Raw genomic sequence first — 56584 nt, 5'->3', positions numbered from 1 at the left:
GTCCGCACTGGACAAGATCAAGAAGATGCTCAAGGGCCATGAGGACCAGGCCGGCAAGGGCATCGACAAGGCCGGAGACATGGTCGACGACCGGACCAAGGGCAAATACAGCGGCCAGGTCGACGGCGCTCAGGACAAGCTCCGCCAGCAGTTCGGTACGGAGCGCGACCAGGACGGGCCGCCGCGCACCTGAACCGTCGCCGGTGACCGGCCGGCCCTGTCCGCTCACCCCCGGTCCGTGCCACGGGTCGCATCCCGTGGCACGGACCGGGTGTGAGCTTGTCGGACGTTCCGGGGCGCGGGAGGGGCTGCGGGCGGGGCCGGAAGAATTCCGGGATGATTATCCGATTCTTGTTATCGTCCGGCCCGCACCGCATCTCCCGAGTGTGGGAAGTGACAGCACCGGACCCCGGAAGAGTGAGCACAGCATGGGCAAGGATCACGGGACGGCCTTGATCGCGGCGGCGCGGAACGGCGACCAGGAGGCCAAGGACCGGCTCGTCGCGTCGTACCTGCCGTTGCTCTACAACGTCGTCGGGCGGGCATTGAACGGGCACGCGGACGTGGACGACGTGGTCCAGGAGACGGTGCTGCGCATGCTGCGCAGCCTGCCCGAGCTGCGGGACCCGGAGAGATTTCGTTCCTGGCTGGTGGCGATCGCCATGAACGAGATACGCCGGCACTGGCGCGAGGGCCAGTCGGATGCGATCTCGGCCGGCCGGCTGGACGACACGTTCGACCTGGCCGATCCGCGCGCCGACTTCGTCGAGCTGACCATTCTCCGGCTCGGGCTGACCGGCCAGCGGCGCCAGGTCGCGGAGGCGACGCGGTGGCTGGACGAGGACGACCGCGCGCTGCTGTCGCTCTGGTGGCTGGAGACGGCGGGCCACCTGTCCCGGGCCGAGGTCGCCGCCGCCCTGGAGCTCACCCCGCAGCACACCGCCGTACGGGTGCAGCGGATGAAGGCCCAGCTGGAGGCGGCCCGGGTCGTGGTGGGCGCGCTGGCGGCCGACCCGCCGTGCGTGCTGCTGGAGGACATCCTCGCCGGCTGGGACGGGATCCCGTCGGCCCTGTGGCGCAAGCGGCTGGCCCGCCACGCCCGCGACTGCACCGTCTGCTCGGGCCACGGCTCGGGGCTCGTACCGGCGGAGGGGCTGCTGGTCGGTCTCGCGCTGGTCCCGGTGGCCGGGGCGGCGGGAGGCGCGGTGGCCCCGGAGCTGCTGACGACGGCCGCACACCTCACGGTGCCCTCCACGGCCGGTGCCGGACGGGCCGAGCGCAGGCGCGGTCAGGTACGGCGGCGGCGCCGCAACTCGGCCATCGCCGCCGTGATCGCCGTCGCCGCGCTCGGGACCGGTGGCGCGGCCGTGCACCTGTACACCGACGAGGTGGACCGGGACGCGACGACGCTCAGCTCCGGGGTCCCGTCCGAGAGCGCGACCCTCCCCACGGCGGGTGACGACCCCTCCCCCACGCCGACGACCGCGTCACCGTCCGCCAAGGCCTCGTCCGCGTCCCCGTCGGCCAGCGCCTCGCCGTCGGCGAGCCCGTCGGCCAAGCCGAAGCCCAAGCCCTCACCGACGAAGAGCACCCGGCCGCCTGCCCCGAGCACCGCCGCCCCGGCCCCGAAGCCCCCGCCGCCGCCCGCCCCCGCTCCTCCGGCCTCGGAGGACGGCGAGGTCCTCCAGATCGTCAACGCCGAGCGGTCGAAGGAGGGGTGCGGTCCGGTGACCTCCAACGATCTGCTGGCGACGGCGGCGCAGCGGCACTCCGCCGACATGGCGGCCCAGGACTACTTCTCCCACACCTCGCTGGACGGCCGCGACCCGGGCGACCGGATCACCGCGGCCGGATACCGGTGGAGCACCTACGGCGAGAACATCGCCAAGGGGCAGCGGACTCCGGCCGATGTGATGGAGTCGTGGATGAACAGTCCGGGCCACCGCGCGAACATTCTGAACTGCTCGTTCAAGGAGATGGGCATCGGAAAGGTGGACTCCGGCGGCGGGCCTGTGTGGACGCAGAAGTTCGGGACACAGTGAGGATGATGCGGTGGCCTTCCCCGTGCCCCTTTATGAGCCAACGGTGACCTTTACGGTCACGCGATGGCCTCAGGGTCACGCGGTGATCTTTCACCTGGCGGAAACGCAGGTGAAGCACCGCCTCCACCTCGGTGATCCACACTGGTAGCAGCGCCCAGGCCGATGACGTCCCCCGGCGGATCCCCCTCCCCCTGTGGACCGGAGCCCGGTGGTGTCACCCGTTTTCCCTCTCGCGCCACGGCCGCTGCCGCTCTGGCTCGGCCATGTGCTGCGCACCCAGCGCGGACCTGTCCACGGTGGTGCGGTGGTGCGCGGGGCGCTCGCCATGCTGCCGTTGCTCCTCGCGGTGATCGACGACCGGCCGACGGCGGGTGTTCCGGCTGCGCTGGGGGCGATGTTCGCCGGGATCAACGACCGGCCGGGCGGTCGGCGCTCGTCCGTCTCGCGGGTGGGGATCCCGGCGCTCGCGGGTGGAGCCGGGCTGCTGATCGGCTCGGTGCTGCCGGCGGTGGGTCCGCCGGAGGCCGCGTCGTTCGTGCTGGCGGTGCTGCTCGGTCTGCTGGGGCTGGTCGCGGGGGCGCTCAGCTCGACGGGGCCCGTGGCCTCGGCGTGCGGTACGCAGCTGCTGGTCGCGGCGGTGGTCGGGGCGGGCATGCCGCTGCCGGAGTCCGGTGGGGAGCGCGCGCTGCTGTTCCTGGCGGGTGCGGGGTGGGCGCTGTTCCTGCGGCTGGTGCTGCCGTCGCGGCGGCGGACCGCCGGAGGCCCTTACCGGTACGACGGTGAGCGCGAGGCGGTGGCCTCGGTGTACGCGGCGGTGGCCGAGCTGCTACGCGCGGCGGGCGGTACGCGGGCTCCGGCCCGGCGGGCGGCGCTCTCGGCCGCACTCGACCAGGCGCAGGACGCGCTCTCCGGGCCCCGGCTGCGGCGGTACGCGCGTTCGGCGGCCGAGCGGCGGCTGCACGCCCAGTACACGGCGGCGCTGCCGCTGGCCGAGGCGGCGACGGCGCTGGCCTGGGCCGGTGAGCCACTGCCCGGCCGGGTCGCGGAGGGTCCGCTGCGGCTGGCGCACGCGGTGCGTACGGGAAGTCCCTGCGGGCCGCTGCCCGCGGCGGTACGGGCCGGTGCGGGGCTCCGAGCGCTGGACGACGCCCTCCTCGCGGCCGCGGAGGCGTTCGACCACCGGGCCGGCCAGTCGCTGCGGCCCGCGCGCCGACGGCCCGGGCTCGTTCCGCTGCTGCGCCGCGCTTTCGGGCCGGCGGGGCGGGAGTACGGGTTCCGGGTGGCGCTGTGCTGCGGGATCAGTGCGGCGGTGGCGCTCGGCCTGGACCACGAGCACTGGTACTGGATGCCGGCCACGGCGGTGTTCCTGGTGAAGCCCGATCTCGGGCCGCTCGTCTCCCGCGTGCTGAGCCGGGCCGCGGGGACGGTGGTGGGCGCCGCCGTCTTCGCCGGGTTATTCGCGCTGGTGGCAGGAGCATCGGTGGCCGGAGTGTCGGTGGCGGGAGTGTCGGTGGCCGGGCCGCTGGTGGCCGTCGCGGCCGTCGCCGTATGCGGGGCGCTGATCCCCGTCGCCACTCGGCACTTCGCCGCCCAGACGGCGGTCGTCACGGTGCTGGTGCTCTCCCTCGTCCTGCTGGCGGGCGAACCGCAGGCCGCGTGGGGCCGGGTCGTGGAGTCGCTGACGGCCTGCGCGATCGTGCTGCTGGCGGGACATCTGCCGCTGCCCGGACAGCGGGGCCACCGGGTGCGGGACGCGGTGGACACGGCGGTGGCGGCGGCGCACCGGTATCTCCGCCACGTACTGGCCCACCCTCAGGACGGCCCGGGGCGCGGGGCGCTGCGCCGCGACGCCTACCGCTCGCTCGCCGTGGCGCGGGCGGCGCTGGACCTCTCGGCGGCCGAGCTCCCGCCGGTCGCAGGCCGCACGGCCGCGTTCGAGGAGGTGGCCGGCGCCCTGGAACGTCTCGTGGACACGACGACGGCCTGCGCGGTCCACCTCCACGACCCGAACGCCGCGCTGCCCCCGTCGCACGCCGAAAGGATCGCGGCGCAGCTGGCAGATCTGGACGCGGCGCACCGCGCGTCCGAGCGGTCCGGCGTGCCGGCCTGACGGGACGTCCGGCGGTGGGCTCCGGACGACGCGTGGTCCACCGGGCGGCGGGCGGCAACCGGCGCGGCCGGGATCCGGGCGGCCGCTTCCGGGCCGCACCGGATCCCGGCCTGCTCAGCGCAGCAGCAGAGTCAGCGACGTACCGACGCAGGTGACCGCGCCCACCGCCACGACCGAGAGCGCGACGCAGCGGGCCCGGAGCCGCTCGTAGCGTGCGCTGTACTCGCCGCGCAGTTCGGCCGCGCGGTCGCGGACCCGGGTGAGCGATTCGCGGGAGACGGCGACCCGGTCGGTGAGGTAGACGCGTTCCACGTCCTCGCGCTGGGCGGTGGTGAGCCAGGGCAGTTCGTCGGTGAAGCGGCGTGCCTGCGCTCGCGCCCTGTCGAGTTCGGCGTTCCACAGCAGGTAGCCCTCCAGCTGGGCCAGGCCGCGGGCGCTGTCCTTGTCGGGGTTCACGCGTCCTCCTCTCGTCGCACTCTCCGGTTCGGGGCGGGCCGCGCTCACTCCTGGTTGTCCCCCGGTGCCACGGTCACGGAGGCGTCGTGCCGGTTGGCGGCCTCGTCGATCGCCCGCAGGGAGGGGTGGTGCAGGTCGAAGGCCGGGGATTCGGAGCGGATCCGCGGCAGGGTGACGAAGTTGTGGCGCGGCGGCGGGCACGAGGTCGCCCACTCCAGCGAACGGCCGTAGCCCCACGGGTCGTCCACGAGGATCTTCTCGCCGTACTTGGCGGTCTTCCAGATGTTGTAGAAGAACGGCAGGAGGGAGAGGCCGAGCACGAAGGAGGAAATGGTGGAGATGGTGTTGAGCGCGGTGAATCCTTCCGCCGCGAGATAGTCGGCGTAACGGCGTGGCATTCCTTCGGCACCGAGCCAGTGCTGTACGAGGAACGTTCCGTGGAAACCGATGAAGAGCGTCCAGAACGTGACCTTGCCGAGCCGCTCGTCCAGCATCTTGCCGGTGAACTTCGGCCACCAGAAGTGGAATCCGGCGAACATCGCGAAGACCACGGTGCCGAAGACCACGTAATGGAAGTGCGCGACGACGAAGTACGAGTCCGAGACATGGAAGTCCATCGGCGGCGAGGCGAGAATGATGCCGGTCAGTCCGCCGAAAAGGAAGGTGACCAGGAATCCGATCGACCAGAGCATCGGGGTTTCGAGGGAGATCGACCCCTTCCACATCGTGCCGATCCAGTTGAAGAACTTCACACCGGTCGGCACCGCGATGAGGAAGGTCATGAAGGAGAAGAACGGCAGCAATACCGCACCCGTGACGAACATGTGGTGCGCCCACACGGTCGCGGAGAGTCCGGCGATGGCGATGGTGGCGGCGACCAGACCGATATAGCCGAAAACCGGCTTGCGGCTGAAGACCGGGAAGATCTCGGTGACGATGCCGAAGAACGGCAGAGCGATGATGTAGACCTCGGGGTGGCCGAAGAACCAGAAGAGGTGCTGCCACAGCAGCGCGCCGCCGTTGGCCGCGTCGAAGATGTGGGCGCCGAACTTGCGGTCCGCCTCCAGGGCCAGCAGGGCGGCGGCCAGGACCGGGAAGGCGAGCAGGACCAGGACACCGGTCAGCAGGACGTTCCAGGTGAAGATCGGCATGCGGAACATCGTCATGCCGGGGGCGCGCATGCAGATGATCGTGGTGATGAAGTTGACCGAGCCGAGGATCGTGCCGAAGCCGGAGAAGGCCAGACCCATGATCCACAGGTCGGCGCCGATGCCCGGCGAGCGGACGGCGTCGTTCAGCGGCGCGTAGGCGAACCAGCCGAAGTCGGCGGCCCCTTGCGGCGTGAGGAAGCCGGCCACCGCGATGAGCGAGCCGAAGAGGTACAGCCAGTACGAGAACATGTTCAGCCGCGGGAACGCCACATCGGGCGCGCCGATCTGGAGCGGCATGATCCAGTTGGCGAATCCGACGAAGAGCGGTGTCGCGAACATCAGCAGCATGATCGTGCCGTGCATCGTGAACGCTTGATTAAATTGTTCGTTCGAGATCAGCTGGGTTCCGGGCCGCGCCAGTTCGGCGCGCATCACCAGGGCCAGCAGTCCTCCGACGCAGAAGAAGGCGAAGGAGGTGGTGAGATAGAGCGTGCCGATCGTCTTGTGGTCCGTGGTGGTCATCCACTTGACGACGACGTTGCCCGGCTCCTTGCGCCGTACCGGCAGTTCGTCCTCTTCCGCTCCACCGGTCTCCACCGGTTGCGAGATGCCCCTCGTCGTCACTGCGACGCTCCTTCGGTCAACGGCCCGTATGGACTCGGCGACCAGGATGGACCCGCGGTGATCGGTCCGGTGGGACATCCTTCCACGTCCCGTGCGAGCGCCTGGCAAGGACACTCAAATGGCCCACACCGAACTGCACCGGTCCGGAATAGGCGACCGGACAGCGGAGTTGGTGGAGCGACAGAACCACTTCTGTCCACTCAGCAGATACCGGAAGGTCGGATCCATGAAGATCGGCATCATCGGCGCGGGCAACATCGGTGGAAATCTCACCAGGCGCCTGACCGCACTCGGACATGACGTGTCGGTCGCCAACTCCCGCGGCCCCGAGACCCTGACGGCCCTGGCCGAGGAGACCGGAGCCACGCCTGTCGCCGCGTCCGAGGCGGCGCGGGACGCCCGTGTCGTCGTCGTGACCGTCCCGCTGAAGGCCGTACCCGACCTGCCCGCCGGGTTCCTGGACGGGGCGGCGGACGGCGTCACGGTCATCGACACCGGCAACTACTACCCGCAGCAGCGCGACGGGCGGATCGCCGCCATCGAGGACGGGCTGCCGGAGAGCCGGTGGACCGAGCAGCAGATCGGGCACCCGGTGATCAAGGCGTTCAACGGGACGTACGCGCAGGACATCCTGGACCGCGGCCGTCCGCAGGGCACGCCCGGCCGGCAGGCGCTGCCGGTGGCCGGCGACGACCCGGCGGCCAAGCAGGCCGTACGCGACCTCATCGACGAGCTCGGTTTCGACACGGTCGACGCGGGCGGCCTGGACGATTCGTGGCGTCAGCAGCCCGGGACGCCGGTGTACGGCAACCAGGGCGACGCGGACGCGATCGTGAAGGCGCTGGCGGAGGCGTCGCCGGAACGCACGGCGGAGTGGCGCGCCTGATTCCGCGCCCGATTCGTGGGGCGAGCGGACCAGTGGTTTGCGGGGCGAGCGGACCGGGCGGCCCGGTCCGCTCAGACCACCCCCGTCACGGTCACCGTCACTCGCGCCGCGACCTCCGGCTCGGCGCGGACCGCCGCCAGCGTCGCGGCGTGCACGGCTCTGGTGACGTCAAGAGCCCGGTGGCCGCGGTGCAGGACAAGGCGGATGTCGACGTGCCAGGCACCGGCGGCCTCGTCCCGGCTCACCCGCACCCCCCCGCGTCCGCGGTCCGGGCCCCGCCGCGAGACGCGGGGCCCGGTCGGCCACGCGCGTCCGCAGCAGGTCGACGACGCCGGGGCTCAGAAAGGCGACGCCGGGGGCGTCCTGAGCGGCCCCGGCCGCCGCTTCCGCGAGCCGGTCCCGGAGTGTGTCGGCGGTCATCACGCTGCTCCTCCCCTGCCGTAGCTCTGATCGTCGTCACCGTCGCCGTACTCGTCGTCCAGGATGTCCACGACCAGGACGTCCGCCGCACCGAGCCGGATGCCGATGTCCTGGTCGGTGACCGCGGCGATCCGTGCGCGTACGGCGTCGGCCACGTCCGGCAGGGACCGGTCCAGGCTCGCCGCGACCTCGACGCGTACGCGGACCGGGCCCGTCGGGTCGGCCGCGTCGAGCGGAGCGATCCGGCAGCTCCCGGCGCGTACGCCCGGCAGCGCGTCGACCGCCGCCCGCAGCAGCCGTGCGGCCGCCGCCTCGACGATCCAGTGGTCCTCCTCCGGTTCCCCGAGCGGAAGCGGGCGGCCGGGGCGCAGTTCGAGGCGTACGAGGTCCATCACACGGGCCGTGATCGCGGCGGTGGCCGCCTCGGGCACGCCGGGCTCCTCGGCGCAGGTACGGCGTACGGCATCGCCCAGGCCGGTGAGTTCGGCCAGGGCGGCCGAGCAGTGCGGGCAGGTGAGGAGGTGCGGGTCGTCGGCTGTCCGGCCGGCGTCACCGGCGTCCCAGACACCGCTCAGCAGGCGCCCGCAGGCGAGCCGCTCCTCCTCTTCGTACCGGATCTCCTCCGGCCGGATCTCCTGCGACCGGATCTCCTCCGACCGGATCTCTTCCGGCCGGATCTCTTCCGGCCGGTCGGGGTTGGCGCTCATCGCCATGCGCTCATCGCCTCCGTCAGGTAGCGGCGGGCTCGGAAGACCCGGCCTCGGACCGCCTGCAGACTGATTCCGACCGTGTCCGCGATGGTCTCGTACGACAGTCCCTGCATCTCGCGGAGCACCCAGCAGACCCGTTGTTCGGGCGACAGGCCCGCCATCGCCTCGGCCAGCGCGTCGGCCGCGGCCCGTGACTCGACGGCGCGGGCGGGTGACGCCTGGTGCTCCGGGGCGGCCTGCTCGGGGACCGAGTCGAGGTCCGCCGCCGGTCTGCGGGACCGGAGCCGGTTGAGGCAGCGGTTGGTGACGATGCGGTGCATCCAGGTGTGGAAGGAGGCGTCCCGGCGGAACTCGGGAAGTTTGCGCCAGGCGCTGACGAAGGCGTCCTGAACGGCGTCCTCCGCGTCCGCCCGGTCGCCCAGGAGCCGCAGCGCGAGTTGCAGCATGGCCGGGCTGTGCCGCCGCACCAGTGCCTCGAACGCCTCCTCGTCGCCTTCTCCGGCCCGTACGACCAGCAGCGCCTCGTCGGCTCGGACGCCTTCCGGCGCCCGTTCCGTCATCTGATTCCCGTTGCCGGGCACGGACCAGCCCCTCCCTCAGTCGGTTGCACGACACCCTCTCGGTCTGCTCGCTTCTTCCCGTTGGACACCTGGAACGGCAGAACGTCACGCACCGGTCTGCCCCGTCACGCACCGGACCGCAACGCCTGGTCGGGGATCGGCGGAAAGATTCCGGGAACTCGCGTGACGAATCGGCGGACCACGTGTCCAACGAGATGTCAGGCGTTACGAGTCGAGCGATACGCGAGGAGTTTCCATGACCACCACCGAGACAGCCGCAGCCGTTCCCGCCGCGGGCACGGGACCGGGTTCGGGCGGACCGAAGCCGAGCGCCGGAGTCGGCGGTACGACGACCGTGGGACGCGGGGCCACCGGCGCTTCCGAGCCCGCGGCGACGCGGGGCCGTACCTCGATCGCGGACACCGTCGTCGTGAAGATCGCGGGGATGGCGGCCCGGGAGATCCCGGGCGTGTACGACATGGGCGGCGGGCTCTCGCGCACGCTCGGCGCGGTGCGCGACCGGGTGCCGGGCGGCCGGCCGAACGTCGGACGGGGCGTCAAGGTCGAGGTGGGCGAGCGCCAGACGGCGATCGACCTGGATCTCGTCGTGGAGTACGGCGTCCCGATCACCGATGTGGCGCGTGACGTACGCGAGAACGTCATCGCCGCGGTGGAGCGGACGACGGGCCTGGAGGTCGTCGAGGTCAACGTGACTGTCAACGACGTGCACCTGCCCGAGGACGACGACGAGGCCGCTCCCGTCGAGACCCGTGTGGCGTGATCGCGTGACACGGAGGGTGGACGGGCCCGGCCCGGTGGACGGTGGGCCGGGCCGGGGCGCGCTCGGAGCTGCGGCGGGCATGGCCCTGGGGTTCGCGGGCTGGTTCGGCGGGTTCGGGGCGTTCCTCGTGGTCGCCGCGCTCGGCTCGCTGGGCTGGCTGGCCGGTCACCTGGTGGACCGGGGCACCGGGCTGCGGGAGTTCCTCGACTCGCTGGCCGGGAGGCGGCCGTGACGGTTCCCGCCGCTGGGCGCGGTACGACGACGGTGGCCCCGCGGGCGGTCCGGCGGATCGCCGAGCGGGCCGCCGCCGAGGCGCTGCCCGACGGCGGGTCGGTGGTCCGGGGCTCGGCCGACGTGCGCGGGGCCTCCGCGCGGATCGCGGTCGGTGTGCGGCTGCCGTATCCGGTGCGGGCCGACGAGGCCGCGCGACGGATCCGGGAGCGGGCGGAGTCCCGGACGGCGGCCTTGACGGGGCTGGCCGTGCCCCGCGCCGAGGTCCGCGTCGACGCGCTGTCGGTCGGCGCTGCTCAGGGGGCCGGTGGCGCGGAGCCTGTGCCGGAGGGTGGTGCCGGCCTCCGCGGCGGCCGGATCCGGGCGCAACGCCGTGTTCCGGCGGCGGTTGTGGCGGCCGTGGGAGCGGTGGCGTGCGGGCTGCTGCTGGCCGATGTGGTCGCGGTCCGGTTCGGCGAAGCCCCCGCCGGCTGGCGTACGGCGGTGCTGGACTGGGCGGCGACCCACGGTCCGGCGGACTCCGCGGTACGGACCGGCGGAGCGGTCGCGGCGGCCGCGGGCGCCTGGCTGCTGGCGTGCGCGCTCCTGCCGGGGCTGCGGCGACGCCTGCGGATGGCGACGCCGGCCCCTGACGTACGGGCGGCGCTGGACCGCGCGGCGGCGGCCCGGACCCTACGGGAGCGGGCCCTGGGCGTCCCCGGGGTCGTCGGGGCGCGGGTGCGCGTGCGCCGCCGGCGGGCGAGGGTGCGGGCCACGGTGGGGTACGGCGACGTCGAGGAGGTACGCGCGGAGGCCGTACGGGTCCTGGGCGCGGGCCTGCCGGAGTTGGGCCTGACCCGTCCGCCGGCCCTGCGGGTCGGGGTGCGGCGCGAGGCGGGGTGGCGGGCGGAGGGGCCGGTGGGACTGGAGAAGGCGGCCGGACCGGCATCTGCGGGGCGGCCGGAGCCGGGTGTGTCTGGGGCTCGGGACGGCACGGCGGACGGCTCGCGGGACAGCACGCCGGACGGCACGGCGGACGGCTCGCGGGGCCTCCGTCGGGGCGAGCTTCCGCATGGCGGAGAGGCGTGAGTGGCATGAGCGGCGTGGCGGATGACGGTCTGAGGATGTGGCGGGCGTGGCGGTGATCGGGCGTGGCGCGGTGAACCGGGTGCTCCTCGGGGCGGTCGGCCTCGCCCTGCTGGGCGGCGGACTTCTGCTGGCCGTCGGGGACGGTTCGGGGCTGGGCCCGGTGGGACGTGAGGTACCGGGCTGGTGGTCCGAACGCGCGGCCGACGGGGTGCTGCTGGACCGCGACGGCCTGGCCCGGGTGCGGGAGAACGGCTGGTGGACCCCGGCCGTGATCGTGGCACTCGTCCTCGTACTGGCCCTGTCCGTCCGGTGGTTCGCCGGGCAGGTGTCGGCGTCCGGGCCCCGGTGGGTGAGCCTGCGGAGCGCCGGGCTGACGCTGCGGCGGCGGGCGTGGGAGCGGGCGATGACCTCGCAGGCGGCCGCGGTCGACGGTGCGGCGCACGCCCGGGTACGTCTGGCGGGCCGGCCGCTGCGTGCTGCGGTGACGCTGGTGGTCGAGCCGGAGGCCCGGCCTGCGGAGGTGGTGCGCCGGGTCGCCGCCGGCGTGGTGGCGGACGCACGTCGCTGCGCGGGCGTACGCGCTCTGCCCACCGACGTACGGGTGAGGGTCGCGAACCGGCGGGAGCGGCGCGCACGCTGAACCGTGGGGGTCGGTGCTCCGGACCGCTCCCCCACCCGCCCATCACCTACTCGCGAGTAAGGTGTGGCCCCGGGACGCGGCGCCACGGTCCGTCCGCATCCCGCATACGGCCCGACGACGACCGTGGACAAGGAGCCGCTCCATGCCCCGCACCATGTCCGTGGCGGACAGCATCGTCATCGACGCCCCTCCGGCACACGTGTACGAGCAGCTCAGCGACCCCACCGCGATGGGCCGTTGGAGCCCCGAGAACCGCGGGGCGACCGTACGGGGAGAGCGGCGGAGCGCGTACGTCGGGATGGTCTTCGAGGGCCGGAACAAGCGCGGCGGCGTGAGCTGGACGACGCGGTGCACCGTGACGGCGGCCGATCCGGGCGAGCGCTTCGCCTTCCGGGTCCATGCCATCGGTGTCCGGCGGCCGCGTCTGCCCGGACCCATCGCGACCTGGGAGTACCGCTTCGAAGCTGTGGACGGCGGGACCCGGGTGACCGAGACCTGGACCGACGACCGGCGCTCCTGGCCGGACTTCCTGGCCAACGGCTTCGACCGGGTCGCGACGAGGGGCAAGACCTTCGCGCAGTTCCAGCGCGGCAACATCCGGATCACTCTCGAACGCCTGAAGGCCGCCCTGGAGGAGGATCTCCGGGGAACCGCCTGAGCCTGCCGTGCCGCACGGCACCGTCCGTCCGCGCGACGGGCGGTGTCAGTGCCCCGGTGCACACTGGATCACGTACGCGGGGTCCGGGCTAGGGGGAGACGTATGGGCAGTGCGGAGGGCGCCGGGTTCGAGCCCGCGACCGGGGACGGGCCGCCGCTCACCGAAAGCACGGAGGCCCGCGCCGCCTCGGTGCGGACCGCCTTCGACGGTCTGCTCCAGATCCGCCGTCTGACCGGCGACGGGCGGGCCGATCGTCCGGAGGCCGTGCCGGCGCCGTGGGAGCTTCACCGGCCGGTACGGGCGGTCGCGTTGGCCCTGGAGAGTTCCGGAGCCACTCCGTCCGCCGTCGACACGGCGGGGCAGCGGGTGTCGGCCGGGTACCGGGTGCGTACGGGCGAGTCGGCCGGGTCGGTGCGGGTCGACTGGGCCGGGCCGCCGGGCAGCGGCGCCGCGCACCACGAGGAGGAGGCGCTGGCCGAGTGCGCCGAGGTGCTGCGCGGGCTCGGCTGGACCGTGCTGCTCTACCGGGGTCCTCGCAGGCGGCGGTATCTGGAGGTTGAGCCACCGGCGGGAGTTCCCGGAGTGCGGTAGCGGGCGCGGAGGGGCGTTGTCAGACCCATGGGAGATGCTTGACGGTCCGACACCTTCGACCAGGAGACGCTGAGATGGACAAAGACGAGCTCGCCGCGGCGCAGGCGTATGTCCGCCTGCTGGAGGCCACCCGGGCCGCGCTCTCGGACCCGGAAGAGGCACCCCTGTACCTGCCGCTGCTCACCTCTCCGATGCGGGACGCCGACCGCGCCCTGCGCGGAGCGGGGCTGACGGGGAACGAGGACCGGCTGTTCGCGCTGGTACGGGAGTTGCAGCCGAGTCTCTCCGGCAGCGACAGGTAGGCGGAGAGGAACCGGGAGGAGGCTTCCGGGCAGGGGCTCGGTCTCAAGGCGTCCCGCCGGGGGCGAGACCGAGCTCCCGCTCGTCCGGTCCGAGGGGGTCGAAGAAGCGGGCGACCGCGGTGTCGTCCACCTCGGCGAGGGTGGCCGGTTTCCACTGCGGGCTGCCGTCCTTGTCGATGATCCGCGCGCGGACGCCTTCCACGAAGTCGGGCTCCTCGCGGATCCGGGCGGAGACGCGGAACTCCTGGTCGAGGACGGCTTCCAGGCTGTCGAGCCGGGCGGCCCGGCGGACGGCGGCGAGAGTGACCTTGAGCGCCAGGGGCGACCTACCGGCGAGTTCGTCCGCCGTCGCCGGCGTCTCGTCCACTGCTGGGTCGGAGCCGTCCCGGAGCCGCTGGACGATCTCTTCGACCGTGTCCGCCGCGTAGCAGGCGTCGATCCGGTCGCGCTGCGCGGCGAGCTCACCGGCGGGCGGCTCCTCGCTGAACGCCTGCACGTTACGCGCCACCTCCTCGGCGCTCGCCGCCGTGGCCAGGGCCTCGGTGAGCTCCGGCAGGCGCCGCGCGGGTACGTAGTGGTCGGCGAGGCCGCACAGCAGGGCGTCGGCCGGTCCGACGGCCCGGCCGGTGAGCGCCAGGTGGGTGCCCAGCTCGCCGGGGGCGGCGGCCAGCAGGTGGGTGCCGCCGACATCGGGGACGAAGCCGATACCGGTCTCGGGCATGGCCACACGTGAGCGCTCCGTGACGATCCGGAGCGACCCGTGGGCCGAGACGCCGACTCCGCCGCCCATCACGATGCCGTCCATCAGGGCCACGTACGGCTTGGGGAACCGGGCGATGCGGGCGTTCAGGCGGTACTCGTCGCGCCAGAAGTCCAGCGACTCACGGCCTCCGGCGCGGGTGTCGTCGTGGAGGGCCCGGATGTCACCACCCGCGCACAGGCCCCGGTCGCCCGCCCCGGCGAGGACGACCGAGGTGACCGCCTCGTCCCGCTCGGCGTCGGCGAGCGCCTCGTCCAGCAGCCGCACCATGGTGTGGGTGAGGGCGTTGATGGCGCGGGGCCGGTTCAGGGTGATGTGCAGGGAGTGCCCTCGGGTCTCCAGCAGGACGGGCCGGTCGTCGATCATGTGTGCACTCCGCTCACTGGGCACGGTGGAGACCTGAGGGCCGTTTCTCACCGCCGGACGGTCCTTTCCCGCCATTCTGCGACCCCGGGGCCGCGCTCCGGACAGCGGGTCGGCCGGAGGGTCCGGCGCGTGGTCCGGGTGGAAACTTCGGTGGTGCTCCGCTGTGGCACTCCGGTGGAAGCGGCTCGACAATTGAGGCCTACGGGGCGCGTCGCCGCGCGCCCCGCCGGACGACCTCCGGAGCATGCATTGACCGACCACGAACGGCGGCAGGACACCGAAGCCGCTCCGCTCCGCCGGATCGACCGGAGAGCCAACGGTGAGATCGGGCCGACGGAGCGCCTCGCCATGAACCGGACCGGGAGCTTCGACTGGGACCTCGATGCCCGGACCCTGGACATCGACGACGCCGGACTCGCGGTCTTCGGCGTGGATCCGGCGACCTTCGACTCACGTCCCGGTGCGCTGGTGGAGCGGCTGGAGCCGGCGGAACGGGCCCGGCTGGACGTCACGATCGACGAGGCCATCACCGGCGGCAGCAACTCGTACAACGTTCACTTCCGGGTTCCGCTGGACGACGGGACGACCCAGTGGACCCATGTGCAGGCCCGCATCCTCCGGTCGAAGGACGGGAAGGCCCACCGGATCGTGGGGGTCGTCCGCGACGCGACGGCGGAAGTCACCCATTCGGCCTTCGTCCTCGATCTGGAAAAGCGCCGGCAGCGGCAGACCAACATCGTCGAGCGCACGACCAGCGCGATGTCACGTGCGGTGACCGTGGACGACGTGACGGCCGCGCTCACCGGTCCGGGCGGGCTGGCGCGGCTGGGGGCGGACGGGCTGGCTCTGGGGCTCGTGGAGAACTCCGCGCTGAACATCGTGGCGCTGAGCGGCGAGTCGCTGGAGGCGCTCGACGGGCTCGGCTCCGGGGACCTGGAGCGCAACCTTCCGCTGGCCGACGCGATCCGCAGCGGGCGGCCGCGGTTCATCACGTCGCTGGCGGCGCTGGCTCGGCGGTATCCGGTCCTCGAGCCGCATCTGGGCAAGCTCAGGTTCCGGGCCGCGGCCTATCTGCCGCTGGTCGCGCAGGCCAGGTCGCTCGGCGGGCTCGCCCTGTTCTACCGGGAGCGCACGGTCTTCAACGCCGACGAGCGGATCCTGTGCCTGGGTCTCGCGGCCATCGTGGCGCAGTCGCTCCAGCGGGCGATGCTCTTCGACGAGGAGCGGGAGTTCGCCACCCAGCTCCAGTCCGCGATGCTCCCGCCCCGCATACAGGACATCGAGGGCGGCGAGATCGCGGTGCGGTACCACGCCGCATGGAGCGGGCGGCAGGTCGGCGGCGACTGGTACGACGTGATCGCCCTGCCCAAGAACCGTTACGGGCTCGTCGTCGGGGACGTCCAGGGCCACGACACCCACGCCGCCGCGATCATGGGCCAGTTGCGCATCGCCCTGCGCGCGTACGCCGCCGAGGGGCACCCGCCGGCGACCGTGTTGGCGCGGGCCTCGCGCTTCCTCTCCGAACTGGACACCGACCGCTTCGCGACCTGCACCTACGCCCAGGTCGACCTGGCGACGGGTGCGGCGCGGGTGGTCCGGGCCGGGCACCTCGGACCGCTGATCCGCCATACCGACGGGAGGGTCGGTACGCCGCAGGTGCGCGGTGGTCTGCCGCTGGGCATCTCCACGGAGTTCCAGGACGAGGAGTACCCGGAGACCCGGCTGGACCTGGTGCCCGGGGAGACGTTCGTGCTGTACACGGACGGGCTGGTGGAGGAGCCGGGCGCCGACCTGGACACGGGCGTGGACGCGCTGCGCAACGAGGTGAGCGCGGGTCCCGCGGGCGCCGAGGCGCTGGCCGACCATCTCTCGGACCGGCTCTGGGAACGCTGGGGGTCGGGGGACGACGTGGCGCTCCTGGTCCTTCGGCGCAGCCCCGACGTCGGGTCCTCGCACGCGCCGCGGCTGCACCAGTACATCCATCAGGCGGACCCGGAAGGGCTGTCGGACGCCCGGGCCATCGTGCGCCAGGCGCTCGCCGACTGGGACATGGCCGAGTTCGCCGACGACGCCGAACTGGTCACCGGTGAGCTGCTGGTGAACGTCCTGCTGCACACGGAGGGCGGGGCCGTCCTGACCCTGGAGGTGCTGCCCGAGCCGGTGCGGCGGATCCGGCTCTCGGTGCAGGACCGGTCGAGTGCCTGGCCCCGTCGGCGTACCCCGGGAGAGACCTCCACCTCGGGCCGGGGGCTGCTCCTTCTCGACGCGGTCGCCAACCGCTGGGGCATCGAACCCCGCGGCGAGGGCAAGGCCGTCTGGTGCGAGATCGGTCCCGCTCCCCCGCCCGCCACCGCGCCGCTCCCGGCCGCCGTCGAGCAGGTCCCACCCGCCGGACAGCGATGAGGGGCGTGCCGCATCACCTTCAGCGATGCGGCACGCCCCTCGACCGGCGGCTCCAACACCTTGGACGGCCCGGCGCCGCTCACCGCCCCGGAGGGCAGGAGCCACGCCGAACGCTCAGGCGTCGCGGACCCGGTCAAGATCCGCCGGACACACCCTAGGCGGTACGCCGCTTACGGACGGCCCACAGGATTCCGCCACCGGCGAGCAGCACCGCGAGGGCGGCGCCGGCGATGACCGGCGTGGTGGAGGACGAACCGGTCTCGGCCAGCGGCGGCGAGCTCTCGCTCGGAACGGGCACGGCGGGCGCGGACTCCGAAGGCTCCGCGGGCGTGGCGCTCGGCTCGGGCGTCTCCGTGCCCGGGGTCTCCGACGGTGCCGGCTCGGTCGGCGTCGGCTCCTCAGGAGTCGGCTCCGCCGGCGTGGGCTCGGTCGGCGGCGGCGTGGGGGTCTCCTCCCCCTCGCACACCTCAGCGGTCTTCTCGTCTTCGAACGAGTGCTGGCCGCCCTTGCTGCCGTCCTTGACGACCAGTCGCACGGTCAGCTTCTCGGAGTGCTCGGGAAGCGTGAGCTTCTTGCTGAACTCCTTGCCGAACGTCTCGGTGGGCAGCAGGTCCTCGCCGTCCACCGTGACGGTCACCGTGTTGGGGACGTCCGGCGTGTAGTACTTGAGGTCGATGGTCACCTCATCGCAGGTCACAACCCAGGTGGGGGTGTGAGCAGCAGCCGGACCGGCGGAGATGACGCCTCCGGTCAGACCGACGACCGCAGCGGCCACGAGTGCTCCCGCGCCACGCCACGATCTCCTGGGTATGGTCATGGATACTTCCTCCAGCTGAATCTCATCGCCCGAATGGCGGTGGGGCGCACAGTACTGCCATCGCCCCGGGAGGACGCACCCGCCCCGTGCGTCACTCCCCGGACGAACTCCCGCCATACCTCCGCCACTTCCTACAAGACGGACAGCAACTTCACGCCACTGTCCGCCGACGACCGCCCCAGCGGAGGCAAGTGCCGCCGACGGACGGCGCCGAGCGGAGGTTTCAGAGGGCCTTGTGCATGATGTGCAGGCCCACATAGCCCTCGGTCGGATGGTTGAACCCCGCCGGAAGCGTGCCGATCACCTCGAAGCCGATGGACTCGTACAGCTTGACCGCACGGGTATTCGTCTCGACGACCGCGTTGAACTGCATCGCCCGGTAACCCGACGTCCGGGCCCACTCGACCGAGTGCTCGCACAGGGCCCGCCCCACGCCCTTGCCCGAGTGGGCGGGGTCGACCATGTACGTGGCACTGGCCACGTGCGAGCCGTTGCCCATGTGGTTCCGGTTCATCTTCGCGGTGCCGAGGACCTCTCCGGCGTCGTCGACGGCGACGACCACACGGCTCGGCGCGGCGACGAACCACCACCCCTGTGCGTCCTCCTTCCCGAGGTCCAGCGGGTAGGTGAGGGTCTCGCCGGCGGCGATGATCCCGTGGAAGAACGGCCAGATGGCGGGCCAGTCCTCGGTGATTGCTTCCCTGATCAACATCCGGACATGATGCCGAACAGGAGCACCTGTCGGCCAATGGCTATCCGGCGGTCCACCGGCGCCATCCCAGCCTGGCCAGCAGCCGTTTCCCGCCGGACTCCCGCGCACCGAAGGGCACGTCCGAGGCGAGGGGCGACGGGACCGGTGCCCTCTCCGCGTCGGGCAGAGCGCGTGGTGGAGCCGCGCTCGGGGTGGAGAGCGGGGTGGAAAACGGAGTGGAGAGCGGGGTGGAGAGCGGGGTGGAGAGCGGAACGGCGGCCGCCATCCGCGCCTCCGGATCGTCGCCCGGCCGTGGGGCCGGGCGGTCGTCACGGGCGCGGTCAAGACTCAGCGTCAGGTTGATCCGCCGCCACAGGATCTCGTCCGGACCGTCCGCCAGCAACAGCTCTCCCATGGTCTCCCTGGCCGCCACGGAACCCGGCCTCCCGAAGACGGGCTCGGGCCTGACCCGTACGAGATAGGCACGCTCGTAGGGGTCCTCGACCACCTCCGCCAGGTGCGCGGCGTCCAGGGTGGACGCCTCGACCGCGGCCCTCGCCCAGGGGTCTTCCGTGCGTTTCAGCAGCCGCTCGATGCGCTGGGTCCGCCAGTTCCGCGCCCTCCGGTCTCCGCCCGCCTCCAGCATCGTGCGCAGCCCGAGCGGCGTGCGGCCGGCGAGCAGCTCGGGCTCCCGCACCGCGAACGAGGCCAGCTCGTCCGCGAGATAGAGCCAGACCACCGCGCGGTACCGGTTCAGATAGAACGTGACCGGCGAGAAGCAGCCCGCCCGGGCCAGCCTCGTGAACCGCGCGGGAGCGATGCCGAGCAGAGCGGCGCCCTCCGCGGTGCCGACGGTGCGCACCCGCTCGGCCAACCCGTCGGGAAACCCCGGATCCTCGCGCAGCCGCGCGATCTCCCGCTCGCGCACCCGCGGCCGCCCACCGCCGGGCCCGGCGGTGACCACGATCAGCCCGAGGTGCACGGCGAGCTCGAACTCGCTGCGCCTGAGACCCAGTTCCTGTGCCGCCCGACCGGCAGCCACCGTGACCGTCGTGACACCCGTGGCCGTCGTGCCCCCCGTGGCCGCCGACACGTCGGACGAGGTGGGCGCGGCCTCGTCCCGGCTTTCCTCGTCACTCCGGATGCCGTGCGCGCTCCCGGCCCGCGCGCGGATCGCTTCCTTGACCGTCATGGCCGTCCTCCCCGTGAACGTCGAGATACTCTCCGCGATCACGGTAGCCCGGCGGGACCAGTGCCGTTCCGACCTGTGGATAACTCTTCCCAGCCACAGAAAAACGCAGGTCAGAGCGGTTCAGAAAGGCCTCTCGTCCTCGGGGCCGCTCTGGCGGACCGATACGCCGAGGTGCTCGCCGACCCGATTGACGAGCAGGGTCATCTCGTACGCCACCTGCCCGACGTCGGCCTCGGCGGCGGTGAGCACACACAGGCAGCTGCCGTCGCCCGCGGCGGTCACGAAGAGCAGCGCCTCGTCGAACTCGACCATGGTCTGGCGGGCCCGCCCGGCCCGGAAGTGCCGACCCGAACCGCGCGCCAGGCTGTGCAGGCCGGAGGAGACCGCGGCCAGGTGTTCGGCGTCCTCGCGGGCCAGTCCGGTGCTGGCCCCGGTGACCAGGCCGTCGTTGGAGAGCACCAAGGCGTGCCGTATGTACTGCACCCTGCTGGTGAGATCGTCAAGGAGCCAGTCAAGTCCCCGGTCAAGCGCCATCTGCTCGTCCTCCCCGTGTCTTCGTTCCCCGTGCCCCGCTACGCGCGTAAGCCTTGCGCACCGCCTCCGTACGGGCAAGCGCCCCCCGCATGCCGGGGCGCCGCTTCGCGCCATGCGGCGAACGAGCCCAGGATGAGCGCATGGCACATCACATGACCGATGAAGAATGGCGGGCCTTCCTCTCCGAGGGCACCCGCACCGCGAAGGTTTCGACCGTGCGGGCCGACGGCAGTCCGCACATCGCGCCCGTCTGGTTCCTGCTCGACGGCGACTCACTGGTCTTCAACACCGGCAAGAAGAGTGTGAAAGGCCGCAATCTGGAGCGCGACGGCCGGGTCTCCGTGTGCGTGGACGACGACCGGCCGCCGTACGCGTTCGCCGTGGTGCAGGGGCACCCGGAGCTGAGCGAGGACCCCGAGGAGCTGCTGCGGTGGGCGACGCGCATCGCCGGGCGCTACGTCGGGCCGGAGGCCGCCGAAGAGTTCGGCCGGCGCAACGGGGTGGCCGGTGAGCTGGTGGTGCGGGTGCGGATCGACAAGGTGATCGCCCTGGCCGACATGGCCGACTGAGCAGCCGTTCGCCGCCGTCGGCGGTCAGCTCACGGAGTCGAGGAGCCGGGCGGTGTGCACCCGCCCGGCGTACTCGACCGTACGGATCAGGACGTCTTTTCCGGAGTCCCGGTCGCGTGCGTCGCAGAGCACGACAGGTGTGCCCCGGTCCAGGTCGAGGGCGCACGAGACGTCGTGCTCGGCGTAGACGCGCGCGCCGGGGAAGCGGTTGACGGCGACGACGAACGGTATGCGGCGGCGTTCGAAGTAGTCGACGGCCGCGAAGCAGTTCTCGAGCCGCCGGGTGTCGGCGAGGACGACCGCCGCCAGCGCGCCTTCGGACAGCTCGTCCCACAGGAACCAGAAGCGGTCCTGCCCCGGCGTGCCGAACAGGTACAGCGACAGACCGGCGTGGATCGTGATACGGCCGAAATCCATCGCTACGGTCGAGGCGGTCTTCCGCGCCACCCCTTCCGTATCGTCCACATCGCGTCCTGCCGCGCTCAGCGGCTCCTCGGTCCGCAGCGGCCGGATGTCGCTGACCGCGCCGACCAGGGTCGTCTTCCCGGCTCCGAAGCCACCGGCCACCAGGATCTTCAGCGCCATCGCGGAGTCGTCGCAGCCATAAGTGCTGCGGGTGCTGTCGTTGCTGTGCGCGTTCTCGACGTACTCGGAGGGCATCGACCACTTCTCCCGCGACTGAGCCGCACACGCCTGGCGAAGCTCTGTTCGACCGTTCGGACACCGCTGCCCGGACAGCATGGCAACCGGCCGGACGACTGGAGGCGGTTGATCGTTGTTGATCGATGCGGACCCTGACCGCCCACTCCTGCCGCATCTCCTCCCTCTTCGGCATGGCCTCTACACTGGTTTCTTTCGGTCGCGGCGACGGATGCGGTGACGGGTCCGGGCGGGCGGCCCACGGACGGGAGAGAGCAAGCGTGTCGACAGGTACCGGCGGCGGTTTCCAGGATCCGCCCGCCGAGGTGCTGGCCGAGGCCGCAGCCGCCTTCGGGCTCCTGGCGACACCCGCGAGGCTGCACATCGTGTGGGCGCTGGCCCAGGGCGAGAGCGATGTGACAGGCCTCGCCGAACGGGTGGGCGGCACACTCCCCTCCGTCAGCCAGCACCTGACCAAGCTCAAGCTGGCCGGTCTCGTGCGTTCGCGCCGTGAGGGCCGCCGGCAGGTCTATCTGGTCGACGACCCCGACGTGGTGACGGTCGTCCGGCTCATGGTCGGCCAGCTCACCGAGCGCGCCGGCCACCCCGCCCAGAAGGAGCCCGTCCGCCTGCGTGAGCTCGGTGCCTGAGGGCAGCGCAGCCGCGGGATCCGGCCGGACCACCCCCGGCACACCGGCCTCCGTGACACCGTTCCCGGCCGCCGCCCCGCCCGCGTCGGAGCCCGTACCTCTCGTCGCCGGCACCGAGCCCGTACCACTGATCGCCGGCGCGGAGCCCGGTACCGCCGGCCCGCCTCCCGTCGGCGGGACCGGTCGGCCACGGGTGAAGACCTCCCTGCAGATACTGCGCTTGCTGGACAGCGGTCCGCGCGGTCTGGTGGAGGCGCGGGCCGAGGAGCGGCTCGCGCGGTTCGGCGAGAACGTGCTGCCCGCCTGGCGGCCGGTTCCCTGGCCCCGGCGTTTCGTCCGCAGTCTCCGGGATCCCTTCACCTCCGTACTGCTCTGTCTGGGACTGGTCTCGGCCCTCGTCTCCGCATGGGGCACGGCCTGTGTGATCCTCGCGCTGGTCGTGGTCAGCTGCCTGCTGCGCTCGGCCGAGGAACACCGCGCCGACCGTTCGACGGCCGCGCTCAGGGAGCTGGTGGCGACCACGGCGACCGTGGTGCGCCGGAGCTCGGCGGAGGCGGCACCCCGGGAGCGGGAGGTTCCGGTGGCCGATCTCGTGCCCGGCGATGTGATCCGGCTGGCGCCGGGCGACCTCGTACCGGCCGATGTGCAGGTGCTGCGCGCCGGCGGGCTCACGGTGCACCAGTCGGCCCTGACCGGCGAGTCGGCGCCGGTGGCGAAACACCCCCTCGACGTACCGGACCCCGCGCTCACCGGGGCCGGGCCCTTCGCGCAGCCGCAGCTCTGTTTCCAGGGCAGCAGTGTCACCTCCGGCAGCGGTACGGCGGTGATCGTGGCCACCGGAGGAGCGACCCGGTTCGCCGCCGCGTACGACGGCCGGGCCCGGCAACGGGGTGCCAGCGCCTTCGACCGGTCGGTGCAGGGCATCTCCTGGACGCTGATCCGGTTCATGCTGCTGACCCCGCCGCTGGTGCTGATGGCCAACGCCGCGCTGCGGGGCCGGGGGCTGGAGACGCTGCCGTTCGCCGTGGCCGTGGCGGTGGGGCTCACGCCGGAGATGCTGCCCGTCATCGTCACGACGGCCCTCGCCCGGGGAGCGGCCCGGCTCGCCCGTACCAGCGGAGTCATCGTCAAACGGCTGCCCGCGCTGCACGACCTGGGCGCGGTCGATGTGCTGTGCCTGGACAAGACTGGCACGCTGACCGAGGACCGGCCCGTCGTGGAGGCGGCGGTCGACGGCTCGGACCGGCCCGATCCCGAGGTGCTGCGGTGGGCCGCGCTCAGCGCGTTGTGGACGCTCCAGCTGGCGGAGCTGCCCGCACCGGACGCCCTCGACGAGGCGGTGCTGGACGCCGCGGAGGACGCGGAGCACCTGGAGGCTTCGGCGTACGAAGGGGTGGCCGCGCTGCCCTTCGATCCGGTGCGGCGGGTCGCGACCGCGGTGGTCCGGCGGCCTGGCCGGCTCGGCGTCCACACGCTGGTGACCAAGGGGGCCGTGGAGGCGGTGCTGGAGCGGTGCGCGCTGGACGGGGACGAGCGGGAGCGGCTGCTGGCCCTCGCCGCCCGGAAGGCGGAGTCGGGGCTGCGCCTGCTGGCCGTGGCCCACGCCGACCGGCCCGCGCGGCCGGGCGCGTACACCCCGGCGGACGAGCGCGGGCTGACCTTCGTGGGCCTGGTGGCTCTGCGGGACGTCCCCGCGCCGAGCGCCGCCGAGGCCCTCGGCGTACTGGCCCGGCGCGGAGTGACCGTCAAGGTGCTGACCGGCGACCACCCGGGCACGGCGGCCCGCGCGTGCCAGGACCTGGGGCTGCGCACGGACGCGGCGGACGCGTACGGCGATGTGGTGACGGCCGAGCTGGTGGACACGCTGTCGGACGCGGAGCTGGCGCGGGTCGCGGACCGGGCGACCGTGTTCGCGCGCTGCACCCCTGAGCACAAGGCGCGGATCGTCTCGGCACTGCGCGCCGCCGGGCACACCACCGGGTTCCTCGGCGACGGCGTCAACGACCTGCCCGCCCTGCACGCGGCCGACGTCGGCATCTGCCCGCGCAACGCCGTCGATGTGGCGCGCGAGGCGGCCGACGTCGTGCTGGCGGAGAAGGACCTCACCGCAATCGACCGGGCGGTGCTGGCCGGGCGGCACAGCAGCGCGAACATCGCGACGTACCTGCGCATCACCCTCTCCTCCAACCTCGGCAACGTCATCGCCATGCTGACGGCCGGGCTGATGCTGCCCTTCCTCCCGATGCTCCCGGCGCAGGTGCTGGTGCAGAACCTCTGCTTCGACGCGGCGCAGCTCGCCTTCGCGTTCGACCGCCCGGGCAAGTCCGCGCTGCGCCGGCCCACGGTCCTGCGCTCCCGCGACTTCCTGCGCTTCATCACCGGCTTCGGACTGCTCAACGCCGCCGCCGACCTCGCCACCTTCGGGGTGCTGGCCCTGGCTCTTCACAACGCGGCCGGGACCGACGGCGAGGCCGCGTTCCACGCCGGATGGTTCACCGAGAACCTGCTGACCCAGGCTCTCGTGATGGTCCTGCTCCGGACCGGCCGCAGCGCCGCCGAGCGGAGGGCCGGCGGTCCTCTGCGGGCAGCGGCGGCCGGACTCGCGGTGGTCGGCGTGCTCCTCCCCCTGACCCCGCTGGGGCTCTGGCTGGGGATGAGTGCTCTGCCGCCTCTCTATTACCTGCTGCTCGGCTCGGTGCTGGGCCTGTACGCGGTGGGGCTCACGGCTGCGCGGAGGCGCTACGAACGGCGCCGGGCGGCCGGCGCCGAGCCGGAACCGGGCCTGCGCAAGGCCGTCGCCGAGCGCTGAGGCGTGGCCGTCCGGCCCCCGAGCGACAGTTGTACAGTTGCGCAATGCGGCAAGTGTTGCCGTTAGCGGCAGCTGTTGCCGCGTGGACGGAGAGAAGGGCGGGACCAGAATGTTGCGCAACGGCCTGGAGCCCTGGCACCTGTTGATCCTGGCCGTCGTGGTGATCGTGCTCTTCGGTTCGAAGAAGCTGCCGGACACCGCCCGCGCCCTGGGGAAGTCGGTGCGCATCCTCAAGAGCGAGGCGAAGGCCATGAAGGACGAGGAAGCCCGCTGATTCGGCCCCGGGCCCGGCGACCCGGACCGGGCACTCAGACGCCGTTCATTTCACGGTTTGCGCAATCCGGGAACCTTGGTGGCCGCGCGGGGCGTTCGTACCAGTAGCGGCACATGTAGTGACAGCGACACAGCACGGATCGCAGGATCTGGAGATCGACCGATATCCAGAGGCCGGCCGATCAGACGTGCGGACCGACGGACCGACGGAACACTGGAGGAAATTCATGGGTGTGAGCCTGGCGAAGGGCGGCAACGTCTCCCTGTCGAAGGAGGCCCCCGGCCTGACGGCCGTCACGGTCGGCCTCGGCTGGGACGTACGGACCACGACCGGAGCCGATCACGACCTGGATGCCAGTGCGCTGCTGTGCTCCGAGGCGGGCAAGGTCCTCTCCGACGCCCACTTCGTCTTCTACAACAACCTCAACAGCCCCGACGGTTCCGTCCGCCACACCGGTGACAACCTGACGGGTGAGGGCGAGGGCGACGACGAGTCGGTCGAGGTCGACCTGGCCTCGGTCCCCACCGAGATCGCGAAGATCGTGTTCCCGGTCTCCATCCACGACGCCCAGAGCCGTGGCCAGAGCTTCGGCCAGGTACGCAACGCGTTCATCCGCGTGGTGAACCGGGCGAACGGTGTGGAGCTGGCCCGGTACGACCTGAGCGAGGACGCCTCCACCGAGACGGCGATGGTTTTCGGCGAGCTGTACCGGCACGGCGCGGAGTGGAAGTTCCGGGCCGTCGGCCAGGGTTACGCCTCGGGGCTCGCCGGCATCGCCTCCGACTACGGCGTCAACGTCTGAGCCGTACGTACGTATCCCAGGTGCCCGGACGGTGACGGGTGCCCGGACGGAGACGTGTCCGGGCACCCGGTGGTAACGCCCGAAGCCGGGTGACGATTACGGTCGGCCTGCTGCGCCGGGGCGTTCCACTCCGGTCCGGCGCCGACTGCGCGATCGTATGCGCATGGCCGATGACCACACGCATGTCCTGGACTTCTTCACCCCGCGCGCGGCCGGCTGGGACAGCCGGTTTCCCGACGACGGCCCTTCGTACGCCGCCGCGGTCGGTCAGCTCGGGCTGCGGCCGGGAGACGCCGTGCTCGACGCGGGCTGCGGTACGGGGCGTGCGCTTCCGGCTCTCCGTGCGGTGGTCGGCCCGCGCGGCACCGTGCTCGGCGTCGACCTCACGCCCGCGATGCTGGAGGCAGCGGCACGGGCGGGGCGCGCGGAGAGCGGGGTGCTGATCCGGGCCGACGTCGCTCAGCTGCCGCTGCGGAGCGGGTCCTTGGACGCGGTGTTCGGAGCCGGGCTGATCTCGCATCTGGCTCGCCTCGGAGCCGATACGGCGGAGCTCGCCCGGGTGGTGCGGCCGGGCGGGGTGCTGGCCCTGTTCCACCCGATCGGCCGGGCCGCCCTGGCCGCGCGCCACGGGCGCACGCTCACCGGCGACGATCTGCGGGCGGAGCCCCGGCTGCGGGCCCTGCTGGCCGGTTCCGGCTGGCGGCTGGACTCGTACACCGACGAGGACGACCGCTTCCTCGCCCTTGCCGTACGCCGGCCCTGACGCACCACGAACGTGGTGCCGGCCCAGTGCACAGGCTCTCGTGGCGTGGTGATTTCTTCAGCGTCCGCCGGACGGCCGGGGACCAGTCCCCGGGCGACCCAGGAGTCAATCGACGGGCGCTTCCGAGGGCCGCCGGTGGCCGGGGATCGGGCAGCCGCGGACGCCCGGGGTGGGGAACGTGCCGAGGGCTGCGACCTCGTACCCCTTCGGGTAGCCCTTGATCTCGGGGTTCTGGCGCGCGTAGTGCGGCGTGCGCCGCGGCGGCAGGAGACGGACGGCGCGGGCGCGCAGGCGCAGGGCGCCCCGGGTCAGGCCACGGGCCATGGGCCCCGGTCGCTCGTAGCGGAACGCACGCAGCAGAGAATCGTCCAGGAGCGCGAGGCTGGCGCCCCGGACCAGCGGGGCGAGCGGCGCGGGGTACCAGGAGCCCATGAGCGCCAGGGTCGCGTCGGAGACCCGGCGGGCTCCTTCGTCCCAGCCGAAGTGCTCTTGCTCGTAGCTGTCGAGGGTGCGCTCGAAGTCCTCGTAGCTCTGCGGGAGGTCCTTGATCCCCATGCGGGCGCCCAGGGTGCGGTAGTAGGCGGCGAAGGCCCTCAGCTCGTGGTCGGAGAGCCGGCGCCAGCCGTACTCGTCCAGCCAGCGCTTCGGGGTGACGACGAAGGTGCACAGGACGTACCGCATGTCGTCGTTGCTGATGTCGTAGCTGCGGTGCATCTGGTTGATCCGGCGGACGGCCGTGCGGCCCTCCTCGGTGTCGAATCCGTGCTCCACCACGGTGTCCAGGAGCAGCGCGGTGTCGTCGTACCGCTTCTGCGAACGCTCCGTCAGCTCTGCTGTCTCGTCGAGGAGTCGGCCGATACTGGGCACGGCATAGGTGCGGTAGAGGGCGAGTTCGAGGGCGCGCGTGGTGTCCCAGGGGAACTCGTAGGTGACGGTGAGGCGGTAGATCTCCAGGAAGTCCCGCTCCGGGTCCAGTCGCTGAATCTCCTTCAGCCGGTCGTACCGCTGAACCATGGTCTTCCCCTCGTTCGTCCGGAGCCCCGATTCTACGGCGACCCGCCCTCTCGGCCCCGGTCCTTCACCACCACGGCGACCCGGCTAAGAGACCTGCGGATCCGGCTCCGCGCTGCCTGCCGGGGCCTCGACGGCGCGGTTACCGAGTAGTTAAGGTGCGCCGACGGACGACGCGAGGCGGGCCTGGACGGCGGGTGGCCGAGCGTTGACGGATCAAGGACCAGGAACCAGAGATCAGGGCTCAGGAATCAAGGACGAGGAGGACACTGTGGCTGGTGCGGACGGCGACGACGACGCGCTGCTGGTGCTGACCGCGGTGCTGCTGACCCCTGCCCGGTTCCCGAGCGTGCTGGGCGACGACTACGTGGCCGCGTGCGGCGCGCTCGCCCTCGAACCGTACGAGGAGGGCTACGGTCTCGTCCTCGGGCAGGACGGCGACGGGGCCCGCTGGACCGTGGTCGTCGAGGACGTCTCACTGGTCGCCGTGGCCATCGCCGCGTGGGACTGCGGCATGGAGTACGACCTCTCCCCCGACGAGCGCTCGGTGGTGTGCGCCCTGCCCGGCTGGCCGCTGGCCCTGACGGTCGCCGCACCCGGGGTGCCCGCCCCGCACGACCCGGATACGGACGGTGTGGGCCCGGCGCCTCTGGCTCCTCCGGACACGAGGTCCTGGGGTCCGGCGCAACGGCGGCTGGGTGCGGACGAGATCGCGGCGCAGTGGTCGATGTGGCGGGAGCAGATCGACGATGCGGAGTTCGTCCGGGTGGACGGTGAGTCGGGCGAAAGCACTGAGCCTGGTCCGGCCGCCGAACCCGGTGCGGCCGGCAAACCAGGTGCACCCGCCACGGCCGGTGCGCCCGGGGACGGTGACTCGGCCGCCGACGGGGACGCTGAACCCGGTGCCGCTGCGTCCGGTCAGCATCCCGGCGTGCGACGGGCCCTGTCGGAGGCCCTCACCTATACGAAGACCCCGCCGCCACCGGGCCGCATCCGCTCCGTCTTCGCCTCGGCCGACGCACGCATCCTGCGCGTCGACGGGCCCGGGTGGTCGATGGTCGCCAGGACCGACGACATAGCGCTGATCCTGTTGGACGAGGAGCCGGGCGAGGTGCTGCCCGTCGGCCGCGGGCCCGCACTGCCCGGCCTCCTGGAGGCCCTGGACGCGCTGGCTCCGCATCCGGCGTGAGCGCGCCCCTGTGCCAAGCCTCGGTTCCTGGCGGCCCTGGGGCTCAGCTCCTGGTGATTACGGGGATCAGCTCCTCGTGAACCCATCCTCGTGAAGCCACCAGCTCGCCCGCCCGGTCGCCGTCCGTCTTCCGGGTTCAGCGACCGATTTCCTTGCGGTTGATCCTGCGGAGTCTGCGTCGCTGGGACGGGTCCAGCAGCAGATAGCCCGCGACGGGGACGCCGATCACCACCAGCAGCGCCCACCAGAATCCGATCAGGGGCCACAGGATGGCCGCGGCCACCACCCCCGCGACAGCGACCTTCGCACCGTTCGACATGGTCCACGCCTCCTTCGCGGCCGGCGCCGCTCCTGTTCTGTCAACGCGTCCGTCCGTTCTTACGTTCCCCACTGTCCCCCCGCGACCGCCCGCCCGCTGCCGCATCGAGTCCCCCGTCATCGCAGCGGCACACCGACCTCGTGCATGTGCGCCAGCGCCTGCCGGTAGGACTCGATCAGTCCGGTTTCCGCGTACGGCATGCCGATGCTCCTGCAGTACTCCTTGACCAAGGGCTGGGCCAGTCGCAGATGGGGCCGGGGCATGCTCGGGAACAGGTGGTGCTCGATCTGATAGTTCAGGCCGCCGAGGAACCAGTCGGTGAGGATCGCGCCGCGGACATTGCGTGAGGTCAGGACCTGGCGCTGAAGGTGGCCCCACCGATCCCCGTCCGGGTCGGGCATCTCCATGCCCTTGTGGTTCGGGGCGAAGGCCAGCCCCAGGTGGAGACCGAACAGCGCGTGCAGCAGCAGGGCGAAGACGAGCGCCTTGCCCGGGGACAGGACGGTCAGCAGCAGGGTCGCGTACAGCGCGAGGTGCGCGGCCATCAGCAGGGCCGACAGCACACGCTCCCGCGCCGGCTGGCGGCCCAGGAACTGGAACCCGTAGACCTTCAGGGCTATGCCTTCGAGCAGCAGCATCGGGAAGAACAGCCGGGCCTGGTTCCGGGTCAGCCAGCGGGCGAATCCTTCGCGCTGCGCCGCCTGCTTCTGGGTCCAGACCAGGGCGCCGACGCCGACGTCGGGGTCCTTGTCGACGTGGTTGGGGTTGGCGTGGTGACGGGCGTGCTTGTCGTTCCACCAGGCCTCGTTCATGCCGAGGAGCAGGTTGGCATGGACCAGGCCGAGCAGTCTGCTCGCCCTGCGGCCACCGGTTATCTGGGAGTGGCCCGCGTCGTGGGCGACGAAGGCCGTCCGGGTCCACAGGACTGCCAGGGGAAAGGCGAGGAGCAGGCTCCACCAGGTATCGCCCAGCAGAACGAGAGCCGTGATCACCCCGATCAGAGCCACCAGGTTGGCCGCGATACCGCATGCGTACCGCCCGGTGCGTCGTTCGAGAAGGCCCTGCCCTTTCACAGCGCGTAGCAGAGGGGCGAAATCGCTGCCGGCGGCCGGTGGGCCGGCCCGTTCCGAACTGCTGTCACCGGCCGAGGCCGCGGCGGTGGCTGTTGCCTGGGACATGAGGTCTCCGGTCTCTCCGACATAGGCGCTGACCTCGTTAAACGTACGGATCGGAGACCTGCGGCAGCCATGGCGCCACCACCCCGATCCCCCTGGGGCAGACCCCCGTACTCCGTGGTGGTGCCAGCCACACCACCACTCCGCATGGACTGGCGTGAGTGACCCAGATCACAGTGGAGAGCGACGCATCGCGGCTTCGAGCGGAGTACCCTCCGAGCCCGACCCACTAGTCAAATTTGAGGAATCTGATTTTCCTGTGCACCCGCACCCCGCGGCAACGCCTTACGAGATTTCCGAGCTGTCCCGCTGCTCCGCGGTCTTCATCCCCGCAGATCCGTCCCGTACCGGACGGATCGCCTTCTGGAACCCGGACGGTAACACCCCTCCCGACGCGCCCGGGGTCCTGTCGGAGCTCACCGTGGCCGAGGCCGGCGCCCGGCGCCGTACCGTTCCTGCCCTGCATCTTCCCGTACGGGAGGCCCTGCCGGTGCTGACCCGGGCGCGGGCGGACGGGCAGGCCTCCCCCGCAACCGCCTTCTGGGGTGCCGCCGCGCTGCTCGGGCTGCAGCTCGTCGCCCGCGGCCTCCTGCTGCCCGGGCTGAGCCCCACCGACCAGGACGCCTGGCGGGTCGGGCCTTTGGCCGCCGGGGACCTGGAGCGGATCCGGGATCTGGCCGCGTCGATGCCTCCCTCCGCCCACGCGACCCCGCTGGAGACCGGCGCGGCGGCGGACGGGCCACTGCTGCTTCCCGAGCCGGAACGGCTGTTGCGGGCGTTCCTGGACGCGGTGGCGGACGGACTGCCCCGGACGCCCGCCGCCGGGTTCGCGGCCGCGGGTCCCGCGTTCGCCGCCCCGGAACCGCACCACCTGCCCCAAGGGCGGGCCTGGGCGGCCGATGTGGCGGCCGGTCACGATGCGGGAGTGCGGCTCTCGTTGCGTATCGAGGTCACCGGAACCACAGCCGCTGTCCCCACCACGGACACCCACGCCGAGCCGGACGCAGACGCCGACACCGACACCGACACCGACACCGACACCGACACCGACAACCCTTCCTATGACGACGCGGTGCCCTCTTTCCGCGCCGTGCTGCAGATCCACAGCGTGAGCGACCCCTCCCTGGTCGCCGACGCGGCCGAGGTCTGGGCCGGCGGCACCCGGAGTGCGGCGGCGTTCGGGCCGCGGGCCCGGATGGACGCCCTGCTCGCCCTGCGCCGGGCCGCCCGCGCCTGGCCGCCGCTGGCCCCGCTGCTCTCCGCCGCCGTGCCGGACGCGGTGGAGCCCGCCGACGAGGAGATCGCCGAGCTGCTGGGCCCCGCCTCACGCGCACTGGCCGCCACCGGTGTGCAGGTGCACTGGCCCAAGGAGCTGGCGCGGAAGCTGACCGCACGAGCCGTCATCGGCCCGGCCGACCGGGGTGGCGACGCCGAGGGACGGGAGGAGGACGGAGGAGAGGCGGACGGACGGCGGGGGCGGGCCCTCGCGGACACTCCCTCGTTCCTGTCCGCCGACGCCCTGCTCGCGTTCGACTGGCGGTTCGCGCTGGGCGACCGGCAGCTGAGCCGCGAGGAGCTGGACCGCCTCGCCGAGTCCAGCCGACCGATCGTGCGGCTGCGCGACCAGTGGGTCCTCATCGACCCGGAGGAGGCACACCGGGCCCGGCAGACCCAGGACCGCAAGGTCACCCCCATCGACGCGCTGAGCGCGGCGCTGACCGGCTCCACCGAGGTGGACGGCCGCCGGGTGGAGGTGGCCGCGACGGGCTGGCTGGAGCGGTTGCGCGAGCGGCTGGCCGACCCGGAGTCCGCCGTCGAGCAGTCGGTCGGACAGCCCGAGGCGCTCACCGCGACGCTGCGCGACTATCAGCTGCGCGGTCTGAACTGGCTGAACACCATGACCTCGCTCGGCCTCGGCGCCTGCCTCGCCGACGACATGGGCCTGGGCAAGACGATCACGCTCATCGCTCTGCATCTGCACCGCCAGAGCGACCGGGACGCGGCCGGGCCGACGCTGGTGGTCTGTCCGACGTCGCTGATGGGCAACTGGCAGCGCGAGATCGAGAAGTTCGCCCCCGGCACCCCAGTACGCCGCTTCCATGGGACATCGCGTTCCCTGAAGGGGCTGGCGGACGGCGAGTTCGTCCTGACGACGTACGGCACGATGCGTCTGGACGCACCCCGGCTGGCGGCCGCCTCCTGGGGCATGGTCGTCACGGACGAGGCGCAGCACGTGAAAAACCCGCACTCGGCGACGGCCAAGCAGCTGCGCACCATCGGCGCCCGGGCCCGCGTCGCCCTCACCGGAACACCGGTGGAGAACAACCTCTCCGAGCTGTGGGCGATCCTGGACTGGACGACGCCCGGGCTGCTGGGCCGGCTCTCCACCTTCCGCAACCGGTACGCCGCCGCCGTCGAGGGCGGCGCGGACCCGGCGGCCGCCGAGCGGCTCGCGGCCCTGGTGCGCCCGTTCCTGCTGCGCCGCCGCAAGAGCGATCCGGGGATCGCGCCGGAGCTGCCGCCGAAGACGGAGACCGACCGGGCGGTGTCGCTGACGGCCGAACAGACCGGGCTGTACGAGGCGGTGGTCCGCGAGACGCTCGCCGAGATCTCCGGTGCGGACGGGTTCGAGCGGCGAGGGCTCGTGATGAAGCTGCTGACCGCGCTGAAGCAGATCTGCAACCACCCGGCGCAGTACCTGAAGGAGGACCGGCCGCGGATCGCGGACCGGTCCGGGAAGGTCGAGCTGCTGGACGAACTCCTGGACACGATCCTGGCCGAACAGGGTTCTGTATTGGTGTTCACGCAGTACGTACCGATGGCGCGGCTGCTGGAGGAGCATCTGTCCGAGCGCGGGGTGCCTACGCAGTTCCTGCACGGCGGTACGCCGGTGGCGCGGCGCGAGGAGATGGTGAGCCGCTTCCAGGCGGGCGAGGCCCCGGTGTTCCTGCTCTCCCTGAAGGCGGCGGGGACGGGGCTCAACCTCACCCGGGCCGGTCATGTCGTGCACTTCGACCGGTGGTGGAATCCGGCGGTGGAGGCGCAGGCGACGGACCGGGCGTACCGGATCGGGCAGACGCAGCCGGTCCAGGTGCACCGGCTGATCGCCGAGGGCACGATCGAGGACCGGATCGCGGAGATGCTCGCGCGCAAACAGGGTCTCGCGGATGCTGTGCTCGGCTCCGGAGAGGCGGCACTGACCGAACTGACCGATGCGGAACTGGCCGATCTGGTCGAGCTGCGAGGGGGCGCGCGATGAGTGACGACGACGAGTACGGGGCGGCTGCGGCGGACATCGGTGGTGGAGCGGAGCGTACGTTCGCGCCGCTGCCTCCGCCGCCGGGCAGGGGTTTCGCCACCTCCTGGTGGGGGCGGGCGTGGCTGAAGGCGCTGGAGGACACCGCGCTGGACGGCCAGCAGCTCAAGAAGGGGCGCCGGCTGGCCCGGGAGGGCGGTGTGGGGGCGGTCTCCGTACGTCCCGGCCGGATCACTGCCGTCGTACGGGACCGGGACGGCACGGGCCACCGGAGCGATGTGCTGCTCCAGGAGCTGAGCGCGGAGGAGTGGGACCGCTTCCTGGACATGGCGGTGGACCGGGCCGGGCACATCGCGGCGCTGCTCGACCGGGAGATGGAGCCGCATCTGGTGGAGGACGCGGCGGGTGCCGGGGTGGAGCTGCTGCCCGGCATCGGTGACCTGGAACCGGAGTGCACGTGCGGCACCTGGGACCACTGCGCCCATTCCGGGGCCCTGTGCTACCAGGTGGCGCGGCTGCTGGACGAGGATCCGTTCGTCCTGCTCCTGATGCGCGGGCGTGGTGAGCGGCGGCTGCTGGACGAGCTCCAGGTCCGCAGCGCCGCCCGTGCGGTGCGCGGTACGGAGAGGGGTGCGCCGGAGAAGGTGGACCGGGAGGCGTACGGGGTCCCGGCCGACGAGGCGTTCGCCGCGGGCTCCATACTGCCGCCGCTCCCCGGTCCGCCGCCGGTGCCCGAGGAACCGGGGCTGCCGCCGTCGCTGGACACGGAGGCGGACCCGCCGCCGGGCCTCGACCCGGCGGCGCTGGAGCTCCTGGCCGCCGACAGCGCCGTACGGGCCCGTCGGATGCTGCTGGAGGCGCTGGCTCCGGGGCATGAACGGCAGCCGGTCGCGGCGGAGCTGACGCCGGAGCAGGACGCGGTGCGGATGGCCGCCGATGCGCGCCCCCAGCCGTGGATCGCCAAGCGGCTGGCCGAGGGGTCCGGCCGGCCGCGCGCCGAGCTGGAGGCGGCGGTGAGCGCGTGGCGGTACGGAGGGGTGGCCGCGCTGGCGGTGCTGGACGAGGAGTGGGACCCGGACGCCGAGGCCCTGGCCCGGGCTCGCGCGCGGCTGGCCGCGGCCTGGGAGGAGGGCGAGCGGCCGCGGTTGCGGGCGGCGGGGGCCCGCTGGACGGTGGCGGGCGCCGATGTCCAGCTCCGGTACGACCGCGACGGCCGGTGGTGGCCGTACCGCAAGGAGCGCGGCCGCTGGGTGCCGGCGGGTCCGGCGGACGACGACCCGGCGAGTGCGCTGGCGGGGGCCCTGAGCGGGGGCTGAGGTCCGCCGACAGGTGTGGGGAACCGGAGCGCTCTTCCGTACGTCATCTCCCGTACGTCATCAGCGGGAGACGGCTTCGGCCTCCTCTTTCCCTCACGCCTCGCCCCTATGGGCGAGCACCACCCCTATAGGAGTGCGATGCACCGCAGAAGGCTCCTTCAGGGGGCCGCTGTCACCGCGGTGGCGGCGCTGGTACCGGCGTCGGCACGGGCCGTCACACCTTCGGCAGCCGTCGCGGACCATCCGACGGCTCTCTGGGCACCGGCCCACGCGGCGAACTACACCGTCCCGGCGGACCCTTGGGAGCGCCGGATCGACCGCGTCATCGTCCACGTCGCCCAGCAGTTGTTCACCCCGACGATCGGCATCTTCCGCGACCCGGTGAAACAGGTCTCCGCCCACTACGTGGTGCGCTCCGGTGACGGCCATGTCGCGCAGTGCGTCAGGGAGAAGGACATCGCCTGGCACGCGGGGAACTGGGAGGTCAACACACGCAGCATCGGCATCGAGCACGAGGGGTGGGTGGACCGCCCGGAGTTCTTCACCGATGTGATGTACCGGCGCTCGGCCCTCCTCACCGCGGCGATCTGCGCACGGCACGGCATACCCACGGACCGGGCACACATCATCGGCCACCACGAGGTACCCGGCAGCGACCACACCGACCCCGGTCCCCTCTGGGACTGGGACCGCTACCTCCGCCTCGTCAACCTGCCCTGAGCCCGCGCCGATCGGCCACCGTAGCCACACCGCACCAGGCGGCCACCCACCCGTCACCCGCGTCAACAACCCTGCGGGTCAATGCACCTAGGGCAGTTCGCGGACGTGCGGTGCCACGCTGTTGACCCAGTTGTCGCCGTTGGAGGCATCCCAGTTCGTGGACCAGGCCATGGCCCCGCGCAGCCCCGGGTAGGTCTTCTCCGGCTTGAACTCGCCACAGTTCTCGCCCTTGGTCAGGCAGTCCAGGGCATCGTTCACGATCGCCGGGTCGACGTAGCCGGAGCCCGCGCCCTTGGAGGAGGCGGGGGTGCCGATGCCGACCTGGTCCGCATCGAGGCCGTTCTCCAGTTGAACGCATGCCAGTGCGGTCAGGAAGTCGACCGTGCCCTGGGCGTAGACCTTGCCGTCGCAGCCGGCCATCGAACCGCTGTTGTAGTACTGCATGTTGACGACGGTGAGGATGTCCTTCACATCGAGCGCCAGCTTGAAGTACTCGGTGCCGGTGTTCTGCATGTCCAGAGTCTGCGGAGCCATGGTGAGGACGAGGTCGTCACCGGCCTTCGCGGAAAGCGACTTCAGCGCCTCGCCCATGTACTGGGCGTTGATACCGTGCTCCAGGTCGATGTCGACGCCGTCGAAGCCGTACTCCTCCATGAGGGCGTACGTGCTGTCCGCGAACTGCGCCGCGGACTCGGAGTCGTCGACCGTCACGTTGCCGAGCTCGCCGCCGACGGAGATGATGACGGACTTGCCCGCCGCCTGCTTCGCGGCGATGTCGGCCTTGAACTCGTCCTCGGAGGCGTAGCCGACCTCGGGGGCGAGGTTGAACTCGATCTGGCCGTCGGTGCCGGTGGAGTCGGCGAAGGCGACCGCGATGATGTCGTAGCCGTCCTGAACGTCGCCCAGCTTCTGGATGGTTGCGCCGTTGTCGAAGTTCTGCCAGTAGCCGGTCACGGCGTGTGCGGGAACTGCCGCACGGGTCTGCTCGCTCTAGGCCGCGCCCGCGCTGCCGACGAGGGCGGTGGCCATGAGCCCGCCGGCGGCGAGGACGAGGGCGGCGCTGCCGCCCAGGAGCTTGTGGCTGCGCTTCTTGCGATGCGTCCGGTTCACGGGGAATCTCCAGGTGCTCGTGGGGGGGTTCGCGAACGAGGGGGACATCGGTGGCCACCGACCTGGTGCAGGAGGTTGGTTCATACAAATGCCCATGTCAACCCGTGGGTCAGGGGACCTCGCTTCTGTGCGCTTTCTCCGTCGCACCTTCACGCCGGAGGCACTCGCAGGGTGCTCCCGGGGAGCTTCTGGCTCGTCAGAGCCGGTGCCGCGGTCCTGCTCGACCCTCAAGTTACGAGACACCGTGGACACAGAACAGTTGGAGATGATCGACGCGGAACCGTTCATGGTGGTCGACTCGGAGCAGATCAGGTGAAGGCCACCGAGGGGATCGCGAAGATCCGAGCCCCGAAGTGGCGGAGGGTCGTCTCCGCGGATCAGATCCGCAGGGCCGGGGAACCGAGGGCTCTCCCGGACGCCGGATCACCCCAGCGAGCCCGCACGCCCGCCTCCTGGTCCTGCACCTCGCTCCGGGGTCGATGCGTGGGGGGTACCGACAGCCGAGACGGAAGCACCTGTCCTCGCTGTGCCGGAGCCTCGGGATCACGATGGCCTCCCCGCGCCGAGGCCGCCGCCACCCGGCGGCAGGACGGCGAAGCCTTCATGGATGCCGTCCGCGACCGGCTCGGCCACGGAGCCCGCCTCTCCCCGCTCCGGAAGAGGAGGGCTCCGTCTTCGGCGCCGGGGGGGACCAGGGTCTCCAGGGCCGGAGGGGCGATCGGTGTGCGATCTCCCCTCCGGCCCTGGCCGGCCCCCGGGCCAGGCGTCGGCTCTATCGCGCCGCGGTGGACGTCGGCTTCGGGCGCCGGATCCCCTGACGGGTGCTGAGTTCGCCTCAGGGCCGGACGATCAGCAGGCGCCTTCGTCCTGCCACACGCCCCACTGGCCGGTGGTGCCGGGCTTCTCGTTGGTGGTCCACCATTTGGCCTTCCACTTGCGGCCGTCGTGCGCGACCACGCTGCCTCCCGTGTAGACCGCGGTGGCCTTCCACTGGGCGAGCGTGCACGTGTCGCCCGGGGGGTCGGTGGGCGGGTCGGTCGGCGGTGCGGTGCCCGGGTCGGCGAGTCCGCCGACGGTCTGGGCGATCCACTGCCGGACGCCGCCCTTCTCGGTGACGTCGGCGAAGATCGAGGGTGCGGCGCCGCAGTCGGTGTTCGCCGTACCCCAGCCGCTGACGAGACTCACGAGTACCCATTCGTCCTGCGAGGTCTTCCTCAGCAGAGGACCCCCGGAGTCGCCGTAACAGGTTCCGGCCTGGGCCGGGTTGTCGCCGCAGATCTCGGTGTTGCCGTTGTGGATCGCCGGTGACGCGGCATCGTCCAGGACCGCGGTGTCGAGTTCGAGGGCTTCGGTCGTCGCACCGCCGCATCCCAGCGTGGGGCACGTCTGTCCGAATCCGACGACGCGGGCCGGGGTTCCGGCAACGGGTGAGAACCGGTCGATCAGCACGGGCTTCACGTTGGTGACGGGCGTGGCCAGATGCAGCAGAGCGACGTCGGCACCTCCGCCGGTGAAGAAGACGCGACGATCGGTGGAGGAGACGGCCACGGGCGAGGCCGAGTCGGTGCCGATGCCGATGTACCCGTTCCGCCAGGTGCAGTGGGCGGCGGTGAGCAGCCAGTCCGGCTTGATCAGCACGACGGTGCAGGCGTTCCACACACCGACGGGGTACGCCTGTGAGGCGGGGGTTCCTCCGATGACCTGCGGGCTGACGTCAGCGCCGGCTCCGGGCGGCGGCTGCGGGGACGCGGCGCCGGCGGTCGCCGGCATCAGGAAGGCGAGGACGGAGACGGCGAGAGTTGCCAGGAATGCCTGGGCTCTTCGTCTGGGCAAGGGATCACTCCTTCAGCATGAACGAGCGGTGTTGCGCACACACAAGAGCATTGGTCTGGACCTGTCAAGGTCTAGACCAAGTGCCGTTACGTTCACAGGAACGGCCAACTGGCTTCGTCGGGCCGGGAGTTGCCGGGTGGTGTCCTTCTCCAGGCGGGACACCCCTCGGGACTCGCCCGCGAGGGTCAGGCCGCCCCGGTGTCGGCTGCGGGCTTGCCGTATCCGCACACGTGGGCCGCGAGCACTGTCCTGACCGGGCGATTCACGCGTCGCAGCGCTCGGCCGACTCCCGCGAGGCTCTGGCCGGGCGCGGCGTCGCCACCCTCCTTCCCCGGTGGCGGCTTGCGTATTGGTAACCCATGGGTTACCAATGAGGAGTGGACCCGTTCATCGCCCTGGCCGATCCCATACGCCGTGACCTGCTGCGCGCCCTGGCCTCCGGCCCCGCCCGCGTAGTCGACCTCGCGGCACGGCACCCGATCAGCCGGCCCGCGGTGAGCAAACATCTGCGACTGCTCACCGAGGCAGGGCTGGCCACCGTCGAGGACCGCGGTCGCGAGCGCCACTACGCGCTCGCCCGCCCGGGCCTCGCCCCGGTCCGCGCCCTGCTCGACGAGCTCGCCGGGCACCGCCCGCCGATCCCCGAGAGCGCCTTCGACGCCCTCGACCTGGAGGTCCGCAGGGCCGTCCACGACCGCCGGGCCCGCACCGACGCCGATCCCGGCACCGGAAGACCTCAGGAGGAATCCGCATGACCAGCACCCCCACCGGCCGTCGCGTGACCGTCGACGGCCTGGACAGCATCGCCTTCGACCGCACCTTCCGGGCCGGCATCAAGGACGTCTGGGCGGCGGTCACCGAGTCGGACCGCCTGGCCCGATGGATCGGCGAGTGGACCGGTGACCCGTCGACCGGATCGGTCGACTTCCGCATGCTCTACGAGGGCGACCAGCACCAGGCCGAGGTCTTCACCATCCAGGACTGCCAGGCCCCCCACCGTCTGGTCCTTACGTCGCAGGTGCCTGACCAGGAATTTCTCTGGCACATGACCCTGACGCTCGTCGAGCACGAGGGCGTCACCACGCTCACCTTCACCCAGTCCGTCGGCGACGACCCGGCGATGGCGGGCGGAGTGGGCCCCGGGTGGGACTACTACCTCGACCGTCTCGTCGTCGCCGAGACCGGCGGCGATCCGGCATCCGTCGACTTCGGTGCGTACCACCCGGTCCACGCACAGCACTACCTCGACATGTTCAACTGATCCCCGCGCGGGAATGCGACACACCTACGGACTCGGCCAGGGGCTACCCGGTCGCTGTGCCCCTGGTGGACGAGGACGTCGACGCCCCGGCACGGCCCACCCGACACGATCCACGGCGAAGTCCCCAAACCCAGCCGACGCCCAACCCCTCAGGCGAACACGGTCATCAAGTCCGCTGCACCCCATGGTGTCAGCCTTTTCCGCTGCAATCCGATCTGGATTCTCACCCGTCAGGCGCCTACCGCTGAGCTTGCGGCATCCTCCGGGCGGCAGAGGCAACGTGGCCGAAGTGCCGGCGTCCAAGGGGTACCCGAAGCATCCGCCCACGTGGATATAGGGGTGACACGCTTTCCACGAACGAGACAGGTGGTCCCTCAGTGCTGCGATCGATGAGTGCCGGCGAGCTGACGGCAGCGATCTCCGGCTTATGCGCCTTGGCCGCTCTGGGGATGCGGATCTGGGGGCGCGTGGTGCTGGCCCGGGAGCAGCGGCGAGCGCTGGCGGTCGTGGTCGCGGCGGCCCGGCACGGCTCCCGGGCGGTGGTGGTGCGTCAGGAGGCCGCCGGGACGTGGTGGTCCCTCGGCATCGGCACGGATCGGACGGTCGCCGCTCGCAGCGCAGCGAGGACGGGGTGGGCGGGACCCGGTGAAGAGACTCAGTGACCTCGGTACGGGACGACTCCACGCCGGCGCCGAGGGTGGCGGACCGTGAGCGGCGGGACGCCATACGGGCCTTCTATGTGGCTCATCACCCGAAGCTCGCCGCGTTCGTGGCACGGCGGGTCGAAGAGAAGCAGGAGGCTGAGGACCTGTGCCAGGAGACCTGGCGCCGCTTCTTCATCTGATATGACCACTACGTCGACTCCTACGACGAACCCGTGAAGGCGCTCTACCCGATCGCGTCGTGCCGCATCGCGGACTACTGGAAGGAGCGCGGCCGTGTACGGGAGGTCCCCTTCACGGGCGAGGATGTGACGACGCTGATCCACGAGCTGGCTCCGGACCTGGCCACGGGGATCGCGCGCCGCGTCGACGTGGAGCATGCGCTCGCCCACCTGACCGAGAGACAGCGTGAGGCCCTGCGACTCCACCACATCGACCAGTTGAAGGTCGCCGAGACGGCCGTACTCATGGGGATCGGCGAGAACGGCGTCAAGAACCTGCTCAGAAAGCCTTGGAGGCACTCCGCCACACCACGGTCCTGAGCGACTACCGGCCGGCGGACACGGGCGAGGGAGAACGCGAGTGGGTACCGAGAACCGGCTTCTGCTGCCCGCACCGGGCGCGTCCAGCGAGGGTTTCGACGCTGTCATGGACTCCATCGACAGCCTCACGGACGATGAACGAGCCACTCTGGCGCTCCAGGCGGACCAGGCCCAGCTGGGCCACGAAGCGTACGCACTGGGCCTGGAACTCCTCGCGCTGGATCGACGCGAGCAGGGGCTGCACTGGCTGCGCACAGCCGCCCGCTACCACGTGACCGGAGCTCAGCTCACCCTGCGTCCCCGGAACGCACCGGCCATGACGGAGCAGGAGGCACCACGCGAGCGCGCTCACACCCAGGAGCGCGCGGCCGAGGCCGGCGGAACAGTACGGCCGCCCGACATTGCGGTGCCCCCGGCCGCGACTGCCTCATCGGCGGGCTCGGCCCCCGCGCCGCACGTTCAGCAGCTCATCCTGGGCGCACTGTTGCGGGACCTACGGATCCTCCAAGGCCTCACCCAGCGTCAGGTCGCGAGCAGCACCCTCTGCTCTGTGCCCGCCATCGCCCGCTTCGAGCGGGGGTACAGCCTGCCGCAGCGTGAGCAGCTGGACCGGATGCTCACCGTGTACGGGGTCGACTCCCTGGATGAACGCCGACGCATCCTCAAGACATGGCACGCGGCCGACCGCCCGAGCTGGTGGCACGAGTACCGGGACATCATGCCGCCCTGGCTGTAAAGCCTCTTCGATCTGGAAAGGAGCGCTCACCTGATCAAGACCTTCGAGGCAAGAATCGTTCCCGGGCTGCTCCAGACACCGGAGTACGCGAGGGCCATCATGCGCACCGGACTCGACGACGGCAGTGAACAGGAAATCGACCGCCGAGTGCAGTTGCGCATGAAGCGCCAACAACTGCTCCACGCTGCCGACGGACCGAAACTGTGGGCCATTCTGGACGAGTCCGTTCTCCGCCGACAGGTGGGCGGAAGCGCTGTGATGAGAGAGCAATTGCGTCACCTCGCGGACATGGCGAGCCGGCCGAACCTGACGATTCAAGTCCTGCCGATGGATGCGCATGCCTACGGGGACGTCGGTGCACCGGTGACGGTCATGCGGTTCGCGGAACGATCGTTGTCCGATGTCGTTTATCTGGAGCAGCTGTCCGGGGGCCAGTACCTCCGCAGGGAGGACGACAGCGAGAGGTATCGGCATCTGCTGAATCATCTGGCGGGTGCCGCCGAGGGGCCGGACCGTACCGAGGGCATCTTGCATCGCATTCTGGAGCATGCGGATACGGGCCCCGACAGCTCGGCGCCGAACGCGGACACAACGCCGTACACGAGTTTCATGGAACAGGTCGCGGACGCCGCCACACCGCCGGACCACACGGCGGAGATCCTCGGCGGCTATATCGCCGCCTGCGGCTGACGACGGTGCCACCGCTCCAGAATGTCACCCATGCCTAGGTCAGGGGCGCGGAGCGGCGGAGGACTCTCCACGCCGAGTGCGGTGGGCCGGTTGCCTCAGTGAGCGCAGGCCCGCCGCCTGGGTCGCTCGTCGCGGAGGCGGGTGGCGGAGGCGGAGTCGGAGTCGGAGTCGGTTGGACGTTGCCGGCGAAAGCCCTGTTCGTCGCGGGGGTCCGGCCCTAGGGCCTGTCGTCGCCGAGTTCCCCTCACTGGTGCTCGGCGCACGGCGGGGCCTGCGGTACCGAGGCCTGCGGTGAGGCTGCTTCTCAGGCTTTCCACCTGTATGTGCCCTCATGGGCGCTACGCTCGGCAGGCTCCGATACTCCGGCGGAATGGTGGGCGGCAGGCATGGCGGAACCCGTGAAGTGTGCAAAGTGTTCAACCACGAAGCGCCCTCGCGCCGCGTGCCCAGGGTGCGGCGACGAAGGCTGAGATCCCTAAGGCGGCGAACCGCCTCCACGATCAGCCAGCGCATCTCATTCGGGACAACGACATTCGGGGGGGTAACGACATGTTCCACCTCACCCTTGGCGAAGGCGCCCACGGAACGCGCGTCGAATCCCTCTACCGCCTGGTCGACGTGTCCGGGCTCGTCATCACTGTGCACGGATACAGCGACGCGAGCGAAACAGAGGGGCCATTTTCGAGGCCGCCCCACGTCTTTCCGGGGATGAGGAGGCGACGGCAACGGATCGGTGAGCGATTCCGCATTCGCGCAGGCCTTCGCACGCGCTCACGTGTGAAAACCCAGGTGCGGGGAGCCCACGGCACCCTCTAGGCTCCGCGTCGCGTGGCCGGACCCGACCGGTCGGCGGTGGATCGGAGATGCACGGGGTATGACCAGTCAGCTGTTCGCGATCTGTTTCCGGGCCACCCGGCCGTCGGAGCTGGCCCGGTTCTGGTCCGGGGTCCTCGGCTGGGAGGTGGCCGGAGGCGCGGACGAGGGCGCAGCGCTCCTGTCCCCGGGCGGCACCGGGTTCCGCATCCGCTTTCTGCCCGGCCAGGAGCCGAAGACCGGCCAGAACCGTGCGCACTTCGACCTGACCAGCGCTTCAGCGGAGGATCAGCAGCAGACGGTCGCCAGGGCGCTGGAGTACGGCGGGCGGCATATCGACGTGGGCCAGCAGCCGGAAGAGGGGCATGTGGTGCTGGCCGATCCGGACGGCAACGAGTTCTGCGTGATCGAGCCGGGCAACACGTTCCTCGCCGACACCGGTTTCATCGGAGCGCTGGCCTGCGACGGTACGCAGGAGGTCGGGTACTTCTGGAGCGCGGCGCTGCGGTGGCCTCTGGTCTGGGACCAGGACGAGGAGACCGCGATCCAGTCGCCGGACGGCGGTACGAAGATCACCTGGGGCGGTCCGCCGGTGGCGCCGAAGACGGGCCCGAACCGGCTCTCCTTCGAGCTGGCGCTCCCTTCCGGCGCCGACCGGGAGGCGGAGATCGATCGTCTGGTCTCGCTCGGGGCGACCCTCCCCGTGGGCGACGAGGCCGACGAGGCCGACGAGGTCGACGAGAGTGACGACAGCCGCGTGCTGATGCTCGACCCCGACGGCAACGAGTTCTTCGTGCAGGGGCCTCGGCCATAGCGGTCCGCCGAGCCCGGGCCGGCAGCCAACAGGTCCAGCCGGCCCGGTCGGCCCGACCGGTACCCTTCCGACGTGACGCAGCACCCCACCGCGCAGGAGCGACGGCCCGCCAACGACGGGCCGAAGGCCGCCGCGCGCAATCGGGCGGCTCTGATCGCCGCCGCGCGCGAGGTCTACGCGGAGTACGGCCTCGACGCCCCGCTCTCCGGGATCGCCCGTCGGGCCGGGGTCGGGCAGGGCGTGCTGTACCGGCACTTCCCGGACCGGGCTGCCCTGGCGAACGCCGTACTGGAGGAGAACGTACGGGAGGTCGAGCAGGCGGGTGCTGCCGCGGGCGCGAGTCTGGCCGGTGTACTCGGTGTGCTGACGTGGCATCTGACGGAGTCGGCGGCTTTCATCGGCCTGCTGCACGCCGACCGGACAGGCAGCCGGGCGGCCGACGACGTCCACGCGCACGCCCCCGCCCTGTCCGAGCGGGTCGCGCGCAGCCTGCGAGGTCATGTGACGGACGGCCATCGGTTGGCGGGGGCGGAGGACGACCTCACGCTCGCGGTCGCCATGGTCTCGGGCGCCGTGACCGGACCGACCCGTGCGGAGCGGGAGCGCCGGGCGCTGGCGGCGTGGCGGCTGCTCGGTGTCGAGGTGGGGCCGGTACGGCCTTTCGGCGGGTGATCGCGGGCGCGTGTGCTGTCAGCCGCCGTTCGACTGCCGGGTTCCCTTCCCCAAGGCGTGGAAGGTGTAGAGGTATCCGCCGGCCGGGCCGCTGACGGTCATGTACGCCTTGGTGCCGCCGGGCGTGATCGCCACGTTCGTCGCCGAGTCGAGCCCTTCCGCGCGGGCGGGAACCTCGACCGTCGCCAGGTGCTCGCCATACCTGTCGTACACGAAGAGTGCAGGCCTGCCGTGGAGGCCCTGGTAGAGGTTGCCGTCCGCGTCCACGGCGATCGAGTCGGTCTGGGCGATGCCGCCGTCGACGCGGATCGCGGTGTGCCGGGAAGCGGTGTCGCCGCCTGTGCCCAGCTCGGAACCGGTGTCGCCGCCTGCGCCGAGGCGGAGGTAGGAGATCCGGTTCTGCGTCAGCTCGCTGATCCAGAGACCTCGGTAGGCCTCGTCGAACGAGATGCCGTTCGTCGCCGCCAGGCCGTCGGCCAGCACGGTCGCCTTTCCACCGTCGCGGTCGACACGTACCACCCGACCGTGCTCCGTCCCCTCCGACAGGCCGCGTGAGTCACTGACGTACAGGTGACCGGCCTTGTCGAAGGCGATGTCGTCGGGGTTCATCCGTGCGCCGTCGACCTCGCCGGAGAAGAAGGTCCGCGGATCGCCGCCGTCCGGTGCGAGGCTCACGATCTCGCCGTGCGCGTAGTCGGTGAGGTAGAGCCGTCCGTCGTACGGGCTGAACTGGGCCGAGGTGTAGGCGCCTCGGCCATCGGTGTGGACGGACCGAACCGTCTTCCTCCTCACGTCGACGCGCATGACCTTGGGCCGGCCCTCGGGCGCGGTGACGTCGACGAGGAAGAGGCCGCCGTCCGGACGGAAGGCAGGGCCCTCCAGCAGGGTCATCCCGGTCTCTTCGTGGGTCCGGGTCAGCTGCATGACCTTCTGGGCCCGGATGGTCCTGGTGGTGTCACCGGCCGCCGACGGACCACCGGGGCCGCCTGTCTCCGTACCGCATCCGGCGAGTGCCAGCAGGCCGGCCGTGGCGAGAGCGGCGAAGGTACGGGGCGGGAGTCGACGCATGGAGGAACCACTCTTCCTGTCCGCTGTGTGCGGGTGCCGCCGGCCGGGCAGCTCACCTTCACGCGCTGCGGCCCGATGCCGTGCCGTACCCGCATTCCAACCGGACACTGCTGTCCGGTTGTTGCTACCGTAGCCGATGGCCGTTCACTCCGGGCGGTCCGACCGGCAGGATCGAGGTGCTCGATGACGGATCGTCACATACTGCTTCCCGAGGAGCTGGAGGTGCTCCGTCGGCGCTACCACTTCGAACGCGAGCGGCGCGTACGTCCCGACGGCGTCCGCCAATACCGCTCCACCGAAGCCGAGTTCGGGTTCTACGCCGCCGATCCGTACACGGAGCTCACCGAGCGTGAGCCGGTACGCGACACGGTCGACGTCGCCGTGGTCGGCGGCGGGTTCGGCGGCATCCTGGCGGGAGCCCGGTTACGACAGCGGGGCGTGGAGCGCATCCGGATCGTGGAGCAGGGCGGCGACTTCGGCGGCACCTGGTACTGGAACCGGTACCCGGGCGTCCACTGCGACATCGAGTCGCACGTCTACCTGCCGATGCTCGACGAGACCGGCTATGTACCGGAGTGGAAGTACTCCCCGGGTGACGAGATACGCCGCCACGCGGTGCGGATCGCACAGAAGTTCGCCCTCGGGCCGGACGCTCTCTTCTCCACCACGGTCACCTCCCTGGCCTGGGACGAGACGGCGGAGGCGTGGCTCGTGACCACCGACCGCGGGGACGCGTTCCGGGCCACGTACGTCATCACCGCCACCGGCACGCTCTCCGAGCCGAAACTCCCCGGGATACCCGGCATCGAGGACTTCGCAGGCCATACGTTCCACACCTCGCGGTGGGACTACGCCTACACCGGCGGCACCCCGGACGGCGGCATGACCGGCCTCGCGGGCAAGCGCGTGGGTGTCGTCGGCACCGGAGCCACCGGCATCCAGGTCATTCCGCTGCTGGCGGAGGACGCCGGGCACGTCACCGTCTTCCAGCGCACCCCCTCCACCGTGGACGTACGGGCCAATCGCCGCACCACGGCCCAGGACGTCGGCGCCGACCATGAGGGATGGGCGCGCGAGCGGCGCGACAACTACCTGCGGATCGTCTCCGGCGAGCCGGCCGAACACGATCTGGTGGCGGACAGCTGGACCCGGTCGGCGGTCCTCCTGGAGAAGCTCCTGCCGAGCTTCCGGCGGCAGGGCGACCGTAAGGCCTTCGAGACCGCGTACGAGGTGGCCGACGCCGCCAAGATGAAAGAGCTGCGCGCCCGTGTCGAGGAGTCCGTGACCGACCCCGACACGGCGGAGAGGCTCAAACCCTGGTACCGGTACGCCTGCAAGCGCCCCGCCTTCTCGGACGCGTACTACCAGGCGTTCAACCGCCCCGACGTCACGCTGGTCGACACGGCCGACACCCACGGCATCGAACGCGTCACCGCCCACGGTGTCGTCGTCGGCGGCGCGACGTACGAACTCGACTGTCTGGTCTTCGCCACGGGCTTCTCCGTCGGCACCTCCGGCATCCTCTCCGGCAAGCTCCCGGTCCACGGCCGGGGCGGGCAACAGCTGCTGCAGCGGTGGGCGCAGGAGGGTCCGCGTACGCTGCACGGCTTCACGAGCAACGGGTTCCCGAACCTGATCCAGATGGGCACCCTCCACAACGCCAGCAGCGTCAACTTCACCCACATCCTCGACGAGCAGGCCGTCCACGCCGCCGCTCTGATCGCGGCAGCCGAAGCCGACGGCTCCGTCATCGAACCGTCCCGCGAGGACGAGGACGCGTGGATCGCCGCGCTCGCCGAGGACGCGCCGGACCATGAGTGGTTCCACGCCGAATGCACCCCTGGGTACTACAACCGCGAGGGCCGGGGCCGGCCGAACGGCCCCTTCACCTACCCGCACGGCGCGGTCACCTTCCATGAGCTGCTGGCACGGTGGCGCGGGGAGTCCATGGAGGGGATCCTTCGGCCCAGGGCGACCCGTAGTCGTCAGCCACACTTCTGACGACTCGTATATAGCCCCCGCCGAGACGGGTCATGCCACCGCCCACGGGGTCCCGGGGCCCCGTGGCGTACAGACGGGGGCACCCTGCGGGGATCAGGCTCCCGGAGTGTGGTGGAAGGCCGGTCCGTCCTGGCCCGGGACGGCGCGGCCGGCGGCGGGGGCTGGAGCGCCAAGGCGCGGGTTCCGCTCGTCGGTGCCGAGGATGACATCGCCGTCGAACATGACGATCACGGCGGACATGAGGAGAGCGGCCAGCGGGCCGGCCACCATGACCAGCAGGAACGACAGCATGCTGGCGGACGACTGGGTTCCGGCTCCATGGTGGTCGACCGGAACGTCGACCGCGGCCATACCGGTGTAGTGCATGCCCGTGACGGCCACACCCATGATCAGGCTGGCCCCGAGGCTCGCTCCGAGCCCGTGCACGGACACCGCGGCCCAGAGCGCGGCGGTCGCGGCGACCACCGCGATGAGGATCGACAGGGCCACCGTCAGACCGGAGTACCGCAGGTCACCAGGGGTGTGCATGGCGGCCATACCGAGGTAGTGCATCGCCGCGACGCCCAGCCCCGTGAACACACCGGCCGTGGTGAGCACCACGGTTCCCGGCCCCCGGAATCCGACCAGGAACACGCCGACGGCGACCACGGCTATCGCGACCAGGAGGCTGAGCAGGGTGGTACCGGAGTCGTACTTCATGGACATGCCGTCGATGGTGAATCCGGCCATGGCGATGAAGTGCATGGTCCAGATACCGCAGCCGATCGACACCGCGCCGAGAGCGAGCCAGCCGGCCCGCTTCGTTCCGCGCCGGATCGCGCGGGTGGTGCATCGCAGCCCCAGAGCCGCGCCGAGGCACGCCATCAGGAAGGCGGCGACGGGGGTCACTGCCCCGTAGTGGAAATTGGAGACGGTGGCTTCCAAGACGGGAATCCTTTTCGAGCGGTCGGAGGTAGCCGCGGAACTGCCACCGCGAACGGCGGCGCGGGGGTGGGACTTTCGGACAGGTGCGAGCGATGGCGCGACACCCGGCAGGCATGGCGATCCGGCGGTCGGACATGCCAACACGCCGGGCACACAGGCTTTGGGCGTCATACCCCCGCTCCGTGTGCTCGGCCGGCCGCTGCCGACCGAGGGCCGGTCATGCCGATGCACCGATGCACCGATCATTTTCGGCCAACCGATATTGAGGATTCAACCACACGCCCGCGCCGCCCCTCGGCGCCCCGCCCCCGAGGACCGCCCCAGCTCCGCGCGCCACGCCCCCCTTAGAGCCGACGCCCCGTCGCGGAGGCGAAGCCCAGCCAGGTGTGCCGGTTACCCGCCCAGCACCAGCCGACCTTCGGGGCGTTCCGCCGCTCGCCGCCGTCCCGTCCGGTGCCGTTGCTGATCCAGAGCGCCGGGGTGCGGGCGTCCAGAGCGCCGTTGGCCTTGCGGAGCCGGGAGCCGATGGTCATGAAGCAGTGGTTGCGCTCCAGAGCGGGCGGCTGCTGGAGCACCCAGTGGATGCCCTCGGTCAGTACCAGCGGAGTGCGTCCCTGTTCGCCGAGGACGGGCAGCGCCTCGTTCGGGCTCCAGTTGGCCATCTGATCGCCGCGGTCGATCCCGGTGAGGAGGTAGAAGGGCGCATCCGGCAGCGCGAGGTCTTCCAGTGGCGTGAAAAGATCGACATCCGGCATGTCGGTGACGACGAAGCCCGGTTTCCCCTCGCGGCGGAGCAGCGGTGCCAAGGCTGAGGCAGGGACGCGGTCGGGGTGGACGGCGAGCAGAGTGCTGGCGGCGGCGCCTTCGGAGACCTCGGCGGCCGCCGCGAAGGCGCGCACCTCCGCCGCCGTCACTCCGGCGAGTTCATGGACCCCCAGCGCGATCAGCCGCTCGGCCTGGGCGGGCGGGGCCGGGAGATCCGGACGGACGGTGGAGGTGACGGGCACGGTCTCGGGCACGATGCTCCCTGGAGCGGTGGTGTGAAGGGGACTCAGCTGGAACGAAACTGCGCGGACGAACCGGCTCGACGACGCAGGTTGAACGAATCAGCGTCGACGAATCGGCTTGGACAAGATCGGCCGGCGAATTATTCCCGCCCCGCCCCCTTCGCGCCCGCCCTCTTCGGGCCTGTGAGGTGCGGGGCCTCAGCCGCGAGCCACCGCGATCGCGCCCGAGAGCCGCTCCCCCGCCTCGTAGATCATGTACGGCACACCGCCGTCGGTGCCGAACGACGGCGCGGCCGCGCGGCCGTTCTCCGGGGCCGCGGTGCCGGAGTTGTAGAACACGCCGAGGTGGTTGCGGCGCGAGAAGTCCATGCCCACCTCGGTGATCTTGATGTCCCCGCCGCTTCCCTTGTCCGTGTGGTAGACGACGTACGCGCTGCCGCCTCGGGTCAGCAGATGCGGCCCGCTGACGTTCACCGCGCCGACCGCCGCGTGGTCGATCAGCGGCTGCTGGGAGAAGGTCCAGTTCCGGCCGTCCGCCGACCAGCCCCAGCCGACGTCACGGTGGTTGTCCGCCTGGTTCCACATGAAGAGCATCACGTACTTCGCGCCCCGCGACGGCAGGTCGTGGCGGAAGACCCGGGCGTAGGAGGCCTCCCGGGAGCCCGTCGGCAGCATGGCCGTGGTGAGGACCGTCCTGTCGTACGTGAAGGTGACGCCGTCCCGGGAACGGGCTAGGCGGGTGGTGTTGTTCTCGCCGTGGAAGTAGAGCCACAGCTCGCGTGCGTCGGCGTTCCACAGGACGTGCGGCGAGGAGACGTGGCTGACGTTGTAGTGCGGCGACCAGTCCTTGCGGACGATCGGGTTGGCCCGGTACTCGGTGAACGGGCCCTCCAGCGAGTTGCCGTAGGCGAGGCAGATGCCGCCGGGCGCGTCGTGCGGCGCGTAGTAGAGGTAGTAGCGGCCGAGCGGGTTGCTCAGCTTGTCGTAGACGCCGCGGATGCACGGGAAGATGATCTCGCCGGTCGGGTTGTACGCGAGCTGGCCCGGCTTCAGCAGCGTGCTGACGTAGCGGTAGTTCGGGAATCCGCCGGGAGCGGCGGAGGCCGGTGCGGTGCCCTGGGCTCCGATGGCGAGCAGGGCGCCGCCGGCGGTGGCGGTGCGCAGGAAGAGGCGGCGGTCGAGCGTCATGGCGTTACGGCTCCTCTGTGCGGGTGGACGGGACGTGTTCTCGTACGGACAGAGCTGGGTGGTCGCGGTGTTCTCGTCGGTCAGGGCTGAGTGATGGCGGTGTTCTCGTCGGTCAGAGCTGGGTGGTGGCGGTGAGGATCAGGCCGCCGAGCGCGACGCACCACACGTACGGCAGGGTGCGCACCATGACCTGGTGCGGGCTGACGCCGGAGTACTGCGCCGACCACACCGTCTGGGTGCTGGTGGGGTCGCTGACGCCGAAGACCTGGTTGTACGAGGCGGTGAGGCCGAGCACGGCGACGGCGGGGTAGATGCCCGCGGCGATCAGGACGCCGGCGATTCCGGCGCCGAGGCCGTAGACGTTGAGCGGGCCCCGGTAGAGGCAGAGCGGTACGAGCAGGGTGAAGACCAGCACGAAGACGACCGGGTTGGCCGGTGCGACGGCCTTCACCAGTGGGTCCAGCGCCTCGACGGCGCCGGGCAACTTCACCGCGGCGAGCAGGATGCCGATCGCGATGAAGAGCGCGATGGGCGGTGCGGCCACCTCGAACCCGCCGTACAGCGTGCGCAGGAGCCGCTTGTTGAGCTGGCCCGGACGCGTCGTGGTCGCCAGCGCCCACAGCACGCCCGCGAGCATGGACGGGATGATGGGCAGTTCGAAGCCGAGCGCGAGGACCAGCGGCACGGCGGGAGCGAGGAGCGCGTACCAGGGCGCGTCTCCCATGCGCCGTGCCCGGTTCCGGCGCCGCTCCCCCGGGCTCTTGGAGCTGCCCCCGTCCCCGGAACGTTCGGCGGCGGACGCCAGCGACCAGGCGTGCTCCACGCCCTTGCGGCGGGCCTCGACAAGGACGAAGAGGACGGCGAAGAAGGCGGCGAACGGGAACAGCTTCATCATGAAGCCCTTCACCGTGTCGATGGGCAGCTCCAGCGCGGTGGAGAAGAACTGCCAGACAGGCAGCTCGAACGGCAGCCCGGCGGCGATGCCCATGAGGATGGTGCCGGCGGCGGTGGTCTTCGGCACGCCGACGGCGATCATGGCGGGGATGCCGATGATGCCCGCCATCATCGCGGCGGGCGCGGAGCCGGTGACCGTGCCGATGAGCGCGGAGACGGCGAGGACGCCGAGGGCGACGACGGTCGGGCGGTCGCCGCCGAACTCGACGATCTTGCGGACGAGCGTCCCGGCGATGCCGGTCTCCTCCATCAGCTTGCCGAGCCAGGAGCCGATGAGCACGGCGAGCATGGTCGCGGCGAGCGCCGGCGCGCCCTGCTGGATCACTGTGTCGAGAACACTGTTCTCGCCGGTGAGCGGTGCTCCGGCGACGAACGCGATGGCGACGGCGAGGAGCACCAGCGCGAAGGCGGTGGGGAGCTTGCGGGTGAGCATCAGCCCGACACCGGCGAGCATGAGCAGCAGGATGACGATTCCCATGGCGGGTCTCAGTCCTCTCCGAGGGCCTGGACCGCGCTGACGAGCGCGGCGGTGAGAAGGAGCGGCGAGCGGCCCAGGCCGCAGAGTGCGCCCGCGTAGGCGTGCGCGGCGAGTTCGTCGGCTCCGGCGACGTGTCCGGGGACGCGGAGGCGCCCGATCCGCAGGGCGGTGTGGCCGAGCCGGTCGCGGAGTGCGCGGCGGGTTCGGGGGTCGCGGTGGAGCAGGCAGTGGGCGTGCTCGTGGGCCACGGCGGCGGCCCGGAGCGAACCGGCCGGGTAGCGGTCCCGCCAGCCGAGTACGTCCACCAGCTGCTCGCCGAGGTCGAGGGTGTCGGTGAAGAGTTCGACGGTGGGCACGGGCCGGGAGGTGTACCGGGCGAGGAGCAGCCGGTCGAGGCCGCCGGTGGTCTCGACGACCCGGGTGGCGTGCGCGGAGGCGTCCGCCGGCGGAGGGATCGCGGCCAGTTCTCGGCCGAACTCCGTCGCGGTCGACGCCCATTGGCGCAGCAGCGCTTCGTCGCGTGTCTCGTGGGTCGGTGTGTTGGCGAGCAGCCGTACGCCGAACTCCGTGTCGTCCAGCGCCTCCAGCCGTACGCACGCGGCGCGCAGCGCCTCACGGCGGGCCGGGGCGAGGGCCGTCAACGCTGCGGTCCTACGCGCGCGTTGACGCGTGGAAGGCTTCGCCGTGGCCGGTGACCGGGGCGTCTGTACGCTCATGGGCGCACCTCCACGACCGCCACCACCGGCTCGTCCGCCGCGCGCGAGCGCAGTTCGCTGCGGGCCAGGGCGAGCAGCGGGCCCGCCTCCAGGACGCCGGAGAGGTCGGCGATCCGGGTGCCGAGGAGGAGCCGGAGCGCGGGGGCGCGGACGCCGCCGTCGCCGTACGAGGTGGCGTTGCGGACCAGGTCGGCGAGGAGCTCCGGCGCCTGGCCGACGGTGGTGGTGGCGACCGTGGCGTCGGCGGCGTGCAGCCGCACCACACCGTCGGCGTCGAGGACCCGCACGGGGTGCCGGGTGCGGCGGAAGCGGCGGTGCCGTTCGGAGCCGTAGACCGTGTGCGTAGGCGTCGCGGCGAGGACCTGGACGGCGGAAGGGTCGGTCTTGAGGCTGGCTGCCGCCGCGTCCAGCCGTTCGGTGTCGCCGGTGCGGTGGGTGCGGTCCTGGGTGCGCAGTTCGGTGGCGCCGGTGGCGACCGCCCGTACGGTGTTGGTCTGCGGGTCGACGGTGACCTCGACCTCCACGGCGGCGGGCGCGGCTCCCTGCGCGACGACGGCTGCCTCGGCCTCGTTCCGTACGCCGAGGATCTGCTCCTGTGTGGCGCCGGGGATGATGCGCTCGATCTGCTCGCGGACGAGGGCGAGGGCGACGCCGATCGGGCTGATGACCTCGCTGTGTCTCGCGATCCGGCCGGGCAGGCCCGTGTCGGCGGCCAGGTGCGGCGTGACGGAGGCGGCGCCGCCTCCGCCGCCGACGAGGACGGCGGTGTCGCGGTCGAGGCGGTAGTCGCGCATCATCGCCTCGGTGACGTCCTTGACCTGCTTCACCCCGGCGTCCAGGAGCTGCGTGGCGGCGCCGGCCACGTCGGTGCCCAGAGCGTCGGCCAGCGGCTGGAGCGCCACGCGCGCCACCTCCGGATCGCAGGCCGCGAAGTCGCCTTCCGGGACCCGGCCCAGGGCATTGGCCGCGCAGGTCATGGTGATCGCGAACCGGCCGCCGGCCGCTTCCAGTACGGCGTAGTCGTCCGGGTCGCCGTCGAGCGGCCGTACGGTGACCAGGCGGGCGTCGGCCAGATCGGCCGGATCGGCGAAGCAGGCGTACGGCAGGCCCGCGATATGGGCGCTGCGCGGGCCGACCGCGTGCACCTTGCCGCCCGCGATCCGGGCCATGGAGCCGCCGCCGACACCCACGGTCCGGACGTCGAGCGCGGAGAGGTACGAGGACCGGCCGAGGATGGTGGCGTGGCGGACGGCGACCTTGCCGCGGCGGACGACGCTGATGTCCGTCGACGTACCGCCGGTCTCCAGGAAAACGCCTTCGCTGACCCGCTCCTGCATCAGTGCCCCGGCGACACCGGCAGCGGGTCCCGACAGCACGGTGAGCAGCGGGCGTCTGCGCATCTCGTCCAGCGACATGACACCGCCGTCGCAGCGCATCACCATCAGCGGCGCGGTCACTCCGGCGGTCGCGATGGAGCGGTCGACCAGGTCGGCGGTGGCGAGCATCTTCGGCAGGATCGCCGCGTTGACCACGGCGGTACGGGTGCGCTTGCGGAGCCCGTACAGCGAGGTGATCTCGTGCGCGGCGGTCATCGGCAGCCCGTGCTCGCGTGCGGCGTCCAGCACGGCCCGCTCGCCGTCGGGCAGGTCGACGCTGAACGGCTCGCTGGCGACGAGGACGTGGGCTCCCGCGGCGGTGACCTCCGCGACGGCCGCGTGGACGGCGGCGGTGTCGTCGGGGTCGGTGACGTGGGCGTAGTGGAGCGGGAGCCGTTTGCCGGGGGTGAGTTCGAGGTTCGCGAGTGCGGCGAGGCGCTTGGTGGGCAGGGCGCCGGGGCCGGTGCCGATGCCGATCAGGCCGACGGGGGCGACGTCGCCTTCCAGCAGGGCGTTGGTGGCCTGCGTGGTGCCGTGGGCGAGGAACGCGACGTCCTCGGGTGCGCGGCCGACGTCCTTGAGCAGCCGGTCGAGTGCTTCGACGATGCCGTGCGCGACGCCGTCCTCGTGGTGGTGGCTGGTGGGGACCTTGACCTGGGCGACGAGTTCGAGCGTGGCGGAGTCGACGGCCACGGCGTCGGTGAAGGTTCCGCCGACGTCGATGCCGACGCGTATGCGGGGCCGTTCCTGGGACTGCGGTTGCGAGGTCATGCTGGTGACACCTCCTTGTGTCGTGCGGGCCGAACTGCGGTACGAGCGCCGTCAGTAGCCGCGTACGTCCGGCCAGTGGCGCTGGACTCCCGACCGGTCGAGTACGCGGGTGAACTCCTCCAGCCGCTTGTCCTCCTCCTGCACCTGGTGCGGGCGGACGCCCTCGTCCAGGCAGTGCGCGGCGAGCGCGCCGGCGACCTCGCCGATGTTCCACTCGACGGGGTGGAGCCGGTAGCAGCCGTTGGTGATGTGGGTGGTGCCGATGTTCTTGCCGGCGGGCAGCAGGTTGCGGACGCGGCGCGGCAGCAGCGCGCCGAGCGGGATCTCGAAGGGGACGGAGCCGATGTCGATGTAGTTGTCGCCGCCGGTGGAGGGGTGCAGGTCGATGCGGTAGCCGCCGACGCCGACGGAGTCGCGGTGCCGGGTGCCTCCGTACGGTCCGACGAGGTCGATGGCCACGTCGTGCTCGGTGACGGTGGTGACGGCCTTGATGCGCCGGGACTCGCGGACGTACGGGGCCTTGGCGAGGCCGTCGGCGGTGCCGGTGACGTCGGGGCGGAGCCGCAGGCCGGGGAAGCCGGTGCCTCCGTCGGTGCGGGGGGCCTCGGTCTGGAGCCAGTACAGGACGGAGAGCGAGAGCTGACGGGCCTCGGCGACGGCGGCGCGGCTCGTCTCCTCGCCGGCGCCGATGAGGGGCTTGAGCCAGTAGTCGTTGAGCGGCCAGTTGACGAGGGTGATGTCGGAGTCGAACGCGCCGGGGCGGTGCAGCTTGCGGGCGAGGATGCGGCGGAAGCCCCACAGCTCCTTGTCTCCGGCGTCGGCGCTCTGGTCGGCGTTGACGGCGAGCGGGTCGATGTCGGGGTTGGGCTCGAAGGTGCGGGTGACGGCGGCCAGGGAGCGGGGGTCGGGCGCGGTGAAGCTGAGGAGCGGGCCGGGCCAGAAGTCCGGGCGGTAGGAGCGCCAGAAGGCGTAGTCGTCGGGGCGGTCGATGGTGTGGTTCTCGCCCTGGTGGTGGGAGAGGGCGAAGCAGACGGTGATGCCCTGCTGGTTGAGCGGGTCGGCGGTGTCCGGGGCGTGCGGCTCGTCGTACTCGGAGCGGGCCTCGGCGCCCGACGCGTGTTCCACGTCGGCCAGTTCCAGCAGCTCGCCGGTCTCGGTGGCGTCGATGACGTACGGGGCGGTGACGGTGTGCCGGGCGCCGTCGCGTACGTCCGCGAAGGTGACCGCGCGGACCAGGTCGCCGTCGGTGTCGGCGGCGACGGGGCGGGTGTGCGTCAGCACGGTGAGGCGGCCGGCGGCGATGTGCGGGGCGAGCATCGACTCCATGACGGCGAGGGCGACGCGCGGCTCGTGGCAGAGCTTGCTGACGCGGCCGGCACCGGGGTTGAGGAGCGGCAGGTCCAGGGCTTCGGCGCGCAGCGGGTACCAGCGCCGGTAGTGGGCACGGATCGACTCGCGCAGCGAGCGGTAGGTGTCCGTGACG

Annotated in this window: 56 protein-coding genes (2 of these 56 only partly in view); 32 read left to right on the top strand and 24 right to left on the bottom strand. The window is 71.8% G+C overall.

The genetic code is table 11. From position 1 onward, the window contains the following. The 3 genes from ACQP09_RS33180 to ACQP09_RS33170 form a co-directional block, all read left to right on the top strand. Window positions 1-193 carry the 3' portion of an antitoxin gene (locus ACQP09_RS33180; RefSeq protein WP_404062797.1) on the top strand. The gene continues 2 nt to the left of window position 1, outside the view, so 193 of the gene's 195 nt are visible here — the last part of the coding sequence; only part of the start codon is in view: it crosses the left edge, with 1 base visible at window position 1; it ends in the stop codon at window positions 191-193. Window positions 194-428: 235 nt separating this feature from the next. Then, a complete protein-coding gene (locus tag ACQP09_RS33175; RefSeq protein WP_433406362.1) occupies window positions 429-2042 on the top strand; it encodes a sigma-70 family RNA polymerase sigma factor in 1614 nt (537 codons plus the stop codon). 325 nt (window positions 2043-2367) lie between these two features. Next, window positions 2368-4152: an FUSC family protein gene (locus ACQP09_RS33170; protein WP_433406843.1), complete on the top strand. Its 1785-nt coding sequence runs from the start codon at window positions 2368-2370 to the stop codon at window positions 4150-4152. A 114-nt stretch (window positions 4153-4266) separates the two neighbouring features. Here the strand turns inward: ACQP09_RS33170 and ACQP09_RS33165 are convergent, their stop codons facing one another. Both ACQP09_RS33165 and ctaD read right to left on the bottom strand, forming a co-directional pair. Further along, a complete protein-coding gene (locus tag ACQP09_RS33165; RefSeq protein WP_404062802.1) occupies window positions 4267-4608 on the bottom strand; it encodes a hypothetical protein in 342 nt (113 codons plus the stop codon). A gap of 44 nt (window positions 4609-4652) precedes the next feature. Continuing rightward, complete coding sequence (gene ctaD / locus ACQP09_RS33160) at window positions 4653-6383, bottom strand: aa3-type cytochrome oxidase subunit I (RefSeq protein ID WP_433406361.1); 1731 nt, start codon at window positions 6381-6383, stop codon at window positions 4653-4655. A 118-nt stretch (window positions 6384-6501) separates the two neighbouring features. On the opposite strand from ctaD, the gene ACQP09_RS33155 reads away from it, so the two are divergent. Further along, window positions 6502-7269 carry an NADPH-dependent F420 reductase gene (locus tag ACQP09_RS33155; RefSeq protein ID WP_433406359.1) on the top strand — a complete coding sequence of 256 codons (768 nt, stop codon included), beginning with the start codon at window positions 6502-6504 and terminating at the stop codon, window positions 7267-7269. Window positions 7270-7340: 71 nt separating this feature from the next. Here ACQP09_RS33155 and ACQP09_RS33150 read toward each other — a convergent pair whose 3' ends face one another. The 3 genes from ACQP09_RS33150 to ACQP09_RS33140 all read right to left on the bottom strand — a co-directional run bounded on the left by ACQP09_RS33150 (window position 7341) and on the right by ACQP09_RS33140 (window position 8980). Further along, window positions 7341-7514: a hypothetical protein gene (locus tag ACQP09_RS33150; RefSeq protein ID WP_433406358.1), complete on the bottom strand. Its 174-nt coding sequence runs from the start codon at window positions 7512-7514 to the stop codon at window positions 7341-7343. Window positions 7515-7688: 174 nt separating this feature from the next. After that, window positions 7689-8402, bottom strand: a complete 714-nt coding sequence (locus tag ACQP09_RS33145) for a hypothetical protein (protein WP_433406357.1) — start codon at window positions 8400-8402, stop codon at window positions 7689-7691. After that, window positions 8393-8980, bottom strand: a complete 588-nt coding sequence (locus tag ACQP09_RS33140) for an RNA polymerase sigma factor (protein WP_433406355.1) — start codon at window positions 8978-8980, stop codon at window positions 8393-8395. Before ACQP09_RS33140 ends, ACQP09_RS33145 begins: the two co-directional genes overlap by 10 nt. A 235-nt stretch (window positions 8981-9215) precedes the next feature. On the opposite strand from ACQP09_RS33140, the gene ACQP09_RS33135 reads away from it, so the two are divergent. The 7 genes from ACQP09_RS33135 (at window position 9216) to ACQP09_RS33105 (ending at window position 13230) form a co-directional block, all read left to right on the top strand. Further along, the gene (locus ACQP09_RS33135; RefSeq protein WP_433406353.1) at window positions 9216-9740 is read left to right on the top strand and encodes an Asp23/Gls24 family envelope stress response protein; all 525 of its coding nucleotides are present in this window, start codon (window positions 9216-9218) and stop codon (window positions 9738-9740) included. 4 nt (window positions 9741-9744) lie between these two features. Beyond that, window positions 9745-9972: a hypothetical protein gene (locus tag ACQP09_RS33130; RefSeq protein WP_433406352.1), complete on the top strand. Its 228-nt coding sequence runs from the start codon at window positions 9745-9747 to the stop codon at window positions 9970-9972. Continuing rightward, window positions 9969-11039, top strand: a complete 1071-nt coding sequence (locus tag ACQP09_RS33125; RefSeq protein ID WP_433406351.1) for a DUF6286 domain-containing protein — start codon at window positions 9969-9971, stop codon at window positions 11037-11039. The genes ACQP09_RS33130 and ACQP09_RS33125 overlap by 4 nt, the downstream gene beginning before the upstream one ends. 46 nt (window positions 11040-11085) lie before the next feature. After that, a complete protein-coding gene (locus tag ACQP09_RS33120; RefSeq protein ID WP_433406350.1) occupies window positions 11086-11679 on the top strand; it encodes a hypothetical protein in 594 nt (197 codons plus the stop codon). Between the two features lie 142 nt (window positions 11680-11821). After that, the gene (locus ACQP09_RS33115) at window positions 11822-12337 is read left to right on the top strand and encodes an SRPBCC family protein (RefSeq protein ID WP_433406349.1); all 516 of its coding nucleotides are present in this window, start codon (window positions 11822-11824) and stop codon (window positions 12335-12337) included. A 102-nt stretch (window positions 12338-12439) separates the two neighbouring features. Continuing rightward, window positions 12440-12928: a hypothetical protein gene (locus ACQP09_RS33110; protein ID WP_433406348.1), complete on the top strand. Its 489-nt coding sequence runs from the start codon at window positions 12440-12442 to the stop codon at window positions 12926-12928. 74 nt (window positions 12929-13002) lie between these two features. Continuing rightward, the gene (locus ACQP09_RS33105; RefSeq protein ID WP_432149596.1) at window positions 13003-13230 is read left to right on the top strand and encodes a hypothetical protein; all 228 of its coding nucleotides are present in this window, start codon (window positions 13003-13005) and stop codon (window positions 13228-13230) included. Window positions 13231-13273: 43 nt separating this feature from the next. On the opposite strand, the gene ACQP09_RS33100 is transcribed toward ACQP09_RS33105, so the two are convergent. Continuing rightward, the gene (locus ACQP09_RS33100) at window positions 13274-14356 is read right to left on the bottom strand and encodes an enoyl-CoA hydratase/isomerase family protein (protein ID WP_433406347.1); all 1083 of its coding nucleotides are present in this window, start codon (window positions 14354-14356) and stop codon (window positions 13274-13276) included. 249 nt (window positions 14357-14605) lie between these two features. Between ACQP09_RS33100 and ACQP09_RS33095 the strand changes: the two genes are divergently transcribed. Then, window positions 14606-16759 (top strand): SpoIIE family protein phosphatase, encoded by a 2154-nt coding sequence (locus ACQP09_RS33095; protein ID WP_433406345.1) that lies wholly within the window; start codon window positions 14606-14608, stop codon window positions 16757-16759. Between the two features lie 154 nt (window positions 16760-16913). Here ACQP09_RS33095 and ACQP09_RS33090 read toward each other — a convergent pair whose 3' ends face one another. The 4 genes from ACQP09_RS33090 to ACQP09_RS33075 form a co-directional block, all read right to left on the bottom strand. Beyond that, window positions 16914-17576 (bottom strand): LAETG motif-containing sortase-dependent surface protein, encoded by a 663-nt coding sequence (locus ACQP09_RS33090; protein WP_433406343.1) that lies wholly within the window; start codon window positions 17574-17576, stop codon window positions 16914-16916. Window positions 17577-17799: 223 nt separating this feature from the next. Beyond that, on the bottom strand, window positions 17800-18288 hold the full coding sequence (locus ACQP09_RS33085) for an N-acetyltransferase family protein (RefSeq protein ID WP_433406342.1): 489 nt from the start codon (window positions 18286-18288) through the stop codon (window positions 17800-17802). A gap of 40 nt (window positions 18289-18328) precedes the next feature. Beyond that, window positions 18329-19459, bottom strand: a complete 1131-nt coding sequence (locus ACQP09_RS33080; RefSeq protein ID WP_433406340.1) for a DUF6397 family protein — start codon at window positions 19457-19459, stop codon at window positions 18329-18331. A 120-nt stretch (window positions 19460-19579) separates the two neighbouring features. Then, a complete protein-coding gene (locus ACQP09_RS33075) occupies window positions 19580-19993 on the bottom strand; it encodes a roadblock/LC7 domain-containing protein (protein WP_432149590.1) in 414 nt (137 codons plus the stop codon). A 140-nt stretch (window positions 19994-20133) separates the two neighbouring features. On the opposite strand from ACQP09_RS33075, the gene ACQP09_RS33070 reads away from it, so the two are divergent. Beyond that, window positions 20134-20562, top strand: a complete 429-nt coding sequence (locus ACQP09_RS33070; RefSeq protein ID WP_433406339.1) for a PPOX class F420-dependent oxidoreductase — start codon at window positions 20134-20136, stop codon at window positions 20560-20562. A 24-nt stretch (window positions 20563-20586) separates the two neighbouring features. Here ACQP09_RS33070 and ACQP09_RS33065 read toward each other — a convergent pair whose 3' ends face one another. Continuing rightward, window positions 20587-21222 (bottom strand): GTP-binding protein, encoded by a 636-nt coding sequence (locus ACQP09_RS33065; protein ID WP_433406338.1) that lies wholly within the window; start codon window positions 21220-21222, stop codon window positions 20587-20589. Between the two features lie 260 nt (window positions 21223-21482). Between ACQP09_RS33065 and ACQP09_RS33060 the strand changes: the two genes are divergently transcribed. From ACQP09_RS33060 to ACQP09_RS33040, 5 genes are all read left to right on the top strand, one after another. Continuing rightward, entirely contained in the window at window positions 21483-21851 is a 369-nt protein-coding gene (locus ACQP09_RS33060; protein ID WP_404062859.1) for an ArsR/SmtB family transcription factor, read from the top strand. Next, window positions 21835-24660 carry a magnesium-translocating P-type ATPase gene (gene mgtA, locus ACQP09_RS33055; protein WP_433406337.1) on the top strand — a complete coding sequence of 942 codons (2826 nt, stop codon included), beginning with the start codon at window positions 21835-21837 and terminating at the stop codon, window positions 24658-24660. The genes ACQP09_RS33060 and mgtA overlap by 17 nt, the downstream gene beginning before the upstream one ends. A gap of 109 nt (window positions 24661-24769) precedes the next feature. Then, window positions 24770-24934, top strand: a complete 165-nt coding sequence (gene tatA / locus ACQP09_RS33050) for a Sec-independent protein translocase subunit TatA (RefSeq protein WP_404062862.1) — start codon at window positions 24770-24772, stop codon at window positions 24932-24934. A gap of 226 nt (window positions 24935-25160) precedes the next feature. Next, window positions 25161-25736: a TerD family protein gene (locus ACQP09_RS33045; protein WP_433406335.1), complete on the top strand. Its 576-nt coding sequence runs from the start codon at window positions 25161-25163 to the stop codon at window positions 25734-25736. A 163-nt stretch (window positions 25737-25899) separates the two neighbouring features. Continuing rightward, complete coding sequence (locus tag ACQP09_RS33040) at window positions 25900-26499, top strand: class I SAM-dependent methyltransferase (RefSeq protein ID WP_433406333.1); 600 nt, start codon at window positions 25900-25902, stop codon at window positions 26497-26499. Between the two features lie 105 nt (window positions 26500-26604). Here the strand turns inward: ACQP09_RS33040 and ACQP09_RS33035 are convergent, their stop codons facing one another. After that, a complete protein-coding gene (locus ACQP09_RS33035) occupies window positions 26605-27513 on the bottom strand; it encodes an oxygenase MpaB family protein (RefSeq protein ID WP_433406331.1) in 909 nt (302 codons plus the stop codon). Window positions 27514-27781: 268 nt separating this feature from the next. Between ACQP09_RS33035 and ACQP09_RS33030 the strand changes: the two genes are divergently transcribed. Then, entirely contained in the window at window positions 27782-28699 is a 918-nt protein-coding gene (locus ACQP09_RS33030) for a hypothetical protein (protein ID WP_433406330.1), read from the top strand. A 136-nt stretch (window positions 28700-28835) separates the two neighbouring features. On the opposite strand, the gene ACQP09_RS33025 is transcribed toward ACQP09_RS33030, so the two are convergent. Then, complete coding sequence (locus ACQP09_RS33025) at window positions 28836-29018, bottom strand: hypothetical protein (RefSeq protein ID WP_093688018.1); 183 nt, start codon at window positions 29016-29018, stop codon at window positions 28836-28838. A gap of 116 nt (window positions 29019-29134) precedes the next feature. Next, window positions 29135-30196, bottom strand: a complete 1062-nt coding sequence (locus ACQP09_RS33020; RefSeq protein WP_433406329.1) for an acyl-CoA desaturase — start codon at window positions 30194-30196, stop codon at window positions 29135-29137. A gap of 256 nt (window positions 30197-30452) precedes the next feature. Here ACQP09_RS33020 and ACQP09_RS33015 point away from each other — a divergent pair, with 256 nt between their 5' ends. From ACQP09_RS33015 to ACQP09_RS33005, 3 genes are all read left to right on the top strand, one after another. Continuing rightward, window positions 30453-33452 (top strand): DEAD/DEAH box helicase, encoded by a 3000-nt coding sequence (locus tag ACQP09_RS33015; RefSeq protein WP_433406327.1) that lies wholly within the window; start codon window positions 30453-30455, stop codon window positions 33450-33452. Next, window positions 33449-34765 carry an SWF or SNF family helicase gene (locus tag ACQP09_RS33010; protein ID WP_433406326.1) on the top strand — a complete coding sequence of 439 codons (1317 nt, stop codon included), beginning with the start codon at window positions 33449-33451 and terminating at the stop codon, window positions 34763-34765. The genes ACQP09_RS33015 and ACQP09_RS33010 overlap by 4 nt, the downstream gene beginning before the upstream one ends. 138 nt (window positions 34766-34903) lie before the next feature. Further along, window positions 34904-35485, top strand: a complete 582-nt coding sequence (locus tag ACQP09_RS33005) for an N-acetylmuramoyl-L-alanine amidase (protein ID WP_433406325.1) — start codon at window positions 34904-34906, stop codon at window positions 35483-35485. Window positions 35486-35572: 87 nt separating this feature from the next. Here the strand turns inward: ACQP09_RS33005 and ACQP09_RS33000 are convergent, their stop codons facing one another. After that, window positions 35573-36439 carry a chitinase gene (locus ACQP09_RS33000; RefSeq protein WP_433406324.1) on the bottom strand — a complete coding sequence of 289 codons (867 nt, stop codon included), beginning with the start codon at window positions 36437-36439 and terminating at the stop codon, window positions 35573-35575. Between the two features lie 1005 nt (window positions 36440-37444). Continuing rightward, on the bottom strand, window positions 37445-38428 hold the full coding sequence (locus ACQP09_RS32995; protein WP_433406323.1) for a trypsin-like serine protease: 984 nt from the start codon (window positions 38426-38428) through the stop codon (window positions 37445-37447). Between the two features lie 377 nt (window positions 38429-38805). Between ACQP09_RS32995 and ACQP09_RS32990 the strand changes: the two genes are divergently transcribed. From ACQP09_RS32990 to ACQP09_RS32950, 9 genes are all read left to right on the top strand, one after another. After that, window positions 38806-39183 (top strand): ArsR/SmtB family transcription factor, encoded by a 378-nt coding sequence (locus ACQP09_RS32990; protein WP_433406322.1) that lies wholly within the window; start codon window positions 38806-38808, stop codon window positions 39181-39183. Beyond that, a complete protein-coding gene (locus ACQP09_RS32985) occupies window positions 39180-39689 on the top strand; it encodes an SRPBCC family protein (protein ID WP_433406320.1) in 510 nt (169 codons plus the stop codon). The genes ACQP09_RS32990 and ACQP09_RS32985 overlap by 4 nt, the downstream gene beginning before the upstream one ends. 389 nt (window positions 39690-40078) lie before the next feature. Beyond that, window positions 40079-40351 (top strand): hypothetical protein, encoded by a 273-nt coding sequence (locus tag ACQP09_RS32980; protein ID WP_433406319.1) that lies wholly within the window; start codon window positions 40079-40081, stop codon window positions 40349-40351. Then, the gene (locus tag ACQP09_RS32975; protein WP_433406318.1) at window positions 40348-40533 is read left to right on the top strand and encodes a sigma factor; all 186 of its coding nucleotides are present in this window, start codon (window positions 40348-40350) and stop codon (window positions 40531-40533) included. The genes ACQP09_RS32980 and ACQP09_RS32975 overlap by 4 nt, the downstream gene beginning before the upstream one ends. A 33-nt stretch (window positions 40534-40566) precedes the next feature. Next, window positions 40567-40893, top strand: a complete 327-nt coding sequence (locus ACQP09_RS32970; RefSeq protein WP_433406317.1) for an RNA polymerase sigma factor — start codon at window positions 40567-40569, stop codon at window positions 40891-40893. A gap of 40 nt (window positions 40894-40933) precedes the next feature. Further along, a complete protein-coding gene (locus ACQP09_RS32965; RefSeq protein WP_433406315.1) occupies window positions 40934-41629 on the top strand; it encodes a helix-turn-helix domain-containing protein in 696 nt (231 codons plus the stop codon). 12 nt (window positions 41630-41641) lie between these two features. Continuing rightward, on the top strand, window positions 41642-42319 hold the full coding sequence (locus tag ACQP09_RS32960) for a DUF5753 domain-containing protein (RefSeq protein ID WP_433406841.1): 678 nt from the start codon (window positions 41642-41644) through the stop codon (window positions 42317-42319). Window positions 42320-43193: 874 nt separating this feature from the next. After that, the gene (locus tag ACQP09_RS32955) at window positions 43194-43946 is read left to right on the top strand and encodes a VOC family protein (RefSeq protein ID WP_433406314.1); all 753 of its coding nucleotides are present in this window, start codon (window positions 43194-43196) and stop codon (window positions 43944-43946) included. A gap of 72 nt (window positions 43947-44018) precedes the next feature. Then, on the top strand, window positions 44019-44618 hold the full coding sequence (locus ACQP09_RS32950) for a TetR family transcriptional regulator (protein ID WP_433406312.1): 600 nt from the start codon (window positions 44019-44021) through the stop codon (window positions 44616-44618). 18 nt (window positions 44619-44636) lie between these two features. Here the strand turns inward: ACQP09_RS32950 and ACQP09_RS32945 are convergent, their stop codons facing one another. Then, entirely contained in the window at window positions 44637-45686 is a 1050-nt protein-coding gene (locus ACQP09_RS32945; RefSeq protein ID WP_433406311.1) for an SMP-30/gluconolactonase/LRE family protein, read from the bottom strand. A gap of 183 nt (window positions 45687-45869) precedes the next feature. Here ACQP09_RS32945 and ACQP09_RS32940 point away from each other — a divergent pair, with 183 nt between their 5' ends. After that, window positions 45870-47687 carry a flavin-containing monooxygenase gene (locus ACQP09_RS32940; protein WP_433406310.1) on the top strand — a complete coding sequence of 606 codons (1818 nt, stop codon included), beginning with the start codon at window positions 45870-45872 and terminating at the stop codon, window positions 47685-47687. 93 nt (window positions 47688-47780) lie between these two features. Here the strand turns inward: ACQP09_RS32940 and ACQP09_RS32935 are convergent, their stop codons facing one another. The 7 genes from ACQP09_RS32935 to ACQP09_RS32905 all read right to left on the bottom strand — a co-directional run. After that, window positions 47781-48611 carry an MHYT domain-containing protein gene (locus tag ACQP09_RS32935; protein WP_433406309.1) on the bottom strand — a complete coding sequence of 277 codons (831 nt, stop codon included), beginning with the start codon at window positions 48609-48611 and terminating at the stop codon, window positions 47781-47783. Between the two features lie 344 nt (window positions 48612-48955). Beyond that, a complete protein-coding gene (locus ACQP09_RS32930) occupies window positions 48956-49630 on the bottom strand; it encodes a DUF5701 family protein (protein WP_433406307.1) in 675 nt (224 codons plus the stop codon). 186 nt (window positions 49631-49816) lie between these two features. Beyond that, window positions 49817-50806 carry a hypothetical protein gene (locus tag ACQP09_RS32925; protein ID WP_433406306.1) on the bottom strand — a complete coding sequence of 330 codons (990 nt, stop codon included), beginning with the start codon at window positions 50804-50806 and terminating at the stop codon, window positions 49817-49819. Window positions 50807-50918: 112 nt separating this feature from the next. Next, window positions 50919-52238, bottom strand: coding sequence for a TRAP transporter large permease subunit (locus tag ACQP09_RS32920; RefSeq protein WP_433406305.1), 1320 nt, complete (start codon window positions 52236-52238; stop codon window positions 50919-50921). A gap of 8 nt (window positions 52239-52246) precedes the next feature. Then, window positions 52247-52879, bottom strand: coding sequence for a hypothetical protein (locus tag ACQP09_RS32915; protein WP_433406304.1), 633 nt, complete (start codon window positions 52877-52879; stop codon window positions 52247-52249). Window positions 52880-52950: 71 nt separating this feature from the next. Then, on the bottom strand, window positions 52951-55101 hold the full coding sequence (locus ACQP09_RS32910; protein ID WP_433406303.1) for a hydantoinase/oxoprolinase family protein: 2151 nt from the start codon (window positions 55099-55101) through the stop codon (window positions 52951-52953). Window positions 55102-55152: 51 nt separating this feature from the next. Continuing rightward, a protein-coding gene (locus tag ACQP09_RS32905) for an FAD-dependent oxidoreductase (protein WP_433406302.1) crosses the window boundary here: on the bottom strand, window positions 55153-56584 show its 3' portion. 197 nt of this gene lie beyond the right edge of the window; the window shows 1432 of its 1629 coding nt (coding positions 198-1629); its start codon lies beyond the right edge, outside the window; it ends in the stop codon at window positions 55153-55155.

It is taken from the genome of Streptomyces sp. CA-146814 (genome assembly GCF_050942385.1).
In the GTDB taxonomy this organism is placed as follows: domain Bacteria; phylum Actinomycetota; class Actinomycetes; order Streptomycetales; family Streptomycetaceae; genus Streptomyces.
The sequence above is the reverse complement of the archived record's forward strand: the minus strand, read 5'-3'. Positions and strand labels throughout refer to the sequence as shown.

What these genes read in the sequence shown, in the direction of transcription:
- ACQP09_RS33085 (WP_433406342.1), bottom strand. Translation starts at nt 18,288, where the DNA reads ATGTTGATCAGGGAAGCAATCACCGAGGACTGGCCCGCCATCTGGCCG.
- ACQP09_RS32945 (WP_433406311.1), bottom strand. Translation starts at nt 45,686, where the DNA reads ATGCGTCGACTCCCGCCCCGTACCTTCGCCGCTCTCGCCACGGCCGGC.
- ACQP09_RS33070 (WP_433406339.1), top strand. Translation starts at nt 20,134, where the DNA reads ATGGCACATCACATGACCGATGAAGAATGGCGGGCCTTCCTCTCCGAG.
- ACQP09_RS33090 (WP_433406343.1), bottom strand. Translation starts at nt 17,576, where the DNA reads ATGACCATACCCAGGAGATCGTGGCGTGGCGCGGGAGCACTCGTGGCC.
- ACQP09_RS33105 (WP_432149596.1), top strand. Translation starts at nt 13,003, where the DNA reads ATGGACAAAGACGAGCTCGCCGCGGCGCAGGCGTATGTCCGCCTGCTG.
- ACQP09_RS33025 (WP_093688018.1), bottom strand. Translation starts at nt 29,018, where the DNA reads ATGTCGAACGGTGCGAAGGTCGCTGTCGCGGGGGTGGTGGCCGCGGCC.
- ACQP09_RS32955 (WP_433406314.1), top strand. Translation starts at nt 43,194, where the DNA reads ATGACCAGTCAGCTGTTCGCGATCTGTTTCCGGGCCACCCGGCCGTCG.
- ACQP09_RS32985 (WP_433406320.1), top strand. Translation starts at nt 39,180, where the DNA reads ATGACCAGCACCCCCACCGGCCGTCGCGTGACCGTCGACGGCCTGGAC.
- ACQP09_RS32940 (WP_433406310.1), top strand. Translation starts at nt 45,870, where the DNA reads ATGACGGATCGTCACATACTGCTTCCCGAGGAGCTGGAGGTGCTCCGT.
- ACQP09_RS33020 (WP_433406329.1), bottom strand. Translation starts at nt 30,196, where the DNA reads ATGTCCCAGGCAACAGCCACCGCCGCGGCCTCGGCCGGTGACAGCAGT.
- ACQP09_RS33010 (WP_433406326.1), top strand. Translation starts at nt 33,449, where the DNA reads ATGAGTGACGACGACGAGTACGGGGCGGCTGCGGCGGACATCGGTGGT.
- ACQP09_RS32980 (WP_433406319.1), top strand. Translation starts at nt 40,079, where the DNA reads ATGAGTGCCGGCGAGCTGACGGCAGCGATCTCCGGCTTATGCGCCTTG.
- ACQP09_RS33045 (WP_433406335.1), top strand. Translation starts at nt 25,161, where the DNA reads ATGGGTGTGAGCCTGGCGAAGGGCGGCAACGTCTCCCTGTCGAAGGAG.
- ACQP09_RS32920 (WP_433406305.1), bottom strand. Translation starts at nt 52,238, where the DNA reads ATGGGAATCGTCATCCTGCTGCTCATGCTCGCCGGTGTCGGGCTGATG.
- ACQP09_RS33145 (WP_433406357.1), bottom strand. Translation starts at nt 8,402, where the DNA reads ATGGCGATGAGCGCCAACCCCGACCGGCCGGAAGAGATCCGGCCGGAA.
- tatA (WP_404062862.1), top strand. Translation starts at nt 24,770, where the DNA reads ATGTTGCGCAACGGCCTGGAGCCCTGGCACCTGTTGATCCTGGCCGTC.
- ACQP09_RS33175 (WP_433406362.1), top strand. Translation starts at nt 429, where the DNA reads ATGGGCAAGGATCACGGGACGGCCTTGATCGCGGCGGCGCGGAACGGC.
- ACQP09_RS33065 (WP_433406338.1), bottom strand. Translation starts at nt 21,222, where the DNA reads ATGCCCTCCGAGTACGTCGAGAACGCGCACAGCAACGACAGCACCCGC.
- ACQP09_RS33115 (WP_433406349.1), top strand. Translation starts at nt 11,822, where the DNA reads ATGCCCCGCACCATGTCCGTGGCGGACAGCATCGTCATCGACGCCCCT.
- ACQP09_RS33110 (WP_433406348.1), top strand. Translation starts at nt 12,440, where the DNA reads ATGGGCAGTGCGGAGGGCGCCGGGTTCGAGCCCGCGACCGGGGACGGG.
- ACQP09_RS33170 (WP_433406843.1), top strand. Translation starts at nt 2,368, where the DNA reads ATGCTGCCGTTGCTCCTCGCGGTGATCGACGACCGGCCGACGGCGGGT.
- ACQP09_RS33135 (WP_433406353.1), top strand. Translation starts at nt 9,216, where the DNA reads ATGACCACCACCGAGACAGCCGCAGCCGTTCCCGCCGCGGGCACGGGA.
- ACQP09_RS33155 (WP_433406359.1), top strand. Translation starts at nt 6,502, where the DNA reads ATGGCCCACACCGAACTGCACCGGTCCGGAATAGGCGACCGGACAGCG.
- ACQP09_RS33040 (WP_433406333.1), top strand. Translation starts at nt 25,900, where the DNA reads ATGGCCGATGACCACACGCATGTCCTGGACTTCTTCACCCCGCGCGCG.
- ACQP09_RS33100 (WP_433406347.1), bottom strand. Translation starts at nt 14,356, where the DNA reads ATGATCGACGACCGGCCCGTCCTGCTGGAGACCCGAGGGCACTCCCTG.
- ACQP09_RS33035 (WP_433406331.1), bottom strand. Translation starts at nt 27,513, where the DNA reads ATGGTTCAGCGGTACGACCGGCTGAAGGAGATTCAGCGACTGGACCCG.
- ACQP09_RS32910 (WP_433406303.1), bottom strand. Translation starts at nt 55,101, where the DNA reads ATGACCTCGCAACCGCAGTCCCAGGAACGGCCCCGCATACGCGTCGGC.
- ACQP09_RS33080 (WP_433406340.1), bottom strand. Translation starts at nt 19,459, where the DNA reads ATGACGGTCAAGGAAGCGATCCGCGCGCGGGCCGGGAGCGCGCACGGC.
- ACQP09_RS32925 (WP_433406306.1), bottom strand. Translation starts at nt 50,806, where the DNA reads ATGACGCTCGACCGCCGCCTCTTCCTGCGCACCGCCACCGCCGGCGGC.
- ACQP09_RS33075 (WP_432149590.1), bottom strand. Translation starts at nt 19,993, where the DNA reads ATGGCGCTTGACCGGGGACTTGACTGGCTCCTTGACGATCTCACCAGC.
- ACQP09_RS33005 (WP_433406325.1), top strand. Translation starts at nt 34,904, where the DNA reads ATGCACCGCAGAAGGCTCCTTCAGGGGGCCGCTGTCACCGCGGTGGCG.